This is a genomic window from Thalassovita sp., from assembly GCF_034670005.1.
Taxonomy (GTDB): Bacteria; Pseudomonadota; Alphaproteobacteria; order Rhodobacterales; family Rhodobacteraceae; genus Thalassobius.
On sequence record NZ_JAXMOH010000002.1, the window covers coordinates 457952 to 515297 of the forward strand.

Genomic DNA, 57346 nt, shown 5'->3' on the forward strand with positions numbered 1-57346 from the left:
TTCATGGGGCCGCATGTGGTCGACACCTTGGGACTGACGGTTTCAGCCGCCGGTCTGGTCACTTTCGCTTATGGCAGCGGGTTCGGTCTGGCGGTGTTTTTGGATCGGTTCGTCGACCGGTTACCGCCCGGGCGCGCCTCTGCATTGGCCTTTGCCGGTTTGTTGATCGGCTACGGGTTGATGGCCTTCTCAGCTCAGGTTTTCATGCTGTTGCTGGCCGCGGCTTTTGTCTGGGGAGTGTTTCAGCACTTTGCCCTGAATGCAGTGGTGGCACGACTGACGGCGCTTGACCCAGCTCAGCGCGGTGCAATCATGGGGCTGAATTCGGCCAGCACCTATCTGTGTGTATTGGGGGGCGCAATGCTGTTCAGATTGCCTTATGAGGCGGCGGGATGGCCAGCTTGCCTAATGGTATCTGCGCTTTGCGCAGCCTGCGCCTGTGTGGAGGCGCTGTGGCCTCGTCGTATCACTTGGTCAGCCGACGGCTGATCCGGGCGGCCTGACGGGCGCGTTTGGCGGTCTGGCGGATCTGCTTCGATTGGCCATCGTTTTTCGACAACGTATTCATCCCGGCATTCACGCCCTTGTTGACGAAGGTGCGGATCACCTGCCGGACGATCATGTTGATCAGTTGGGTCGCGTTCATTCTGCTCTCCTGCGCTTGTTACATCATAATATGGGCGAGAATTGTGCCAATTTGAGGGCGTGAGACAAAGAAGAAGGCTCCGGGGACACAGCCCCTACCGGAACTGTGGCCAAATCGAGCTGCTAGTCCTCGAACATTTCGCCTTGATCGTCGTCATCGAGGACCTCATCCTCTTCGCCTTCGACCAGTGTCGGCATGGCACCGGGCGGTGGCCGGTTGTCCAGCAATCCGGCGGAACGCAATTCCTTCAGTCCTGGCAGATCGCGGGCGTTTTCCAGCCCGAAATGGTCGAGGAATTCCTGTGTTACCACAAAAGTGACTGGCCGTCCCGGCGTCATCCGGCGCCGACCAAAGCGAATCCATTCCATTTCCAACAACTGGTCAACGGTACCACGGCTCACGCTGACGCCCCGGATTTCTTCGATTTCGGCGCGGGTGACGGGTTGATGATAGGCGATGATCGCCAGTGTTTCGATCGCGGCGCGGCTCAGTTTGCGCATCTCGACGGTTTCTTTCTGCATCAGAAACCCCAGATCGGGTGCCGTCCGAATGGCCCAGGCATCGCCGACCCGCACCACATGAACGCCACGCCCTTCATAGCGTTTGCGCAAATGAACCAATGCTTCGGCAGCATCGCACCCATGCGGCATGCGGGATTCCAGATCGCGCACCGACAGCGGTTCGGCCGACGCGAACAGCATCGCTTCGACCATGCGTTCCTGTTCACCGATTGGCGGTGCTTCAAACAGGCTTTCTTCCTGCGGTTCGGTCAGTGCGGCAGGGTCTTGCGCCATTTCCTCAGCCATCGCGGCCTTCCCTCCTGCGCAGTTCAATTGGTTCGAACAGGCCGCCCTGACGCAGTTCGACCTTGCCTTCCTTGGCCAGTTCCAGCGAGGCGGCAAAGGTGGCTGCGGTGGCCGACCGGCGCTTGACCGGATCGCTTTCCCAACCGGCGGGGAAGTAGCTGTTGATATCGGTCCAGCTTCCTGCGAATCCGATCAATCCACGCATCCGTTCCAGCGCCTGTTCCATCGTATAGACCGAATCCCGGTCCATCACGAAGGGCCGGAATTCATCCTTGGTCCGGAGCCGGGCATAGCCCTGCATCAGATCGAGTAGCGTCGCCGAATAGGTCACACGCTTGATCCGCTCGACCCCTTCGGGCAGGCCGCGGACAAAGAAATCGCGGCCCTTCTGGTCACGCGCCATCAGCTTGGCAGCGGCATCGCGCATCGCCTGCAACCGTTCCAGCTGAAACGCCAGATGCGCGGCCAGTTCTTCGCCAGAGGGGCCTTCTTCAGTGGGGTCGGGCGGCAGTAGCAGCCGCGATTTGAGGAAGGCCAGCCAAGCCGCCATCACCAGATAATCGGCGGCAAGTTCGATGCGCAATGCCTTGGCCTGTTCGACAAAGGCCAGGTATTGTTCGGCCAGTTGCAGGATCGAAATTTTACGCAGATCAACTTTTTGGGTACGCGACAACATCAATAACAGGTCGAGCGGGCCTTCAAAGCCATCAACATCAACGATCAGGGATTCCGCCACCAACCGTTCGGCAACGCTCTGCCCTTCTGCTTTGTCTTCTTCGAAATCGTCTTCAGCCATGCCCGCGCCCGTTCAACAGCGCGTCCAGCTTGGCCCTGAGGGCAGAAATGTCAACCTCGTGGGGTTCGTTGCGGGCACCGAGCGCCCGTTCCGCCCGTCCCTGCCCGGCCTCTGACAACCGCCCGGCAGCATCAGACACCATGCGTTTTTCATCCAGAGTACCGTTGCAATGCAGGATCACATCGCAACCCGCCGCGATGGCGGCGCGGCTAAGGTCAGACAGATCGCCCCGGAGCGCCTTCATCGAGATATCGTCGGTCATGATCAGCCCATCGAAGCCGATATCGTCCCGGATCAGCTGCATCATCACTGGCGACAGGGTCGCGGGGCGCGGATCAATCTGGTCATAAACCAAATGCGCCGTCATCCCCATCGGCAGATCATTCAGCGCCTTGAACGGCGCAAAATCGATCTGATCGAGACTGCCGCGCGGGGCGGATACCACGGGCAGGTCAAGATGGCTGTCCACCACTGCGCGGCCATGGCCGGGAATATGTTTCAGAACCGGAAGCACACCGCCATCAAGCAAACCATTCGCCACCGACCGGCCCAGATCAGCCACCGTTTCGGCATCGAAACCATAGCAGCGGTTTTGCAAAAATATGTGTGTGTCTGGGGTCGCCACGTCGACCAGAGGGGCGCAATTGCTGTCCACCCCCACCGCGCGCAATTCATGCGCGATGATGCGATAGCGCAGATACATCGCCTCTGCCGCCGCATCCCCGGCCGCCTGCGCATGATCAAGCGGCGGCAACCATTGGGTGCCGAGCGGCGGGCGCAACCGCTGCACCCGTCCACCTTCCTGGTCGATGGTGATCGGCGCGGCGCGTCCGACCGCATCGCGCAGATCGTTGCACAATGCGCGGATCTGATCAGCCGTGTCGATATTGCGGGCAAACAGAATGAACCCGAAAGGATCGGCATCGCGGAAGAACGTCTTTTCTTCCGGGCTTAGCCGCAGCCCGAGCGGATCGAGGATCGTCGCGCCGAACCGGTTCACTTGGTCGTCACCGGGATGCATTCGGCCTTTTCGGCTACCAGAGCCGAACAGAAACGGCGTGCTTCGCTGATATCGGCGAAACCGTGAGCGCGCAGACGATAGAACACCCGCCCGCCGCTTTCAGCCTTTTGGATCACCCGTTTCTTGTCTTCCAGAAAATCGGTAAAACGGGATGCCATGCGATCCCATTCCTTGCGCGCCACCTCAGCGCTTTCATAGGCACCGAGCTGGGCCAGTCTTGTTCCCGGCGGAAGCGTCGCGGGGTCGATATCGATGCTCAGGGCGTCTGCTGTCGCCGCCGGATCGGTCGAGGCAATCTGACGCCCACCCGCGGGCCGCTGTCGAGGTCGCAGCGAAATACCAAGGCCGAGCCTGGGAGAGTGATCCGCAGTTTCGGTCGCCGCATCTTCTGCTGATGCAGCGAGGTCGGGCTCGGCCTGCGCGGCGCTCTGCGGGTCTGACCCCGAACTGATCGGGGCGGAATCTCCGGTCAATTCCTCGACCAGCGCCTCGACCGACAGGTTTGGGTCTGCGGGTTTGGCGGCCTGTACGTGGGCCCTCGGGGTCAACTTGATAAGGTTCAGTTTGGCAGTCGGGCTGTCCTCTGCGGTCAGTCCGACCGGACGCGGGGCCAAAATCAGACGATCAGCAGGTTTTTCCGCCACGCCTTCGGCGGCCACTTTGTTCACAGCCAGACCCTGATTTTGCGCCGGAGCGCCACCGGGGTCTTCGGGCATCACCCGCATCGGGCCCGATGCAGCGCGGACCACCGGAACGCCGCTGACATCTCGTATGACCAGCTTGTACCCCCAGATCCCGACGCCAACCATAAGCCCCAGCGACACCGCCGCCCCGGCCCAGTTAACAATCGATCCGATGGATTTGCCCGTCGCGGGCGCGGAACTGCGCCCGTCTGCCTGATACTCCGCCATAATCGCCTCTCGTGCTGACAGGCGTTCCCTGTCATCTGCTGCTCGACACGTTCCGGCGGCGGTGCGTTAGCGCATCTCTTCCACCGGAGTTACGCCCAGAATACCAAGACCTGCGGAAATAACAACGGCCACAGCCCTTGCAAGGGCGATTTTTGCCTGACTGGCAATCGCATCATCCTCTTGCAGGAAGCGCAGCGATGTATCTTCGTTGCCCCGGTTCCACAGAGAATGGAACGCGCTGGCCAGATCATAGAGGTAAAACGCCACCCGGTGCGGTTCGTTATGACGGGCGGCGATTTCAACCAGTCGCGGCCATTCGGCCAGCGTTTTGGCAACGGCGAGCTCTGCCTCATGGCTCAGTTGCGACAGATCGGCCCCGGCAAGTGTGGCGTCATCAACGGCCAGACCGGCCTCTTCGGCCTTGCGCAGTACCGAATAGATCCGGGCATTGGCATATTGCACGTAGAAAACCGGATTGTCCTTGGACTGCTCCAACACCTTGTCAAAATCGAAATCCAGCGGCGCGTCGTTTTTCCGGGTCAGCATGTGGAACCGGGTGACGTCCATCCCCACCTGTTCAACCACGTCGCGCAGCGTCACGAAGGTACCGGCGCGTTTCGACATCTTGAACGGCTCGCCATTCTTATACAGTTTGACCAGCTGGATCAGCTTGATGTCCAGTGGCACCCGGCCTTCGGACAGGGCCGCGACGGCGGCTTTCATGCGCTTGACATAGCCACCATGATCGGCGCCGAAAACGTCGATCAGCATGTCGAAACCGCGTTCCACCTTGGTCCAGTGATAGGCGATATCGGGGGCGAAATAGGTCCATGCGCCATCCGATTTCATCACCGGGCGATCGACATCGTCGCCATATTCGGTAGATTTGAACAAGGTCTGTTCGCGTTCTTCCCAATCCTCTGGCAGCTTGCCCTTGGGCGGTTCCAAAACACCTTCGTAGATCAGGCCCAGCCCTTTCAAACGCTCCAGCGCGGCCTCGATCTGGCCAGTGCCATAGAGCGCTTTTTCCGAAGAATAGACATCCATCTTGACGCCGAGGCTGGCCAAATCCTGACGGATCATTTCCATCATGGCCTCGATCGAGAAATCACGAATATCTGTCAGCCACTCAGATTCAGGCTTGTCCAGCAGGGTCGGCCCATATTTTTCCTTCAGCGCTTTACCCACCGGAATCAGGTAGTCACCGGGATATAGACCGTCGGCGATTTCGGGTTCCAGCCCGTTGGCTTCGCGGTAGCGCTCATAGGCTGAGCGCGCCAGCACATCGACCTGCGCACCGCCGTCGTTGATGTAATATTCACGGGTGACATCGAAACCAGCGTAGTCCAGCAGGCTGGACAACGCGTCGCCGAACACCGCCCCGCGGGTGTGGCCGACATGCATCGGGCCGGTTGGATTGGCCGAAACGAATTCGACATTGACCTTTTTACCCTGCCCGAGGCCGGAGCGGCCATAGGCCTCGCCATCGTTCAGCGCGGTTTTCACAATGCTCTGCCACAGCGACGGCGCGAGCCGCAGATTCAGGAAACCGGGACCGGCGACTTCGGCGCTGATGATACGCTCATCCGTGGCCAGTTTGAGCGCCAGTTTATCGGCAATGTCGCGCGGTTTCATCCCGGCGGGTTTAGCCAGAACCATCGCGGCATTGGTCGCCATGTCGCCATGCGCAGCGTCGCGTGGCGGTTCGACCGCCACATTGGCGAAATCCAGCCCTTCGGGCAGATCGCCTTCGGCACTCATTTGCGCCAGCATGTCCACCACGAGTACGCGCAGGTCGGAAAACAGGTTCATCGGTCAAACTTCCTTCTAGCTTGGCCGGGGTTTAGCATGCGAAGGCGAAAGGTCAACCGGTGCCCGGCCCGCGCAACAGGGGCGACGGGACGCTATCCCGGCAGCGAATAGCATCAAGGTTAGCTGCGGTCAGGCCTCGCTTTGTGCTTTCTGCTTCGGTTTCGGCGGAGCGAAATAAATCAACCGAACACCGTCACCACCTTTCAGGCTGCTGTCTTCGCGTGGGAAGCGCAATTCACCCTTGGGGTAGATCGCCGTGACCAGCAGGGCATCGGGCCGTTCGACGCGCCATTGCTCGAAGTCGTATTCTTCGCTGAGCGTGGTGCTGCGGAATTCCCAGCCTGCGCGGGTCAGTGCTTGCAATTCATCGAAACTGCGGCCTTGGGCAAAGACCCGCCCGCCCAGCGTCGCAGGCAGCGCATGACGTGCCTGCCCCTCTTTGGCACGCGCCAGCTGGAAAACATTGTCGCGGCCGTATTCCGGCGCGAGGTCGGTCGTCACCAGTGTGTTGTAAGCGTCATTATCGGTCAGCGCGACCAGCCGCGCATATTGCGCCAATTCAAGATTATGTTCGGCCGCCTCGGACAGGACATCGCCGAAAAAGGTAGACAGGCCCAATTGCCGCGCCGTCCGCAGATGGCTGCGGTTGGGATCGGTCAGCAGGACCGGCACCCCCGACTTTTGCAGCGCTTCGGCCAGTGCCGTGCTCCAGCCCGAGCCACCAACCAGAAGCACACCGGGCGTATCCGACCCGGCCAGCCCCAGCAGTTGCGCCAACGGTTTCAGGGTAAAGCCATGCAACACCACAGTGACCGCGACCAGCGCAAAGGCCAGTGGTGCCACCAACGCGCCATCCTCGATCCCCACCGCGGCAAGCCGTTCACCGAACAGACCCGCCACCGCGACCAGAACCACCCCGCGCGGTCCAGTCAGAGCGATCAGCAGTTTTTCCCGCCACGGCAGACCGGTCCCGACCAGTGAAATAAGCACGGTCAATGGCCGTGCCACGCCGATCACCAGCCCGATGAACAGCGCCGCACGCCAGTTCAACCTTTCCAGCATCGCAAAATCCAGTGATGCGGCCAGCAAGATGAACACGCCCGAGACCAACAGCACGGTAGCATGTTCCTTGAACCGCCTGATTTCAGCATAAGAAGGCAGTTCGGCATTGGCGATCACCACCCCCATGATCGTGACGGCCAACAGCCCGCTTTCATGCAAGCCCGCATCGGACAAGGCGAACACGCCAACCAGAACGACGAAAAGCACCGGCACTTTCATATATTCCGGCACCAGCCCCCGCTTGAAGGCCGTCGCCAGCCCATACCCCGCAGCCGCGCCCAACACGGTTGCAAGGGCAATCCCCAGGATCAGTTCCTGCGCGGCATCGCCTGCGGTTGCTGCGGTATGCCTGACGATGACAACCTCGAAGGCAAAAACCGCCGCCAAAGCGCCAATCGGGTCGTTCAGGATTGCCTCCCATTGCAGCAGCGCCGCTGGCCGCCGGGCCAGCCGGGCCTGCCGCAGCAGTGGCGCGATCACGGTGGGACCGGTCACGATCATGATGCCGCCGAACACGGCAGAGGTCGCCCAGCCCAACCCAGCCCCGTAATGCAGCGTCAGGGCGGAACTGAGCCAGCCCAGCGGCGCACCGATGAACACCAACCGACGCACCCCCTTGGCGGCATCGCTTAGCTTGTGCCGGTTCAGTGTCAGACCGCCTTCGAACAGGATGATCGCCACAGCCAGGGATACGATGGGCGCAACCAGCGGTCCGATATCACGCGCGGGATCCAACAATCCGGTCACCGGCCCGGCGACGATGCCGGCCACCAGCATCAGAACGATGGCCGGCAATTGCAGCCGCCAGGCGATATATTGCGCCCCAACACCCAAAGCGCCCACCAAGGCAATCGCGGTGATCGGTGTCAGTCCGGCCTCGGCCCCAGGTATCGCCATCGTCTCTCCTTACCCGCCGCGCTGTACCGGCGTGGCCCGGCGCCCGGCCGGGATCGCCGGTTTGCCGGTCAATCGTTCATATTCCTGCAACGCATAGCGGTCCGTCATTCCGGCGATGTAATCGGATACGATACGCGCCAACTCGGTTTCGCCTTCAGCTTCTGCCACCGATTTGCGCCACTGTTTCGGCATCAGATCGGGCCGCGACATGAACATCGGGAACAGTTCCTGAATCAGGTCGGTGACGTAGCTGCGGATCTCGACCACTTCGGGGGCCCGATACATGCGGTGGAACAGGAATTCGCGGATCTGCTTCAACTTGGACCAAAGTTCTGGCGAGAACTGAACCATCATCCGACCGGCATGACGGATATCCTGCACCGAACCGGGATTCAGATCGGCCAGATTGTGACGCGACACCGCGATCACGTCCTCGACCAAAATGCCGAAAAACCGCCGCAGCGCCTCGTGCCGGCGACGGTAATAATTCAGGCCGGGATATTTGTCGTCGACTTCGGCAAAACAGCCGTCAAGAAGCGGCATCTCGGCCAGTTCGTCGGTCGAAAACAATTCGGCCCTGAGCCCGTCATGCAGATCGTGATTGTTATAGGCGATATCGTCGGAAAGCGCCGCCACCTGCGCTTCGGCGCTGGCATGGGTGTGCAGTTCCAGATCGATCTGGGCATTACAGTGCGCCAAAGCCCAAGGAATGTCGCCGGTCACCGGCCCGTTATGCTTGGCAATTCCTTCCAGCGTTTCCCAGGTCAGGTTCAGCCCGTCCCATTCGGCATAATGCCGTTCCAGCGCCGTGACGATTCGGATCGCCTGGGCGTTGTGGTCAAACCCGCCATAGGGGGACATCAGGTCTGACAACGCGTCTTCGCCGGTATGACCAAAGGGGGTGTGACCGAGGTCATGGGCCAGCGCGACCGCTTCGGTCAGCTCCTGGTTCAGACCCAAAGTCCCGGCAATGGTGCGGGCAACCTGCGCGACTTCGATAGAATGAGTCAGACGGGTACGAAAATAATCGCCCTCATGTTCGATGAAGACCTGGGTCTTGTGCTTGAGCCGCCGGAAGCTGCTGGAATGGATGATTCTGTCACGATCCCGTTGAAAACAAGAGCGGAAAACGCTTTCTTCTTCAGGGTAAAGCCGCCCACGGCTGGCCTGTGGGTCGGATGCATAGGGGGCTGTCATGCCGCAACTGGTCCTTGTCGCCTGTCCTCGGCCCACATATATTCCATAAAGGACTGAGACGAAACCATTAGGAGCCCCAACAATGCAGCTTCCCCCGAATGTCACCAACCGCGCCTTTGCCCGGCTGGCAGAAATCGGCGCCGCTGAACAGGGTCAGGCGTTGCGCGTCGCGGTCGAAGGCGGCGGTTGTTCCGGGTTTCAGTACGATATCAAGCTGGACGCACCCGGCGACGACGATCTGGTACTGGAAGGGGCCGGAGAAAAAGTTGTGGTCGATAGCGTCTCGCTGCCGTTCCTGACCGGCGCCACCATTGATTTCAGCGAAGAACTGATCGGCGCGCGTTTCGTGATCGACAATCCCAACGCCACCGCCTCCTGCGGCTGCGGCACGTCGTTTTCGATGTAAGTTCCGGACTGTCGCCTCACCCAGCCTTTCATATTTGCGAAAAAACTCACCGCACTGTCCTTGCCGCCGACACGCGGGCGGCGGGTTGCACCCCCTGCCCGCTTGCGGGCATAGATGGGCTATAGCAGGAGACCAGTCATGAAAATCGCCACGTTCAACATCAACGGGATCAAAGCGCGGATCAATGCGCTGAGCGACTGGCTGGACGAGGCACAGCCCGACGTGGCGCTGTTGCAGGAAATCAAATCGGTCGACGAGGCGTTTCCGCGTGAGATATTCGAGGACAAGGGTTACAACGTCGAAACGCACGGCCAGAAAAGCTTCAACGGCGTAGCCATCCTGTCGAAACGGCCGCTGGAAGACGTGACCCGCGGATTGCCGGGGGACGACAGCGACGAACAGGCGCGCTGGATCGAAGCGACGGTGGTGGGCGATAAGGAAGCGGTCCGCATCTGCGGGCTTTACCTGCCCAATGGCAACCCGGTGGAATTGCAGGCCGATGGCAGCCCGGTGCCGGGCGGTAAATATGATTACAAACTGCGCTGGATGGATCGGCTCTATGCCCGGGCACAGGCCCTGCTGGCCGAAGAAATGCCCAGCTTGATGGCGGGCGATTACAATATCATCCCGCAGGCCGAGGATGCACGGCGGCCCGAGGCCTGGATTGAGGATGCCTTGTTCAGACCCGAAAGCCGCGCCGCGTTTCGCCGGATACTGAATCTGGGCTTTACCGAAGCTTTCCGCGCCCGGGTGCGGGAGCCGGGGCAATATTCGTTCTGGGATTATCAGGCCGGATGCTGGAATCGCGATGACGGCATTCGTATCGATCATTTCCTATTGAGCCCGCAATGCGCCGATCTTTTGCTGGACTGCCGGATCGACAAGGAAATTCGCGGCCGCGAGAAACCATCTGATCATGTACCGGTCTGGGTCGAGCTGGACGCCTGAGCGGCGTCTTCCCCTGCGGGAAGCGGGATTGGGGGCGCGGCCCCCGTCCTTGAAAATCAATGATTTTCAAGGACTCCCCCGGAGTAGTTCAGCCAAGAAGAAATGAATTGGTGACAGGTCAGACCGCAGCAGTTTCGTCGTGGTCGTAAATCCAGTCGAACTGGTGCAGCATAGCCGAAGGCGCGAGCGCGCCGCCGAGCTTCAGCGCCGTATGGGCTGCAAATCGAACCGGCGCGGAACGCAGGTGGTATTTCCATGCATTGCCGGTGGCAGCGTTGATCACCCTTCTGGCGCGGGCGGCACGGCGGGTCTGGTAGGCGGCAAGCCCGGAGGCAGTGTTTTCAGAATTGGCCAATTCGTCAGCCAACGCCCAAGCGTCTTCCAGCGCCATGCAGGCGCCCTGGGCCAGGAAGGGAAGCGTCGGATGCGCGGCATCGCCCAGCAGCGCGCAATGGCCACCTTGCCAGTGGCGCGCCACCGGATGGCGGAACAGACCCCACAAATGCACGGTTTCGACCCGGGCGAGCATATCATGCACCTCGGACCCGAAATCCGCGAAGGTCGCGCGCAGCGCGTCGGGAGAATCTTCGTGGGTCCAGCCTTCGTCGGCCCATTGGTCGCGTTCCTGTACCGCGACGAGATTGAGCGCCGATCCGTCGCGCAGCGGATAGCTGACCACGTGACGGCCCGGGCCCATATGGATCCGGGCCTCGGCGGGACGGTTCGCATCATTCGGGACAATGGCACGCCAAGCGACCTGACCGGTAAAGCGCGGGCTGGCATCGCCGTTCAGCGCCGGACGCAAACGCGAATGCAACCCGTCGGCGCCGATCACCAGATCGGCCTCAATCACCGCGCCGTTCGCGGTATGAACACGAGGGCGGTCGCCCGGTTCAACCCGGTCCACTTTCTGCAGCAGCCGGATGCGAACCCCCGCCTCGCGCGCGCCCCGGGCCAGAATTTCAATCAGGTCAGCGCGATGGGTGAAATAGTAATCGCGGTTTTGCAATCGCCCGAGATCGAGGCGAAGCACCTCGGTATTGCGGTAATCGCGCAGACTGACCGCATTGGCGCGGACCGAATTCTGCACCAGATCCTGTCCAAGCCCGAGCGCGTCGAGCACGGCAAAGCCGTTCGGGCTGATCTGCAGCCCCGCCCCCACTTCGGTGATCGCTTCGGCCTGTTCCAGCAGGGTGACCGAGGCACCGCGCAGGGCCAATGCGCGCGCCACGGCAAGCCCGCCAATGCCGCCCCCGATCACCAGAACGTTCAGCCCGATCATGCTCATTCGCCGGTTCATCCCCTGCCGATACGAAAAACGCCGGGACCGGGGCCCCGACGTTTTATCCTGTTGCGCGACTCATCGTCCGATCAGTCGTCGCGGTGTACTTTTTCACGCCGTTCATGACGTTCCTGGGCTTCCAGGCTCATCGTGGCGATCGGACGCGCATCCAGCCGTTTCAGGCTGATCGGCTCGCCGGTGACTTCGCAATAGCCGTATTCACCTTCTTCGATGCGGCGCAGGGCCGCGTCAATCTTGGAAACCAGTTTGCGCTGCCGATCGCGGGTGCGCAATTCCAGCGCGCGATCGGTTTCTTCGCTGGCCCGGTCGGCCACATCAGGAATACTGCGTGTAGATTCCTGTAGTCCTTCGATCGTGTCGCGGCTGTCGTCAAGGATTTCTGCTTTCCAAGCCAAAAGCTTGCGCCGGAAATATTCCAGCTGCTTTTCGTTCATGAAAGGTTCATCTTCCGCCGGACGGTAATCATCGGAAATAAAGGTTTCTGCCTTCATCTCTTTTCCCTCATCAAGGCCATGATCTGTCAAGCCTGTATCCTTTGACATTATGGCGTCCTCCCGGCGCTCATCTATCGCAACGTATGGTGATTGTCACTACCTTTAACGCCACAGATTGCGAGCGGTTTAACTTCACGATACTGTGGCGCGAAAACGTGCAGGATGAGGAAAGAGCGGATGAAATTTCAAGGCACTGACGCCTATGTGGCGACCGATGATCTGACCGTTGCGGTCAATGCGGCGGTCACATTGGAACGGCCATTGCTGGTCAAGGGCGAACCGGGCACCGGCAAGACCGAGCTGGCCAAACAGGTGGCTGGCGCGCTGGGGCTGAAGATGATCGAATGGAACATCAAGTCGACCACCAAGGCCCAGCAGGGACTATATGAATATGACGCTGTCAGCCGGTTGCGCGACAGCCAGTTGGGCGATGAACGCGTCCATGATGTTAAGAATTACATCAAGCAGGGCAAGCTTTGGCAGGCTTTCGATTCGGATGAAAAAGTGGTTCTGCTGATTGATGAAATCGACAAGGCCGACATCGAATTTCCCAATGATTTGCTGCAGGAACTCGACAAGATGGAGTTCCATGTCTACGAGACCGGTGAAACGATCAAAGCGCGGCACCGGCCGATCATCATCATCACGTCCAATAACGAAAAAGAACTGCCGGACGCGTTTCTGCGCCGCTGTTTCTTCCACTATATCCGGTTTCCCGATACCGACACGATGAAGAAGATTGTCGAAGTGCATCACCCCGGGATCAAGGAACAATTGCTGACCACGGCGCTGACCCAGTTTTACGAAATCCGCGACATGAGCGGTCTGAAAAAGAAGCCGTCGACGTCAGAAGTTCTGGATTGGTTGAAACTGTTGCTGGCCGAGGACCTGACCCCCGAAGATCTGCGCCGTGACGGTGCCAATGCGTTGCCGAAACTGCATGGGGCGCTGCTGAAAAACGAACAGGATGTACACCTGTTCGAACGGCTGGCCTTCATGGCGCGCAGCCAGGGCTAACCAGGACTAATAAGCCGACGAAAACACCGGCGGCACGATGTCTCCTACCACAACGACATGACATTGTGCCGCCTTGGTTAACAAGCTGTTTCCAGCCGCGCGCGGTGACAGCCACATTACCGCCTCATTCCAACACTAGCGCTTAGACATTCCTGCATGCCCGTCGAAATACTGACGCAACTGTCGGGCATTTTGTCATTTGGAAAGCCGAAAGTATGGTATTCATAAGTTTCTTGTTAGGTTGGACCGGGGGCGCCAGACGATGATCAAAGCGCGTTTTTTATTGCCGCTGGGCTTTCTTCTGAGCGCCTGCATGTCGGTTGCGCCAAGCGAAATGCCGACCCGCGCCTCAACCACATCTGAACCGATGCTGCCGCCAATGAAAACCTTTGCGACCCCGCGCCCCGATGTGCCGCGCGCGTCGAATGCGGATATCGCACGGGACTTCCTCGACCTGGCGTTCAGGCTGGAATCGGGGCGGGAATTACCGGTCCTGACCCGATTCGAAGGGCCGATCACACTAAGGGTCACTGGTAAGGCCCCGATCAGTCTGAATATCGATCTGAACAAGCTTCTGGCGCGATTGCGTACCGAGGCCGGGATCGACATCCGCAGAACCCAGTCGCAAAACGCGTCGATCACTATCGAAGCGGTCAGCCATTCCCAGATTCGCAAGCAATTGCCGCAAGCGGCCTGTTTCGTGGTTCCTAACGTATCCAGCCTGTCGGAATTTGCCAATTCGCGGCGGTCTCAGCGCACCGATTGGAGCCGGTTATCCAAACGCGATCGGCTAGCGATTTTTGTGCCCGCCGATGCGCCACCGCAGGAGTTGCGCGATTGTCTTCACGAAGAGTTGGCGCAGGCGCTTGGGCCGCTAAACGACCTGTACCGGCTGCCTGACAGCGTTTTCAATGATGACAATGTGCATACGGTGCTGACCGGCTATGACATGCTTATCTTGCGGGCCTTTTATTCGCCGCAACTGCATTCGGGCCTGCGCCGGGACGACGTCGCGGCACGGCTGCCCGGCATACTGGCGCGCCTAAACCCGGCCGGGGCGCGCCTGTCGCCACGTTATTTGCCCGCCACCCCGCGCAGTTGGATCGACGCGATTCAGGCCGCCCTGGGGCCCGGTAGCAGTGCCACCGCCCGCCGGGCCGCGGCGCAACGCGCGCTCGATATCGCCCGTTCCGAAGGCTGGACCGATCACCGCCGCGCCTTTGCGCATTATGCTCTGGGCCGGCTGACGCAGAATTACGATGCCGATTTGGCGCTATCGCATTTCCGCGCGGCGCAAAAAATCTATGACCAGCAACCCGGCACCAAGCTGCACAGCGCCCAGATCGCGCAGCAATTGGCAGCCTATGCAATCAGCGAAGGCCGCGGTCAGGCCGCGCTGAGCATCATAGATCCGCATCTGAACGTCGCCGCCCAGCATGAAAACGCCGCGCTGCTGTCAACGCTGCTTTTGCTGCGCGCCGAAGCTCTTGACCTGCTGGGACGCAGCACAGAAGCACGCCTGGTCAGGCTGGACAGTCTGGGCTGGGCGCGTTACGGGTTCGGGGCTGATTGGGCGGTGCGGGCCAAGCTGCGGGAAATTACCGCTCTAAGTCCGCTGAAACAGAGAGACGGACAAATATGATCGTAATTGCGGCGGCAATTCTGGGCGCGATTTTCGGGGCCGTTTTGGCCAAACGACGCAACGGCAAGGGACTCGATTTGCTGCAATATGCGGCGGGTTATGCCATTTTGTTCATCATCGTCGGCCTGTTCATCACCATTTTCATTCATCGATCCGCGGTCTGACCCCATGTTTCTGCCATTCTTCGAAAATCTGAGGAAAGGCGGTGTTCCGGTTTCCTTGCGCGAGTATCTCAGCTTTCTGGAAGGAATGAAGGCAGGGCTGGTGACCTATGACGTGGACGGGTTTTATTATCTTGCCCGCGTGTCGATGGTGAAGGACGAACGCAACCTGGACAAATTCGACCGGGCCTTTTCCGCCACGTTCCAGGGGCTGGAAAATATCCAGCTTGGCGATGTGCTGGATGCTGTCGACATTCCTGCCGACTGGCTGGAAAAACTGGCTGAAAAGCACCTCAGTGCAGAAGAAAAAGCCGAAATCGAAGCTTTGGGTGGCTTCGACAAACTGATGGAAACGCTGAAGAAACGGCTCGAGGAACAAAAAGGCCGTCATCAGGGCGGCAACAAGTGGGTGGGCACTGCCGGCACCTCGCCCTTTGGCGCTTATGGCTACAATCCCGAAGGCGTGCGGATCGGCCAGAAAGAAAGCCGCCACCAGCGCGCGACCAAGGTCTGGGACAAGCGCGAATTCAAGAATCTCGACGGCGACGTTGAACTGGGCACCCGCAACATCAAGGTAGCGCTGAAACGGCTGCGCCGCTGGGCCCGTGATGGGGCGCATGACGAACTCGACCTCGACAACACGATCCGGGCGACGGCCGAGCATGGCTATCTTGACGTGAAAACCCGGCCCGAGCGGCGCAATGCGGTCAAGGTATTGCTGTTTCTCGATGTCGGTGGATCGATGGACCCGCATATCAAGGTGCTGGAAGAGCTGTTTTCGGCAGCCAAGTCCGAATTCAAACATATGGAGCATTTCTACTTCCACAATTGCCTGTACGAAGGCGTGTGGAAGGACAACCGCCGCCGCTGGGACGCGCAGACCCCAACCTGGGACGTGCTGCACACTTACGGGTCCGATTACAAATGCATCTTCGTCGGCGATGCCTCGATGTCACCCTATGAAATCGCCTATCCCGGCGGGGCGAACGAACATTGGAATGCCGAAACCGGCGAGGTCTGGCTGCAGCGTGCGCGCGATCAATGGCCGTCGCATATCTGGATCAATCCGGTGCCTGAAAAATACTGGAATTACACCCAGTCGATCGCGATGATTTCCGACATTTTCAAAGGCAGCATGGTGCCGATGACCTTGGAAGGGATCGAACGCGGCATGAAGGAACTGACGCGCTGAGCAGCGATTTGAGACACAGTAAACGCTGCGATATCCGTCCCCGAACTGGATACTTTCGGGCGCTTGCCCTTTTACCCAACCGGCCCCATATCTGAACCATGCTGCGTTTCACCCCAATCCTTCTGGCCATTCTCTATGGCATTGCGATGTACCGCTTTTCCGCCTGGCGAACGGCGAGGGAACTGGATGCGCAATCGACCGAACTGGCCGATCCCGTGTTAAAGCAGGTTACTGATCGGTTGGCCGCCGCGCTGGAGCTGCCGCGCATACGGGTTTATATTTATGAAATCGCGCCGGTGAACGGGCTGGCCGCCCCGGACGGTCGGATTTTCATTACCCGCGGGTTCTATGACAAATTCAAACAGGGTGCGGTGACAGCCGAAGAAATGGCCAGCGTCATTGCCCATGAGTTAGGCCATGTCGCATTGGGCCATTCGCGGCGGCGGATGATCGATTTTTCCGGCCAGAATGCTTTGCGCACCGCGATGGCGATGGTGTTATCGCGGCTGCTGCCGGGAATCGGCGGATATCTGGCCACCGCCCTGACCCGGTTGTTGGCGGCAAGGCTGTCACGGTCGGATGAATACGAAGCGGATGAATATGCCGCCGCCCTGCTGACCAAGGCCGGGATCGGTACCGGGGCGCAGAAGGATCTGTTTCGCAAGCTCGAAGCGCTGACCAAGTCCAATTCAGGGGCGGCACCAGCATGGCTGTTGAGCCATCCGAAGACGCCGGAACGGATCAAGGCGATCGAAAAGCTGGAAGCGCGCTGGCAAGCCTAGCCCCGCCTGCCCTGCTCTGGGAGCTGTGAGCTGGGAGTTTGTCGGGTCAAAGCCTTGCCCAGTCGTGGCAGTTTGGCCTTTTTCATCAGCGCCCGGGTCTCCCATGGGTCGCCCGACAGCCGCTCGGCCTCGGCCCGAACCTGTTCGACCACCGACGCCACCAGATCGGGATGCGCCAGCCAGATACCGTGCAGAAACCCATCCGGATCCTGTCGCGTCAGGCCCTCTTCGGCCAGGATATGGCGCGGAAAATCTTTTGCGTTCAGGGTCAGGATCAGATCGGCATTCCCCGCAATGGCCGCTGCCAGAACATGGGCATCGGCGGCATCAGGCAACCATAGGCGGTCTTCCAGCGAAGGTTTCCAACTGACTTCGGCCTTGGGCCAGGCCATTTGCAACATCGCGATTTCGCCGCGCGCCTGCGTCTCGCCCTGCGGTCCCAGCTTGCGCGAGGCGCGAGCCCATTCTTCCAGAATACGGGCCGACCAAAGCGGCGTGAACACCCCTGCCCGGGCCACCCCCAGCAGCACTTCGCGCATCACCGTCGGGTAGATCACGCAAGTGTCCAGCAGGACCTTCAAAGCCGGAAGAACAGCGATTTCAGGTAGCCGCTTTCGGCCAGTTGCGGCATCAGTGGATGATCGGGTCCGGCAAAGCCGGTACGGAGCAGTTGCGCCTGCCGTCCGGCGCGGCCAATACCACGGGTGCAGGCGCCACGGAATTTGGCCAGATCAGCAGCGTGAGAACACGAACACAGCACCAGATAGCCATCTTCGGCCACCAGAGGGGCTGCGAGCCGGGCAATGCGTTCATATGCACGCAAACCTGCCTCCAATGCCTGTTTCGATGGTGCGAAAGCAGGCGGATCGCAGATCACCACGTCAAATTGCGCCCCCTCTTCGCCCAACGCGGTCAGCACATCGAACGCATCTCCCTTACGGGTGGTAAACTTGTTATCCACGCCCATCGCCTGCGCCCCCGACGCAGCCAAGGTCAGCGCCGGTTCTGACCCGTCCACGGCAACGGCGCTGGCAGCCCCACCGGCCAAAGCGGCCAGGGAAAATCCCCCGACATGGCTGAACACATCCAAAACCCGTGCGCCCTGTGACAAACGCGCGGTGAAAGCATGATTGGGACGCTGATCGAAGAACAGACCGGTTTTCTGACCGCCGGTCAGATCGGCCATATAGGTGGCCCCGTTCATCGGCACCGGGATTGGTGCCTCGGGAGTCGTGCCCCGCACGGTAAGAGTTTCATTATCCAGGCCTTCCAGTTGCCGGGCGCGGCCAGTGGCATTCTTGATCACAGTGGTTACGCCTGTAACCTCTGTCAGCGCATCGGTGAGCGCCTCAAATGCTACGTCGGCCCATGCGGCATTGGGTTGCACCACCGCATATTCGCCAAACCTGTCGATCACGACGCCGGGCAAGCCGTCAGCTTCGGCATGGATCAGCCGGTAGAACGGCGCGTCGAACAAACGCTCGCGCAGCGACAATGCCTTGGCCAGACGCGTGGCGAACCAGTCCTGATCAATCATAGCGGCGGGATCGCGGTCAAGCATCCGGCAGATGATCCGCGAATTGGCATTGAACGCCACCAGCCCCAGAGACTGGCGTTCTGCGTCTTCCAACACCGCGATTGTCCCGGGATCGAGTTTCCGGGTACGGCGGTCGGTGACCAGTTCATTTTCATAAACCCAAGGGAAGCCGTGCCGGATGGCGCGGGCATTGGCCTTGGGTCTGAGGCGAATAACGGGATAAGAGGGCACTGTCATAGCGCCCTCTTAGCCTTGTTCGTTCCGTTGGGAAAGACCTAGCCTTGCGGCTGGGTTTCCAGACCGGCCACCAATTCGGTCACACCTTTTGGTGCAGACCCCGGCGCGGACAGTTCCTGTGCGATCACATTGGCGATATGCTGAGTGATCCGCACCTTCTGAGTCAGGCCCTGCTGTTCCGCCGCCATCGCCTTGGACCCGCCGTAACCGCGCAGATCGGCCTTGACCTCGTGAGTGGGCACGATCACTTCGCCGGTGATCGGGTTGCGCACCGTCATGTTGAAATCGATCGAATGCACGCCGCCGATGGTATAGCGGGTCTTTTCGGTCAGTGCGTGGAAACGGATCAGGTCGATATCGACCACCACCGGCAATGCGCCATCTTCGTTCTTGGTCTGCACACGGGTCAGGCTGTCTTGAAAGATACGGGCGATCTGGGCGTGACGGTCGCCCATCGGATCACCGCGCCAAACGATATCCCCCATCGGATAGTACATATTTGCTTCGGACACGCGCAGCGAACGCGATACTTTGATATTGTAGTCGGCCACCGCCACGACAGGTGCGGCTGGCGCCATTTGCGGCATTTCCAGCGGAATATTCCGCGTTGCGGTGTCGATTGACGCGCAGGCCGACAGTCCAAGGCCGATCGCCAACAGTAGTCCGGTACGAATGATCTTCATCTTTCCATCTCCTTAGGCCAGCCCCCAGGCCAATTCGGTATGGTCTTCACTTTCCCGTCGAATTCGGGCGAATTTTAGACAAATTTGGCGCAGAACCGGGATCATTCCGCGGCATTTCCCTGTTGACCCCGAATGCAACAACTTGTCCGTGCAACCGTTCGTGTGTTTTGCTAGGACAGATACAACACCGATTTTCAACAACCGGACCACCGGCCCTGCCAGAGGCTCCCGGCAACATCGCTCTCTTGCAGTGTTAACGCTAACAAACTATAGAGTCCTCAAGTCGCGGAGATACCTCTATGTCGCAGCTCAACGATGTCATTTCACGGGTCACCGACCGGATTCGCGAAAGAAGCCTTGAGAGCCGGTCCATCTATCTGGATCGGATGCGACAGGCTGCCGAGGACGGGCCGCGCCGGGCACATTTGACCTGTGGCAACCAGGCCCATGCCTATGCCGCGATGGGCGCCGACCAACCGGCGCTGATCGCGGCGCGGGCCCCCAATCTGGGCATTGTGACCGCCTATAACGATATGTTGTCGGCGCATCAGCCGTTCGAAGGCTTTCCCACCCTGATCCGCGACACGGCACGCAACGCCGGAGCGACAGCGCAGGTTGCGGGCGGCGTACCGGCGATGTGCGATGGGGTGACGCAGGGCCAGGTCGGCATGGAACTGTCCTTGTTTTCGCGCGACGTGATCGCTTTGGCCGCCGGGGTGGCACTGTCACATAACACATTCGATGCCGCGATTTACCTCGGTGTCTGCGACAAGATCGTGCCGGGGCTGGTGATCGCGGCGGCAACGTTCGGGTATCTGCCGGGTATCTTCCTGCCCGCCGGTCCGATGACCAGCGGTCTGCCGAATGACGAAAAAGCCAAGGTTCGCCAGCAATTCGCATCCGGCGAAGTGACCCGCGACAGGTTGATGGAAGCTGAAATGGCCTCTTATCACGGACCGGGAACCTGCACTTTCTACGGCACCGCCAATTCCAACCAGATGCTGATGGAATTCATGGGGCTGCATTTACCTGGGTCCAGCTTTGTCAATCCCAACACGCCGCTGCGCGATGCACTGACGGTGGCGGGGACGCAACGGGCGCTGGAAATCACCGGGTTGGGCAACGATTTCCGTCCGGTGTCGCAGGTTCTGGACGAACGCGCCTTCGTCAATGGCATTGTCGGGCTGATGGCGACCGGTGGATCGACAAATCTGGTGCTGCACCTGCCCGCCATGGCGCGGGCGGCGGGTATTCGGCTGGACCTTGAGGATTTCAACGATATCAGCGCAGTGACCCCGTTGCTGGCCAAGGTTTATCCGAACGGATTGGCCGACGTGAACCATTTCCATGCCGCAGGCGGTTTGGGTTTCATGATCGGACAATTACTGCAGGCCGGTTTGCTGCACGAAGATGTCTGCACCGTCGCTGGCGACGGGCTGGCACGCTATACTCAGGACCCCAAGCTGAAAGAGGGCCGTGTTGTCTATGAACCCGGGCCGCGCGACAGCCTGAACGAAAAAATCCTGCGCCCTTACGATCAGGCGTTTCAGTCCAGCGGCGGCTTGCAGCAGCTTAAGGGCAATCTGGGCCACGGCATCATGAAGGTGTCTGCCGTTGATCCCGAACACCGGATGATCGAGGCGCCAGCGCGGGTATTCCACACCCAGGACGCGGTAAAGGACGCGTTCAAGGCGGGCGAATTCACCTCGGACACTGTGGTAGTGGTGTGTTTTCAGGGTCCCAAGGCCAACGGCATGCCGGAACTTCACGGGCTGACCCCGACGCTCGCGGTACTGCAGGATCGCGGGATCAAGGTAGCGCTGGTCACTGACGGGCGAATGTCAGGGGCGTCGGGCAAGGTGCCTGCCGCTATCCATGTCAGCCCCGAAGCTATGGCAGGGGGCCCGCTGGCGCGTGTCCGGGACGGCGATCTGATCCGGGTCGATGCGGTCACCGGCGTTCTGGAAAACCTCAGTGAAGACTTCGCAGACCGGTCGCCGTCTCAGCCCGACCTCAGCGGCAACAGCCACGGGATCGGTCGTGAATTGTTCGAAACCTTCCGCCAAAACGTGGGCCTCGCCACCGATGGCGCCGCCGTGATTGTTTAGGATGACGCCCATGACCCCGCAAGAAGCCAGCAGCATCACCGAATCCCTGTGTCACCGCGCTCCGGTCATTCCGGTGCTGGTGGTTGACGATCTGGACACGGCACAACCGCTTGCCGCAGCTCTCGTTGCCGGCGGTCTGACGGTTCTGGAGGTCACTTTGCGCACACCGGTCGCGCTGTCAGTGATTAGAGAAATGGCGCAAGTTCCCGGCGGAATCGTCGGGGCCGGAACCGTGCTCACACCGGAAGACGCGGAAAACGCCAAGGCGGCAGGCGCGCAATTCGCGGTCTCACCCGGCGCGACCGATAAGCTGCTGACAGCCTGCGAAGACATCGGCCTGCCGATCCTGCCCGGGGCTGCCACCGCCACCGAGGCGATGGCGCTGCTGGAACGCGGCTACAGCAGCCAGAAATTTTTCCCCGCCGAAGCCTCGGGCGGAGCGGCGATGCTGAAATCGCTTGCCTCGCCGTTACCGCAAATCCTGTTCTGCCCGACCGGCGGGATCAGCCATGATAATGCACATGAATATCTGGTACTACCGAATGTGGCCTGCGTCGGCGGTAGCTGGGTCGCGCCCAGGGAACTGGTTCAGACCGGCCATTGGGGCGGGATCACCGATTTGGCGGCAGCGGCCAGCCGATTGCGGTAAACCGGCTTAACCTCCACGCCGCGCGCGCCAGCCTCCGCGGCGTTTCGGGCCGGTCATCTGCCCCTGCCCTTCGCGCAGCACCATCATCATCGGATGATCGACCGGTTGCTGCGCATAGCGCGCGATCAATTGCTGCAACGCATCCTGATTATCGACTCCATCGTTCAGGCTCAGCGCCCAATCGAGGAAAATAGACCGGCATTCGGGTTCCGCGATCCCGTCGATCCGGAAACTTTCCCGGATCAGTCCTTTTGGGTCGAACGGGTCCAGTGTCATATCGATACCGACAGATCGCGCGCCAGTGCCGCATTGATGATCGCGCCAGCGGCTGCGGATTTCGCCTTCAGTTCGGCGAGCAGGGTTTCAACGTCCGGCGCATCGGTTTCGCGCAACAGCATTGCGCTGCCGCCCTGGCCTATCGTGTCAGGGTTCAGTGGTTTGTCACTCAGCAATTTCGATACCATCTGCAATTTCCAACACAGTTGATAAGACGCGATCAGCGCACCGCGTTCCTGTTGCAGAAGCCAACCGCCGCGCACCGCATCATCCAACGCTTCGGGCACCGACTGGGCGCATGTGCCAAAGATCACCGCGCTGGCCTGCGCCATCAGTTCGATATCCTGTAAACGACCGGGGCCAAGCTTGGCGTCCCACGGGCCGGAGGACGTTTTCGCAGCCGCGATCTTGCCACGCATATCTATCATATCCGCGATCACCTTAGCAGCCTCATGCGGCGAAGTTAGAACGTCGCGCCGCACCTGTTCCACATCATTTGCGACCTCCCGGTCACCGGCAACGGCACGGGCACGGGTCAGCGCCAGATGTTCCCAGGTCCAGGCCTCTGTCAGCTGATAATCGCGGAAACTGGCCAGGCTTGTGGCCACCGGCCCCTGAGTGCCCGAAGGCCTGAGCCGCATGTCGATTTCATAGAGCCGCCCTTCGGGCAGCAGGGCCGTGACAGCGGTGACCATCGCTTGGGTCAGCCTTGCGTAATAGGCGCGCGTGGCCAATGGGCGGCGACCGTCGGAACTGTCCACCCCATCGGCATCGTAGATCACGATGAGATCGAGATCCGAAGTGGCGTTCAGCCGCCGCGCACCAAGCGACCCCATGCCCAGAACCATCGCGCCACGCCCCGGGCAATCACCGTGTTTCAGGGCAAATTGCGCCACCACTTCGGGCCAAAGCGCGGCCAGAACCGCCTCGGCCAGATCAGCATATTGACCCGCCGCGCCATCGGCGTCGACCAAGCCGCGCAGGTGATGCACACCGATCCGAAAATGCCATTCCTTGGCCCATCGCCGGGTCAGGTCGAGTTTGCGTTCATAATCCGGCTCGATGCTCAACTGTTCGGCCAAGTCATCGCGCAACCGGGACAGACCGGGCCAATCGGCAAAGAAATCGCCACCGATCACCGCGTCGAAAACAGACGAATTGCGCGACAGGAAGACCGCCAGTCGGGGGGCGGTCCCGGCGATATCGACCAGCAGGTCGATCAGTTGCGGGTTGGCTTCGAACAGCGACAACAGCTGCACCCCCGCAGGCAATCCGGCCAGAAATCCGTCGAGCGCATGCAGCGCTTCGTCGGGTTTGGCGGCGCGGGCCAGTTGCTGAAACAGGCGCGGCTTGATCCGGTCGAATATTTCCACCGCCCGCGACGACCGCAATGCCGGATAGCTGCGCCAGCGCTGCACGACTTCGCGGTTTACCGGGTCCAGATCAGGGGGTCCGGCAGGCGATGCGGCGTCGGGGGCAAAAAAGCCTTCGGTCAGATCATGCACCTGTTCCAGCCGTTGCCGCAGATCGGTTTTCAATTCGTCCAGATCGCGGCCCAGAAAACAGGCGATGCGCTGCATCCCCTCATGGCTGTTCGGCAAAGCATGGGTCTGGGCATCGTTGACCATTTGGATGCGGTGTTCGACCTGACGGTGGAACCGGTAGTGATCAGTCAGTTTTTCTGCCGCGTCCTGGCCAATCCAGCCCTTTTCGGACAGTATCCGCAGCCCTTCTACCGTGCCGCGCACCCGCAGATCAGGGTCGCGCCCGCCCGCGATCAATTGTCGGGTCTGGGTAAAAAATTCAATCTCGCGGATGCCGCCCCGGCCCAGCTTCATGTTGTGGCCATAAATATCCAGCTTGCCGCCCAGACCTTTGTGTTCGCGGATACGCAGGCGCATGTCATGGGCGTCCTGAATCGCTGCGAAGTCCAGATGTTTGCGCCAGACGAAGGGGCGCAGGGTTTTCAAGAATGCCTTCCCTGCCTCAATGTCGCCCGCAGCCGGGCGCGCCTTGATATAAGCAGCGCGTTCCCAGGTTCGCCCGACGCTTTCGTAATAGGTTTCCGCCGCTGTCATCGCCATGCAGACCGGAGTGACCGACGGATCGGGGCGCAACCGCAAATCGGTACGGAAAACATAGCCTTCGGCGGTCAGATCCGACAGCATGGTGGCCATTTTTCGCGTCGCCCGCACCAAAGACGCCCGCGCTTCGTGATAATCCGCGCGGTCATAGCGGCTTTCGTCAAACAGGCAGATCAGGTCGATATCCGACGAATAGTTCAGTTCGTACGCGCCCATCTTTCCCATCGCAAACACCGCCATGTGACCGGCGGTTTCGATATCGTCTTCGGTTGCGCCAGGCAGTTTCCCACGTTTGATTTCCGCCGCCACCGTTGCTTGCAATGCCAATTGGCAAGCCGTATCAGCCAGACGGGTCAGGGTTCCGGTGACTTGTTCCAGCGTCCAGACCCCGGCGCAATCTGCCAGTCCTGTCAGCAGTGCAATGCGTCTTTTGGCCTGACGCAACGCGTTGGCCAACTGGTCCGGTGGGCAGCCCCGCAATTGGGTAAACAAGTGATCGACCGCGTCTTCGGGAGCGTCGAGCGCAGGTAGGATCCAATCGCGTTCCTTTTCCATCAGCGATTTAAGATAAGGGCTGCATCCAGCCACCCCGCGCATCAACGCCGACAGCTCCGGCGTCAGGTCGGGAAACAGGTCAAGCGCTTCGTTGCCACGGTCGGGGTCGAAGGCGATGGGCTGGTGGATCATCCGGGATGCAAAATTCATGGTCGCAAGTTGTATCGTCGCGTCCGTGCAGGTCAATGACAGGGATCAATCTGACGGACGAATTGTAGCCGGTCCCCACCGGGCTGGCCGCCCGTATCCATCTGCGGTATCGGTAAGATAATCCGTCTACCGAAAGGCCCTTCAATGAGCAAAAGCCTCAAACGTGTGAAAAAAGCGCTGCAAGACGCCGGTATCGAGACCGAGATCAAAGAACTGGGATTGGCGCGCACCGCGCAACAAGCCGCGGATGTGGCCGGGTGCGAACTCGACCAGATTGCCAAGTCGATGATCTTCAAAGGCGAAAAGAGTGGCGAAGCAATCCTGTTCCTGACCGCAGGCGGCAATCAGGTCGATACCGCCAAAGCCAGCGCGGTGGCAGGTGAAGCTTTGGGCAAAGCGGATGCGGCGCTGATCCGGGCCCAGACCGGGTTTGCCATCGGTGGTGTCGCACCGGTCGGGCATCTCAATCCGATCCGCGCCTTTCTTGATCCGCGGCTACTGGAGTTTGACACGATCTGGGCAGCCGCAGGCACGCCACACCATATTTTTGAACTTCACCCACGCGAACTTCCCCGCCTAACAGGATCACAAGTCGCTGACTTTACTTGTTAAATTGAAGTAATGTAAAAATCTTTCACATTTTGTCTTGCAAAACAATCCGACAGTGCCAATCTATTCAATGTGAAAGACATTCACATAGACATAATGATGGAGAGATTAATGACACCCGCCGCCGCCTATTCTTCCGCGTCTCATGACCGCATGGGTTGGCTGTCCAGATCCGAGGCCTGGCTTGATAGCAAAGGCAAAGGGGCTTGGATTGCAGCCATGGTCTTGGGCTTTGTATTTTTCTGGCCTGTTGGCCTCGCCCTTCTCTTTTACATGATCTGGAGCAAACAGATGTTCGGCAAGAACTGCAAACACCGCGCCCACCGTACGCAGCACGGGTTTCATGCGATGAAATCCAGCGGCAACACCGCCTTTGACGCCTACAAGGCCGACACCCTGCGTCGGCTCGAACATGAACAGGACGATTTCGAAGCCTTCCTGCAGCGCCTGCGCGATGCCAAGGACAAGGCCGAATTCGACGAGTTCATGGATGAACGCGCCAAGACCGCCGCAACCGAGCGCGCAGACGAAGACGCGTAGTCCAAGTCCCCCAAAGATCGGTCCGGGCAGTGTCCGGGCCGGTTTTTTTCAAGAAAGGATACCAAGATGAGCCAGGTTGACTGGCACCTGCCAGATCCGCACACCCAGCCGGAATTTTACGATGACGTGGCGTTGAAACGGTTGATCGCCTTCGTGGTCGATACGGTTCTGATCGCCCTGATCTGCGTAGCGATCCTGCCCTTCACCGCTTTTACCGGGATCTTTTTCTTTCCATTTCTGATGTTTGTGGTCGGTTTTGCCTATCGTGTAATCACCCTTGCAAATGGGTCTGCAACATTGGGCATGCGCCTGACTGCGATCGAATTTCGCAACCAGCATGGTCAGCGTTTCGATCTGACCTTGGCCTTCCTGCATACGCTGGGATTGAGCGTTTCTTTTGCGATCCCGATCCTGCAAGTGGTTTCGGCAGTCCTGATGGCCACAACCGAACGCGGCCAGGGTCTGAGCGATAATGTGCTGGGAACGGTCGCGCTGAACCGGGCAGCACGACGCTAATACACTGAAAATGTGTATCTAATTTCGTTTTCTCCGGTTTAGCATTGTCAAAACATCGACTCTTGGCGCAGCGGCAATTGGCTGATATCTTTGACGCGATTTCAGTTATTGGGCACCATGCGACATACTTTACCCCTTGCTCCTCAGTTTTATGTGACTGCGCCACAGCCTTGCCCCTATCTGGCCGACCGGATGGAGCGCAAGCTGTTTACAGCGCTGCAGGGGGATGCCGCCAACCTGCTGAACGACAGCCTGTCGCAACAGGGTTTCCGGCGTTCACAGAACGTGCTTTACCGCCCGTCCTGCACCGATTGCGCCGCCTGCCTGTCGGCGCGGATCCGGGTCGACGGCTTTCAGCCGAACAAAAGCCAGCGCCGTACTTGGAAGCGTAATGCCAATCTCGTGCGCCGGGCGACATCACCCTGGGCCACCGAAGAACAATACGATCTGTTCCGACGCTATCTGGACAGCCGCCATGCCGATGGCGGCATGGCCGATATGGATGTATTCGAATTCGCTGCCATGGTCGAAGAAACACCGATCAGAACCCGGGTGGTGGAGTATGTCGACAGCGATACCAACAAACTGGCGGCCGTTTGCCTGACCGACCTGTTGTCCGACGGAACCAGCATGGTCTATTCCTTCTACGACCCCAAACGCCAGCGCGACAGTCTGGGCACCTATGTGATCCTCGATCATATCGAAATCGCCCGCGAATCCGGGCTGCCCTATGTCTATCTGGGCTACTGGGTTCAGGGCAGCGGCAAGATGGGCTACAAATCCCGCTTTTCCGGGTTGGAAGTGTTCAAGTCCGGTCGCTGGGAACCATTCCAGGGTGAAGAGGCTTATTCGCCCGAACTGCACCCCCTGTCGACTGATCCGATTGCTGAACAGGTCGCAAATATCTCGCTTCCCGATCTCAGCCATCCAGTGAAGCGCTAAGCGACATAAATCGATTCCCGGAGATGGATTTTCGCGGTTTTGATCTAGCTTGTTGCGGTACCAACCGGACGAATTCCTGGGATGAATGAAGGCAATGACCACTGCCGGAGATATTGAAACGCTCATCGCGCGCGTCGCGCTGCAGGACCGCCGGGCGTTTTCCGAACTTTACGATGCCACAAGTGCGAAACTTTTCGGTGTCTGCCTGCGTGTCTTAAAAGACAGGGCCGAAGCCGAGGATCTGTTGCAGGAAGTATTCGTGCGCATCTGGCACAAGGCAGATCGCTATAGGGTCACCGGACACAGCCCGATCACTTGGCTGGTCACAGTGACGCGAAACATGGCGATTGACCGGTTGCGGGCGCGCGGGACACAGACGGAAGATATCAATGCTATCCCCGCCCCCCGCGATCAGAGGCCAACTCCCGAAGCACAGGCCATCGCGCTGTCAGAAAGCAGACGCATCGTGGCCTGTTTAGACGAGTTGGAACAGGACCGGGCACAAGCGGTACGTGGGGCCTATCTGGACGGGCTGAGCTATGACGATCTCGCCAAGCGGTTCGATGTGCCGCTTAATACAATGAAAACCTGGCTGCGGCGTAGCCTTATAAAGCTGAAAGACTGTCTGAGCCAATGACCGATACGGGCAACGAAATGGACGATGACGCGCTGGCAGGCGAATATGCTCTGCGATTGCTGAGCCGAGAAGATACGCGCCGTTTCGAAACCCGCATGGCGCAGGACCCGGCGCTGGCCGCGCTTGTCCGCGACTGGCAAGCGCGACTGGCACCAATGGCTGATGAATTGACCCCGGAAGTGCCGCCGAGACATGTGAAACGTGCGCTGGAGGCGCGGTTGTTTCCGGACAGCGCGCGCAGGATGAAGGTTACCCGGCGTCTGTGGATGGGGATTACAGGCGGTGCGGTGTTTGCCGCATTGGCCGCTTTCTTGCTTCTGTTACCACAAATCCAGAGCCCCGGTTTCGTTCCGCAATATAGCGCAGAATTGATGTCCGAGGCCGAAGGACTGCGCCTGACGGCAGGTTTTGATCCTGATAGTGGCACGCTGATCCTGACCCGTATGATGGGGGAGGCACGTCCCGGACGGGTACAAGAATTGTGGCTGATCGCAGAAGGAGAACCCGCCCCGGTCTCGCTGGGTGTTCTGGCAGACACGACGGAAATCCGGCTCGACGTCCCGGCTGATCTGATCGCACGGTTGCCCGGAGCGACGCTGGCGATTTCCGATGAACCCCCCGGCGGATCGCCCACCGGTCAACCCACTGGCGACGTTTTGGCAGCAGCACCTGTCGTCAAGACCTGATGCTCTTTTCGAGCTGATCTTATCTACCGAAAAAATTTCAGACTTTTTTTCCACATCGCTGAAACTTTTGAATATCCGGTTTCGTGGCTTTGAGTATCGCCGGGCAGGATCGCCCGCTTAACTCAAAGGAGACTAACATGAACCCGATGAAAACCGTGGCCGCAGCGGCCCTTGCTTCGACCTTTGCAACGGTGGTCTTTGCCGCCAATCCAATGGTCGGCGGTGCACCGATGTTGGAAACCAAGAACATCGTCGAAAACGCCGTGAATTCGGCAGATCACACCACCCTCGTCGCCGCCGTGAAGGCCGCAGGCCTGGTCGACACCTTGCAATCTGACGGGCCATTCACCGTCTTTGCCCCGGTCAATATGGCCTTTGCCGCGCTGCCAGACGGTACGGTGGAAACGTTGTTGAAACCTGAAAACAAGGGCATGTTGACCAAAGTTCTGACCGCTCATGTGGTCGCGGGTGATTGGTCTGCGGCTGATATTGCAGCTAAGGCGCGGGCTGCCAGTGACGGGTTCTATCACTTCAAGGCCGTATCAGGCGATGCGTTGTCGGCACAGGTGAAGGGCGACAATCTGTATATCTACGACGAAAACGGTAATGCAGGCAAAGTCACCATCGCCGATGTCGATCAATCAAACGGCGTCATTCACGTGGTCGATGCGGTTCTGGTCCCGAAATAAGTTAAGCCACGCCCAACAAAAAGCCGCCCCAAAAGGGGCGGCTTTTCTAATTTATTCAGCTGTCTCAGATCAATTCGGGATCAGCGCCGGTACAATCGTCACGATCGACGGGAAGAACCACAAGATCCCCAAGCCAAGTACCTGGATCAACACGAAAGGAATGATCCCGCGATAGATATGGGCCGTGGTCACGCTCGATGGTGCCACCCCGCGCAGATAGAACAACGCGAACCCGAACGGTGGTGTCAGGAACGATGTTTGCAGGTTCACCGCGATCATGATCGTCACCCATTTGGGATCGAACGTGCCGCCATAGATGACCGGCCCCACGATCGGGATCACGATGTAGATGATTTCCAGGAAATCAAGTACGAAGCCAAGGAAGAAGAGCACCAACATCACGATCAGGAAGACCGTGAATTCGTTGTCGAAGCTTTTCAGGAACTGCTGAATATAGTGTTCACCCCCGAAGGAAATCACCACAAGATTCAGCAACTGCGACCCGATCAGAATGGTGAACACCATCGAGGTCACCTTGGCCGTTTCCCGCACCACCGGCGTCAGCACGCCGGAACGGAACAGCGTCCAGCAGCTGTAGATCAGCCCGAACGCAGCATAGAGATATGCCGCATAAGCGATGAAAAACGCGATCCAGCTTTCGAGGCTGACATCGGGCTGATTGATCCGCAGGTCGAAATTGATCCCGACGAGGATCATGATGATCACTGCGAAAGTGGACCAGATCACGACCTTGCCGGATTTGTCTTCGTCCCGCAGCCTGCGATAGGCGGCCAGCATGAGCGCACCGCCTGCCCCAAGCGCCGCAGCCGGCGTCGGATTGGTAATACCGCCCAGAATGGACCCCAGCACAGCAACGATCAGGACCAGTGGCGGGAAAACCACCCGGATCAGTTCGTTCCTGGCCAGGCGTATGACCGCCTCTTTGCAGCCGTAGAGCGTGATCACCATCGGAATCAACAGCCACAGAACCGTCACCCCGGAACTGCTGCTAGGGGCGATAAAGACGATATCTGCAATCGCTGCCAGAACGACACCAATCGCGCCGATGATCAGCGGGCGCGGATCGCCCGAGGGGCTGGTGCCCCGTGCCCATGCCAAGGTGATTGACAGCATAATCAGCAGAACAGTCACGCCAACACCGATCGGAGCCGCGGCTTCTGCCTTGGCCGCGACGCGTTCGGCGATTTCCTCTGTGCTCAGCTTGCGGCTTTCTTCGACCCCGCCTGCGGCATCGATATCGACCTGCTGCGCAATTGCTGCATCCCATGCTTCTTGCCCATGCAGTTCGATCATCGCCGCCTTGCATTCGTCACCGACATTGGTGCGCAATGATGCACCGGTGCCGACATCGGTGAAGGTGTCCACATGCAGGCTTTGGCTGCCGATAATCCCGACCGACCCGAGCATGAATGCCCCACCGATCAGCGCAATCGGAACCCCGAGGAACCATGTCAAACCTTCGCGGCGCGAAATCGGTTCACCGCTTGAAGTGCCCATTTCGACCGCCGGAGCTTTCGACGGGTTCATCAGCGCATAGCCGAAGGCATAAAGCGCATAAAGCAATGCCAGCAGGATGCCCGGCAACAACGCCGCCTGGAACAAGGTGCCCACCGAAACAACGGCAGGTTCGCCCAGATAAGTCAAAGCATCGGTACACCCAGCCGTCTGCGCCCGGGCCTCCTGTGCCGCCGAATAGAGGTCGCCCGCCAGTGTCCCCAGCAGAACGATCACAATCGAGGGCGGAATGATCTGCCCCAAAGTGCCGCTTGCCGCGATCACGCCGGTGGCGATTTCGGGCGAATAATTGTGTCGCAGCATGGTTGGCAGTGACAACAGGCCCATCGTCACCACAGTCGCGCCAACGATCCCGGTCGACGCGGCCAGGAACGCTCCCACGACCACCACCGACACGGCCAAACCACCCGGCAGCGGACCAAAGACCCGCGCCATCGTGGTCAACAGGTCGTTGGCGATCTTCGAGCGTTCCAGCGTGATGCCCATCAGAACGAACATCAGCACCGCCAGCAGAGTTTCGATCGACTGACCTGCCAGAACCCGTTCGTTCATCCGGTTCACGATGAACGACACATTACGGTCCATCGCGGTTTCCCAACCCCGTTCAAAGACCGGCTGAGCGAGCCTCGGCAGGTCCGGATAGCGGAAGATCGAGATTGTTTCGGGTTTCACCCCGGTATCGACCAGATTTTGATACATGACCGACCCGGTGTCGATGGCCTGGTGTATCAGCAGTCCAGCACTATCCAGTGCGGCGATGATCCCAAAAGAAATCACCCCTGCCCCGGCGATGGCGAACGCCACCGGAAAGCCCGAAAGAATGCCTCCGAAGAGACACATAAAGACGATAATTAGGCCGATTTCGACCCCATCAAGTCCGAATAGCATGTCCCACTGCCCCTTTAATGCGTGCCTTCATAGGCTTCTTCACCTGCGCCAAGCGTGTCCTTGTCGAGGTATTTATTGGCGCTGGCTTCGCCTTCTTTCCATTCCAGGTAAGAGCGGAAGAAGAATGCAATAGCCTGCAGGAAAACCATGCCGCAGAAACTCACGAGCAGGATCTTGAACAAGAAGTAACCGGTGAAACCGTTGGGCGAAAAGCCGATGGTTTCGACATTCCAGCGCATGGCTCGGGATTTCATCAACAAGCGTTCCAGCGTGTCACTGGCCGAAGGCTTCGGCACGATCAAGTGGCGCCACAGGAAAAACCATCCATACATCCAGACCAGCACCGCCGCAGGCATCATGAAGAACAGCGATCCAATCATGTCGATCACTTTTTTAGTGCGGAATTTCACACCGGCATAGATCAGGTCCACGCGAACGTGGCCGCCCTGCACAAAGGTGTAAGTGGCACAAAGCGACACCACCAACGCGTTGTAAAATTTCAGTTCTTCGGCATACCAGCTAATGTCGAATTGCAGCGGGATGCCGAAACCGACAACGATGTCGGGTCGGGTGAAAATCCGTTGCATGAAGACGATGATGATCTGTTGCAACACCATCAGCAGCCCGGCCCAGGCAAAGAACCGGCCGACGGTGTTGGCAAAGCCTTCCAGCACCCGCACAACGCCCCACATGAAGCGGTTTTGCCACATGCCGATGGCCGTGATGACCAGAAACGCCGTAAAGACGACATAGAAAAATTCGACCGATCCGCCGTAATAGACAAAGCGCATTACCGCTTCTTTATTGGACCAGTCCAGCCAGAGCTGTGGGTGCGACACCGCGTAACCAAAATTGTAAAACGCCAGAGCGATATTCTGGAAAAACCAGACCACGCCAGCCCCCAATGCACCTAGGGCCTGTCCGAGTGTGACAGCGCTTTCTTCCTGCATGATTTCCCCCGTATTTCCCCTTGCAGGGATCTAGTTTGACGTAAAGACGCCAGAGAGGGCCCCTGTAGTAATACAGGGACCCCCAGTGTTGGGTAGCCTATGATTAGCCTTTGCCCAGAACGCGGTTACGCTGCTGAACGTAGTAACCGTCCGACTGGTTGATCCATTCCGACGAGGAATACATCGAGTCTTCGAAGCTCTTGCGGATACGGGCATAGAGTTCGTCGTCCATGTTCTCGTCCATGACCTCTTTCGAGGCGGCACCGAACGCATCCCAAACGTCATCAGGGAATTGCAGAACCTTGACGCCCTGCGACTTCAGTCGTTCCAGCGCGGCGCCGTTATTGGCCAGCGTTTCCGACAGCTGCAGCTGAGTGGTCGCCATCGAGGCATAGCGCAGGATCGCCTTGTGCTGGTCGCTCAGTTCATTCCAGACGTCCAGGTTGACGTTGGCAGCCAGCGCCGAACCCGGCTCGTGGAAACCTGCTGCGTAGTAGATTTTCGCAACTTCCTGGAAGCCGGCGCGTTCGTCGGCCATCGGGCCAACCCATTCCAGACCGTCCAGCGCGCCAGATGACAGTGCCTGATACAGTTCGCCGCCCGGGATGTTCTGAACCGATGCGCCCAGTTTACCCAGCACTTTGCCGCCCATGCCCGGCATCCGGAATTTCAGGCCGTTGAAGTCAGCAGCCGAGGTGATTTCATTACGGAACCAACCGCCCGATTGCGACCCAGAGTTACCGGCCAGCAGGCCTTTCATGTTGAAAATCTGACCCAGCTCATCATGCAGCTGTTCGCCACCGTCATGGTAGTACCAGTTGACGATTTCCTGTGCGGTGCCACCGAAGGGCACTGCTGTAAAATAGCCGTAACCCGGATGCTGACCGATGAAGTAGTAATCGGCCGAGTGGTACATGTCGGCCTGGCCCGACGACACGGCGTCAAACACTTCCAGTGCGCCCACCAGTTCGCCCGGTGCCTTTTTATCGATGGTCAACGTCCCATCGGACATCTCAGCGACCATTTTTTCCAGATAGCTGGCAGCATCATCCAGAACGGCGAAGCCGCGCGGCCACGAGGTGACCATGGTCAAAGTGCGTTTGCCCTGTGCGTAGGCCGGTGCAGCCAGCGAAGTCGCAGCAGCAGCCGAGCCGCCCAGAGCCGAAGTTTTCAGAAAAGAACGACGATCCATAAATTGATCCTCCCAGATTTATTTGCACGAAAGGCCCGATTGCGCCTCTCGCACGGACCGTTACGAGTGCGGCAACACTAGTGACAGGATTGCGACGGGGGAATACCTATTAGTACGTAGAAACATACCTTTGGACCAAAAAACTGACCAATACATGCTGCTCGTAAAGGCGTTTTGAAAACTTTGCCGCGGGATTCGGCTTTGATTCTGAGGGAATCACGCGTATCGAATCACGCATGTTCCGGCTTTTCGCTTTTTTGCGCCCCTCTTATGGTCAGAAGCTGTTCTTGCTGGCCACGCTGCCGCTCATTCTGGCAGTGACCGCGATCGCGTTGCTGGTGGCGAACCAGTCGCGGCAGTTGGCCGAACGCGAAATCCGTCAGCTCGAAACCCAGCTGATCGAGGCGAAAAAAGAAGAGCTGCGCAATTACGTGACGCAGGCGCGCAACGGGTTCTACTTCATCTATGGCCGCGCCGCGCCGAATGACGAAGCCGCCAAGCAGCAGGTGATGCAGATCCTGTCGGCGATGATCTATGGCGAGGAAGGATTCTTTTTCGTCTATGACTATGATGGCACCAACCTGGTCAGTCCGCGCCAGACTGATCTGATCAACGGCAACTGGATGAACCTTACCGACAGCGAAGGCACTCCGGTTGTGGCCGAATTCATCGCCACCGCGCGGCAGGGTGCGGGGTATGTCGAACATCTCTGGCCGAAACCCTCGTCCGGCGAAGAAGCCCGTATGATTACCTATGTCACGTCTTTCCCGTCATGGCGGTGGGCGGTGGGAACCGGCGTCTATATCGATGATATCCTGCAACATGTCGCCGCAACACGGGCCGAGGTCGAAGACAGAGTGCAGCGCACATTTATATATATTGGTGCGATCACCCTGGCGGCACTGCTGCTGGTGTTCTTTTCCGGTATGGTCATCAATATCCGTGAACGCCGTCTGGCCGATGCCAAGCTGAAGAAACTGACCCAACGGGTCTTTGACGCGCAGGAAGAAGAACGCGGCCGGGTCGCGCGCGAATTGCATGATGGTATCAGTCAGATTCTGGTCGGCACCCGCTATGGGTTGGAAATCGCCCGCCGCCGGTTCGACAATGGCGATGCAAGGGCTGGCGAAACGCTGGACAAAAACATCGACCATCTGTCCGGCGCAATACAAGAGGTGCGCCGGATCAGCCGCGACCTGCGCCCCGGGGTTCTGGACGATCTGGGTCTTGGCCCCGCGATCAAGGCGCTGACCGAAGATTTCAGTACCCGCACCAATATCAGGGTCGATTTCAACACGGTGGTGTTCCGCAACCGGCTGGACGAAGATAGCAAGATCGCGCTTTACCGCATCGCGCAAGAGGCGTTGACCAATATCGAACGCCATGCCAATGCCAGCGAAGTCACCGTCGATCTGCGCGGTCACCGCAACGGCGCGACGCTACGGATCAGCGACAATGGCTGTGGTCTTCCTGGTCCCGGTGCCCGTTCGGAATCAGGCGAACCTTCGGGGGGACTGGGATTGCGCAATATGCAGGAACGGATAGAACAGCTGGACGGAACCCTGAAAATCCAGTCAGGCCGCGAGGGCACCCTTATCGAAGCGGTAGTTCCTCTCAGCCACCTTCTGCCCCCAGACCAGATGGGCATTGAACGTAGGAAAGCAGCGAAATGACAAACCCTGTCAGAGTCGCCATTGTCGATGACCATCCAATGATCGCCGAAGGCATACAGTCGATTCTGGAAGCCTATGAGAATATCGAAGTCGTCAGCGCCTTTTTGAAAGGCCGGGACATCATTGATGCGGTGGAAACACTGCGCCCCGATGTGGTGCTGATGGATCTCAACATGCCCGATATCGGCGGGCTGACCGCGACCGAGATCATCCTCGAACGCTGCCCCGAAACCCGGGTGCTGATCTTGTCGATGCATGATAGCCGCGAATATATCACCTCAGCGCTGAGCCACGGCGCGATGGGCTATGTTCTCAAGGACGTTCCGACCGAGGAAATCAAGGCCGCGATCGATTCAGTGATGCGCGGCGAACGTTATCTGTGTACCGGCGCGCAGGGGTCGCTGACCCCGCCGGACGGCAAGACCCGCGAACAGCTGACCGAACGGGAACAGACGATCCTGCTGCAGCTGGCGCAGGGCGAGTCGAACAAGGAAGTGGCCGCGACGCTGGATATTTCGGTGCGCACGGTGGAAACCCACCGCAAGAATATCAAGCGCAAGCTGGGCATATCCTCGACTGCCGGGCTGACCCGTTACGCGCTGGAACACGGGGTGCTGCAGGGGACTGGCGTCAAGCTGTAATCGGGCCAGCAACCGCAGATCGCCTTTTCCATGAGATATCGGCCTGTCGATTCTGAATGCCATCCGGCGGGAGGCCGCCCGGCAGTGACGCGGGCCGGGGCGCAGCGCCATGTGGCAAGCGGCAATTTTCGGCCCGCGACCGTCAGACCGGCCATGCCGCGAAATATTTGCAAAGAAAAATCCCGCGCAGCGACATTTTCCGATTATTTGCAGGTTGACGCCCCCCGTCGGCGACAATAATAATCCCGCCAGCACAGTAGGAGCCTTAGGCGATGAAAACGCTAGTCGTAATCGTAGAGAAATGGCGCATGGGCCGGTAACGGACACCATATTGGTACCCCATGCGCCCCCGACAAAAATCGGGGGCTTTTTTATTGGCTGAATTGTTGACGTCGTAAACGGAGCGAAAAGATGAAACGTCAGATGACCGGAGCGAAAATGGTAGTCCAGGCCCTTAAGGATCAGGGCGTGGATGTCGTATTCGGATATCCCGGCGGTGCTGTGCTACCGATTTACGACGAAATTTTCCTGCAAAACGATATCCGCCACGTGTTGGTGCGGCACGAACAGGGTGCGGTTCACGCCGCCGAAGGCTATGCCCGCTCGACCGGCAAGCCCGGCGTGGTTCTGGTGACCTCTGGGCCCGGCGCCACCAATGCGGTGACCGGCCTGACCGATGCTTTGCTCGACTCGATCCCGATCGTGGTGCTGACCGGCCAGGTGCCGACCTTCATGATCGGCTCGGACGCGTTTCAGGAAGCCGACACCGTTGGCATCACCCGGTCCTGCACCAAGCATAACTGGTTGGTGAAAGACACCGAGAAGCTGTCCGGCACCATTCACGAAGCGTTCCATGTCGCCAAATCCGGTCGGCCCGGCCCGGTGTTGGTCGATATTCCCAAGGATGTGCAATTTGCCTCTGGCACCTATGTCGATCCCAAGAAAATCGAGGTCAGCCATTATCAGCCACAGATAAAGGGCGATATGGACGCGATCGTGGAATTGGTCGAAGCAATCGAAAGCGCCAAGAAACCGATTTTCTATACCGGCGGAGGCGTGATCAATTCCGGCCCCGCTGCAAGTCAGTTGCTGCGCGAACTGGTCGATTCCACCGGTTTCCCGATCACCTCGACCCTGATGGGGCTTGGTGCCTATCCGGCAAGCGGCGATGGCTGGCTGGGAATGCTGGGGATGCATGGGCTTTATGAAGCCAACATGGCGATGCATGATTGCGACCTGATGGTCAATATCGGCGCCCGTTTCGACGACCGGATCACCGGCCGCCTCGACGCGTTCAGCCCGAAATCGAAAAAGGCGCATATCGACATCGATCCCAGCTCGATCAACAAGGTGATCCGGATCGACATCCCGATCGTCGGTGACGTTGGCCATGTGCTGGAAGATATCTTGAAAGTCTGGAAATCGCGCGGTCGCAAGACCAATAAGGAAGCGCTGAGCGGCTGGTGGAAACAAATCGATAGCTGGAAAGAGATCGATTGCCTGAAGTTCAAACAGGAAGGCAAGATCATCAAGCCGCAATATGCGCTGCATCGGCTGGAAGAGCTGACCAAGGGCCATGACCGCTATGTCTGCACCGAGGTTGGCCAGCATCAGATGTGGGCGGCGCAGTATCTCGGCTTTGAGGACCCGAACCGCTGGATGACCTCTGGAGGCCTGGGCACCATGGGCTATGGGATGCCGGCCTCGATCGGGATCCAGATGGCCCATCCCGACAGCCTGGTGATCAACGTCGCTGGTGAAGCGTCATGGCTGATGAACATGCAGGAGATGGGCACCGCGGTGCAGTTCCGGCTGCCGGTGAAGCAATTCATCCTGAATAATGAACGGTTGGGCATGGTGCGGCAATGGCAGGAGCTGCTGCATGGCGAACGCTATTCGCAAAGCTGGTCCGAAGCGTTGCCCGATTTCGTGAAGCTGGCCGAGGCCTTTGGTGCCAAGGGCATCCGGTGCGATGATCCCGCCGATCTGGACGATGCGATCATGGAAATGATCAATTATGATGGTCCGGTGATCTTTGACTGTCTGGTCGAGAAGCATGAGAATTGTTTCCCCATGATCCCGTCGGGCGAACCGCATAACAAGATGCTGCTGGGCGATGCCAATACCCAGGACGCGATCGGTAATTCCGGCGCAGTTCTGGTCTAAAACCGAGCCCCGGGGGCTGACGGCCCCCGGACCCCCGTGGATATTTTTGAACAGAAGAAGACATCATGGCTGCTCTACACATCAAAAAAGGCTCGACGAAGCATTCCGCCTATAATCTGCGCCCCAATTTTTCTGACACGAAGGAACGCCACACGCTGGCGGTTCTGGTCGATAACGAACCCGGCGTTCTGGCCCGGGTGATCGGGCTGTTTTCAGGACGCGGTTACAATATCGAAAGCCTGACCGTGGCCGAGGTGGATCATTTGGGCCATCATTCCCGCATTACCATCGTCACCGAAGGTACGCCGCAGGTGATCGAACAGATCAAGGCGCAATTGGGCCGGATCGTGCCGGTACACGGCGTGCATGACCTGACCGTCGAAGGGGCAACGGTGGAACGCGAACTGGCCCTCGTCAAGGTTGCCAGCGCAGGCGAAAAACGGGTCGAGGCGCTGCGGCTGGCCGACATTTTCCGCGCTAACGCGGTCGACAGCACGCTGGAAAGCTTCGTTTTCCAGATCACCGGAACGCCGGAAAAGATCGACGCCTTCGTCGACCTGATGCGGCCGCTGGGATTGGTCGAAGTGGCCCGGACCGGGGTTGCGGCGCTGTCGCGCGGTGCCTGACCGGATCAGAACGAGCAGACAAGCCCGCGCAAGCGGACTTGTCCGGGGCGTACCGGTGCGCCCTTTGGTATCAGGCCCGTTCTAGCCGTCTTTCATTGGAAAGGCGCCTGCCTTTTTCATCTCCGCCACTTCCTTTGCGTCCAGCAACCCTTCAGCCGAGATGTCGAATTCGGCGAAGCTCTGCTCGGTCAAATCGGGGTAAACAGCGGCAAGTTCCGCATAGCTGTAAAACCCGTCGCCATTGACGTCGATGCTGCTGTCGATTTCCTCAGCTAGAGCGGGGGCAGCCAATGTCAGGGCAATGACAGCGGTGGTGATACGGGGTGCAATTCGCATTTTGTGATCCTCTTATCAGGTCTCGAGGGACGGCTTTGTGCCTGTCCTAACCTCACTCGATCACCTTGATGCCAAGCCGCATACCCGCACCGTCGGGCGCGCCGATTTCCGGCAGACCCTTGCGAATACGTCCGAGTCTTCTGGGCAGGATTTGGCACAGAAATCCACCTTGGCGGAACGTGACCGAGAGCAATCCCGCGATTTGGCGGCCCCCCGCCGTTTTAGCAATCAGCCCCGCATAGGCGAAGCTTTGCGCATAAGGCGAATCACAAATAGTGAAAACAACCGCGCCAAAATGCTGGCGCGGTTCGCCTTATGGCCTGTACCACATTGGAAAGATTCTATTTCTGGAGAGATTCCAGATAATAGGCCAAGGACAGGATTTTGCCCCGGGTGTAGACAGGACCACCATAGGGCCCCATGTCAGCGTCATCCGAGAAAAGCGCCCCAAAGACCGGCATCGGCCCGCCATGCGCGCGCACCCCGGTCCGACCATCGATGACATGAATCACCTGCAGCATCGGAAAAACGCCGTCATTGTTGGCAGACAGCTGGGTCAGGTCGGGCACTTCGGCTGTGAACATATCGGCGATCGCCCCCTTCCCCATACCATATTCACCATGGCAGGCGGCGCAATACTGTACATAAGTCGCCTTACCCGGATCCACCATGTCTTCGGCCAAAGCTGCCCCGCCAGAGATCGCTGCAACCGCAGCAAGCACATAAAACGTCTTTCTATGCATTGGTCTTCTCCTTCTGAAAAAAATATCAGATGCGGTACACACCGAAAACACGGACAAATAATCCGCACCATTAATGTAGGCTGCGTTAGAAATGATTTGGAAACGTTGACCTACGTCAATGCGCCGTTCACCCCGACTTAGCCTGGTTGTGAAATCAGCCGGTAGAGATGCCAAGTGGCATGGCCGAGAAGCGGCAGGGCTACAAACAGCCCCAGGAAGGCCGGTATTAGAGAGAGGAAGGTGACAATGGCGATAAAGATTGCCCAAGCCAGCATTGGCAGCAGGTTTTCCTGTACTGTCTGAAAGCTCGCGATCATGGCAGTGACATAATCGACTTCGCGGTCCAGTAACATCGGCAGCGAAATAACCGTGATCATGTAGAGAAGCAGCGCAAAACCGGCCCCCACGGCCGAGCCCAGCCCCAGCATCGTCAACCCGTTGACGGTCAGGAAGACGTCGAAGGACGTCGAAACATTGGTCAACGTCATCGTGCCCATGAACAACGCAAAGATCATGTGGGCGATGAAAAACCAGAACAGGAACATAAATATTATGATCGCGCTGATCGAGGGCAATTGGCGTTTTGATTGCCGTGCCACGACGCCGAAAATCTGATACAGATCCATTGCGCGTCCCTGATCAAGCCGACGGCTGACCTCATAAAGCCCGACCGCCGCGAAAGGGCCGATCAGCGGAAATCCCACCGCCGCGAAGATCAGCCAATAGGATTGCCCGGTCGCAAAAGTGACCCAGGCCATCACCAGCCCCAGAGCCACATAGAAGGCCGCAAAGACAGCTCCGAAAAACGGTGCGCGCTTCATATCCGCCCAGCCCCGCCGAAGCGCTTCAGCCAGAGTATCGAACGTAACGGGCCGCAATTCTGGCACACCCGGCAAAGGAGCCTCTGGCATCTGTTTCCTCCCACAAAAACATTCACGTTTTTGAGTATGGGAAAGGGTTTTCAGCGCGAAATCAAGAGCTACTCTAGAATTGGAGGATGTTTGGCCGGAAATTCGGTACCTTCGTGCCAGGCTTGCCCCAGCTGCAACACCCGCAAATCGCCGCGCGCCGGGCCGATCAGTTGTAACCCCATAGGTAGGCCGTTTTCGCCAAAGCCGACCGGGGCGCTGAGGCAGGGCAGACCGATCAGGCTGACCGGTACCACGACTTCCATCCAACGATGATAGGTATCCATCGATCTGCCGGCGATGGATTTGGGATAGCGTTTCTCGACCGGAAACGGCCAGACCTGCGCCGAGGGCATCACAAGAAGATCATAGTCTTCGAACAGTTCGGCTGCTTTGCGGAACCATTGCGATCGCACCACACTGGCCCGATTCACCTCCATCGCGCTGAGTTTCAGCCCGCGTTCGATTTCCCAGATCGCTTCGGGTTTCAATTCGTCCCGATGGGTTTCCAAAAGCGGCCCCAGTTTGGCCGCGATCGACCAGGAGCGCAGCGTAATCCAGGCGTCCCAGATTTGGTCTGCCGGGAATGGCGGCGCGATCTCTTCGACGATACTACCCATCCGTTCGAAGGATTTGAGCGCCTTTGTGCAGGTCTGCATCACGCCGTCTTCCATCGCATAGGCGCCGCCCCAGTCGCCAAGCCAGCCGATCCGGGCAAAAGCCAGGTCGCCCATCAGCCGATCGAGAAAAATTTCGGGCAGGAAGCCATGCGGCTGGGAACTGTCCCAGCCCGATTGAACCTCAAGAAGCGCCGCGATATCCGAGGGCGAACGCCCCATCGGACCGTTGGTGGAAAGCTGATGCAGGAACATTTCGTTTTCAGGGTCGGCAGGCACCCGCCCCCAACTGGGCCGGAAGCCGTAGACATTGCACCAGGCCGCCGGGTTTCGAAGGCTGCCCATCATGTCCGATCCGTCCGTGACCGACAGCATCCGCGATGCCAAAGCCGCCGCCGCGCCGCCGGACGACCCACCAGCCGATTTCGAAAGATCGTAAGGGTTATGGGTATGACCATGCACCGGATTGAAGGTATGGCTGCCCAGACCGAATTCAGGTGTATTGGTTTTACCGATAAACAACCCGCCAGCCCGGCGCATCCGGGAAACGAAAACGGAATCCTGTTTAGCCACCTGCCCCGCCATGATCGGCGACCCCATGGACGTTTCGATGCCCGCAACATTGGCCAGGTCCTTGACCGCCAGCGGCATCCCGTGCAACCAACCGCGCCTTGGCGTGTTGTCGGCTTTGCGCGCCTCGGCAATCAGCGTTTCACGGTCACGCAGCGAAACGATTGCGTTCACCTTGCCATTCACCGCGTCGATGCGTTTTAGCGTGGCCTTCATCAGCTCTTCGGCGCTCAGTTCCCGCGCTTCCAACAGGGCTGAAATCTCCAGCGCATCGCGATCCAGCAAATTCATTCCTTGTTACTCCCACGGCATTTCGACGGGCGAACCCGCGAGGTTAACATCGGTCAAAGACCGGACCGGGCGCAAGCCTTTAAAGCAAAGCATTCGGAGGGGGACCCAGCCTAACGACTGTGAATTCAGTCCTCGCCCTGCGCCTCGGCGCGGCTTTTGCCCGATACGTCCATCGCCAGAGTGGCCGCCATAAGACCATCAAGATCCCCATCCAGCACTCCCGCGGTATCAGAAGTTTCATAGGAAGTGCGGAGGTCTTTCACCATCTGATATGGCTGCAACACATAGGACCGGATCTGATTGCCCCAACCGGCATCGCCCTTGGCTTCGTGCGCGGCATTGATATCAGCATTACGGCGATCAAGTTCCATCTGATAGAGCCGCGATTTCAGCGCCTTCATGGCGATATCACGGTTCTGGTGCTGCGACTTTTCCGAACTGGTGACCACGATATTGGTCGGGATATGGGTGATCCGCACCGCCGAGTCGGTGGTATTCACGTGCTGACCGCCCGCGCCCGAAGACCGATAGGTATCAATGCGGATATCAGATGGATTTACTTCAATCTCGATATTGTCATCGACCACCGGATAGACCCAGACCGAACTGAACGACGTATGGCGCCGCGCCGCGCTGTCATAGGGCGAAATCCGCACCAGCCGGTGTACGCCCGATTCCGATTTCAGCCAGCCATAGGCGTTATGGCCGGAAATCTTATAGGTGGCCGATTTGATCCCGGCCTCTTCACCCGGGCTCATCGACTGCAGTTCAACCTTGTAACCCTTCTTTTCGGCCCAGCGGACATACATCCGGGCCAGCATCGACGCCCAGTCACAGCTTTCGGTGCCGCCCGCGCCGGAATTGATTTCAAGGAAGGTGTCGTTGGCATCCGCTTCGCCGTTCAGCAGTGCTTCAAGTTCTTTCTTAGCAGCTTTCTTGGCCAGATCCTTCAGCGCGGCTTCGGCGTCCTGAACCACCTCGGCATCGTCTTCCATTTCACCCAGTTCAATCAGGTCGATGTTATCGGTCATTTCCTGTTTGATATCGTCATGGGTCTTGATCGAATCCAAAAGCGCCTGGCGTTCGCGCATCAGTTTCTGCGCGTTTTCCGGATCGTCCCACAGTGTCGGATCTTCAACCCGCGCATTGAATTCCTCTAGCCGGAACTGTGCCGTTTCCCAATCCATCCGCTGGCGCAGCAGCTCCAGTGATTTTTCGATTTCAGAGACGGTATTCTGAACCTCGGCGCGCATTGGGCTTCCTTTGAAAAACTCTCAGTGCCGCGTGATAAACCAGCCCGCAGGCAGGGGCAAGCATTGCACGGTATCTAGCGGAAAAGGCCGGGCGGGCAGTTAGCCCGCCAGCCCGGTGAAACAATGACTAGTAAAGGCCACCCGAAGACACCGACCCAAAGGTCGCCTTCGGACCAACAACCGCCTTCTTACCGGTGGATGTGGTGACTTCGCGCCCGGCATCGTCGACCTCTTCGAACAGCGGCAGGTTCGCTCCGACCGCGAAACCACCGTCAAAGGTGATGCCGAAAATCGGTTCTTCGCCATCGCGGAAATATTCCGCCACCACGTTGGCACCGCTGACGTCGTCGGGCAGGCGTTCGCCAGTATAGCGGTCGATCTTGATGAAATGACCGCCTTCGGGCACCCTGAACGGGCCACCGCCATATTTTTTCGTGGCCGTATTCATGAATTCGGAAAAGACCGGACCGCACATGCTGCCGCCATAGGACCCGCGTCCCAGCGGGCGTGGCTGATCGTAGCCCATGTAACACCCCGCCACGATGTTCGAACTGAAACCGATGAACCAGACGTCGCGCGCCTGATTGGTCGTGCCGGTTTTACCCGCAATCGGCACATTCACATTGACGGTGCTGGACGCGGTGCCGCGATCCACCACCCCCTTCATCATCGAGGTCAGCTGATAGGCTGTGATCGCATCCATCACCCGATCACGATTCGACACGATGGCCGGGCTGCGGTCGGTAGGGACGTTCGGGTTGGTGCAGTCGACGCAATCACGCTTGTCATGGCGATAAATCGTCTTGCCATAGCGGTCCTGAATCCGGTCAACCAGCGTCGGTTCCACCCGTTCGCCGCCATTGGCAAACATCGCATAGGCGGCAACCATACGGTAGAGCGTGGTTTCATCGGCCCCCAGCGAGTTGGCAAGGAACTGCCCCATATTGTCATAGACCCCGAACCGTTCGGCGTAATCGGCGACCACGTCCATGCCGATTTCCTGCGCCAGACGGATGGTCATCAGGTTCCGCGACATTTCGATCCCGGTCCGCAGCGGCGTCGGGCCATAGAACTTGTTTGACGAATTACGCGGCCGCCACAGTCCTTGTGGCGTATCCACTTCGATCGGCGCATCGATCACGATCGTCGCCGGGGAATAGCCGCTGTCCAGTGCCGCAGCATAGACGAACGGCTTGAAACTCGATCCCGGCTGACGCATCGCTTGGGTGGCGCGGTTAAACACCGAATCCTGATAGCTGAAACCGCCCTGCATGGCGATCACGCGGCCGGTATTGACGTCCATTGCCATGAACCCGCCCTGAATTTCAGGCACCTGGCGCAGGGTCCAGCGGATGAAACTGCCATCATCATCCTTGGTCAGGGCACGCACCAGCACCACATCCCCAACAGACAGCAAGTCGCCTGCTACCTGGGCCTTTTTGCCCAACTTTCCGTCTGCCAGCTTTTTACGGGCCCATTGCACATCCTTTGCCGGAATCCAGTGGCCGTCTGCGTCGTCCTCAACCCCTTCGATGCCAATCCGCGCGTCTTTGGTACCGATTTCCAGCACCACGGCGGGATGCCAAGGGCCATCCAGTTCGATATCGCGCGGAACGGCAACTTCCGACAGCGCCTCGCGCCAGTTGGCCAGCTGATCGGCCGGGATCGTCAATCCGGTTCCGTACCAGACCGCGCGGGAACGATCGTATTTTTCCAATCCCCGGCGCAGTGCCCTGGCGGCTTCGATCTGCATTTCTGGATCGACCGTTGCACGCACAGTCATGCCACCAGAGAAAAACTGTTCCTCGCCGAAATCACCGCTGAGCTGGCGGCGAATTTCGTCGGTGAAATAGTCGCGCGGCGGGAGCGCTGATTTGAAACTGTCAAAATCACCGTTCTGCACCGAACGCAGCGGTTCCTGCCGCGCCTGCTGGTAATCCGCATCTGTGATATAGCCGTTCTGCTGCATCTGCTTCAGAACGTAATTGCGCCGTCCGATAGCGTCTTCCATGTCGCGCACCGGATGCAGTTCGGCTGGCTTTTTCGGCAGCGCCGCGAGATAGGCAACCTCGGCCACGGACAATTCCGACAGGGTCTTGTTAAAATAGGTCTGCGCCGCCGCGGTCACGCCATAGGAATTCGCCCCCAGATAAATCTCGTTGAGGTATAGTTCGAGGATCTTGTCCTTGCTCAGGGTTTCCTCGACCCGGGTGGCGAGGATGATTTCCTTGATCTTGCGTTCGATCTTGCGTTCGCCGCCAAGCAGGAAGTTCTTCATAACCTGCTGGGTGATGGTCGAAGCGCCACGCACGTTTCGGCCGCGCGATTTCACCGCGTCGAGCGCGGCCTTGATGATGCCGCCCGCATCATAGCCCTTGTGGGTGTAGAAATTCTTGTCCTCGGCCGAAATGAAAGCGTGCTTCACCAGATCTGGGATTTCATTGGCTGGGGTGAACAACCGGCGCTCTTCGGCGAATTCATCAATCATCTGACCTTCGCCCGAATAAATCCGGCTGATCGTCGGCGGGGTATATTGCGCCAGACTTTCATGGCTCGGCAGGTCGCGGCCATAGATATAGAAAATCGACCCAATGCTCAGGGCGACCACGGCGATCCCCAGCGTCACCAGGGTGAAAATCGCTCCAAAGAAGGATAAAATGAACCTCAGCACGCAACGCCCCTTGTGATTGGTTGCCACTCTATACTGTCAGCGCCACGCCCCGTCAAAACAACTCCGCTTGATCCTTGGGCCGAAATCCGCTGTCCGTGTGGGTGAATTTATTGCCGCACCAGCTTGGCCAGCGCCGCGTCCTCGGTCGCCCAGGCGCGCAGCGCGTCGCGGATGCCCGATGCCATGTTGATGCGCCATTGCTTGTTCGACAGGTTTTCCAGATCCTTCGGGTTCGACAGGAACCCCACCTCCAGCAGGATCGAAGGAATATCAGCCGCTTTGAGCACCGAAAACCCGGCCCGGCGCAGCGGACGGTGGTTCATCCGCACCCCGGCCCCGGTGATGCCCTTGATCATCGCCTGCGCCAACCGTTCGGTTCGCGGCTGGGTTTCCTGCCGCGCCAGATCCATCAGGATATCGGCCACCACGTCATCCTGCCCGGTCAGATCGACACCGGACAGGAGGTCGTCGCGGTCATGCCGTTCGGCCAGTTTGGCCGAGGCCGCGTCCGAGGCCTGATCGGACAAAAGATGCAGGGTCGCGCCTTTGGCCTGACCTTCGGCCAGAATATCCGCGTGCAGTGACAAAAACACATGAGCTCCGGCTTCATGTGCCAACGCGACGCGGCGTTCCAGCGACACGAACCGGTCGTCGTCACGGGTCAGGATCACCGAAAATCCGCCGGACCGGACCAGCGTTTCCTTCAATTCCCGGGCAAAGGTCAGCATCAGGTCCTTTTCGCGATAGCGGTCACGCTCCGCCCCGGGATCAATCCCACCATGCCCCGGATCCAGCACCACGACCAAAGGTCCCTGCCCCGGCAATCCCTTGGTGACCGCCCGCGCCACCGGGGCGGGCAGATCCCATCGCGGGTCATAAGGCGCACCGGAGCGGGCGGCGAAATCCGCCGCATCGGTGGGGGCAAGCGAAACGTCGAGTCGCGCTTCACCGCTTTGCGGCGCAATTTTCATCCCCGCGCTCTCGATCGCATATGGTCCGGTCAGATCGACCACCATCCGCGACCAACCTGGCCGGAAACTTCCGAACCGCAGATCGCTGGCATTGTCGGCATTCAGCAACACCGGCTTGGTCACACCGCGCCAGTCCACTTCTCGAAAATCCAGCACCAGCCGCGCCGGCTCGGTAAGGGTATAGGCGCGAAACGGCACCCCCTGGCTCAGCGCAAGCTCTATCTCGATCCCGCCGCCCCAACGATCGGTGATTTGGGACTGACCAATCTCTACCCGCGCCAGACCGGACAAGTCCTGCGCAAGTCCCGGAAGGGCCCAAAAGGCCAGCACTACGGCCAGCCAAAGTTTTCTGATAATACCGCTCATTTGCCCGTTTCCGGTTGCTCTTTCGGGCACACTACCCCGTTTCGGGCGGATTTGCACGACCCTCACGCCCCATTTCATCGTTCTGAAAACACTCGGAAACCGGACTTTCGATTATCTCTGCCGCTGCGCCATGAAGTGTTCCAGCCGTTTCAGACCTTCAACGATATCCGCCGTGGCCCGGGCATAGGAAAAACGCAAGGTGCCCGCCCCCCGCAAAGGATCGAAATCCAGCCCCGGCGTCACCGCCACCCCGGCCTTTTCCAGAATTTCTGCGGCAAAGGCGCGGCTGTCAGAGGTCAGATCGCTGACGTCGGCATAGACATAAAACGCCCCGTCCGGCGGTGCGATCTTGTGAAATCCCGCTTTCGGCAACCCATCCAGCATCAGCCGGCGATTTTCACGGTAAACGGCCATATTGGCCTCAAGCTCGTCGCCACAATCCATCGCGGCCAGCGCAGCGATCTGGCTGGCGTGACTGGGGCAGATGAACATGTTCTGCGCCAGCCGTTCGATCACCCGCACATGCGGTTCCGGCACCACCATCCAGCCGACGCGCCAGCCGGTCATGCTGAAATACTTGGAAAAGGAATTGATCACATAGCAATCGTCGGTCACCTCCAGCGCGCTGACCGCCTTGGCCTCGTATTCGATACCGTGATAGATTTCATCGCTGATAAAGGCGATATCGTTGTCGCGGCAGGCCGAAACCAGGGCCTCCATCGCCGGTTTGTTCAGCATGGTACCGGACGGATTGGCGGGCGAGGCCACCATCAGCCCCCGCAAATCCATAGCCGCAAAATCTGCGGGCACCGGCTGCAACCGGTTTTGCGGCGATGCGGGCAATCCCACCGGCACCAGATCCAGCGCGGTCAATATCTGCCGATAAGACGGATATCCCGGTTCACCGATTCCGATCCGGTCGCCGGTATCGAACAAAGCGGTAAAGGCCAGCAAAAACGCCCCCGACGATCCCGGCGTCACGATCACCCGGTTCCAATCCAGATCAAGGTCGTACCAGTCGCCATACAGCCGGGCGATACGTTTGCGCAATTCAGGTAGACCAAGCGCCACGGTATAGCCCATCGCGTCGCCCGTCATCTGCCGGGTCAACGCCTGCCGCGCGCCCTCCGGCGCGCCGGTTCCGGGCTGCCCCACTTCCATATGGATGATGTCGCGGCCTGCTTCTTCGGCGGCACGTGCGGCCTCCATCACATCCATCACAATAAAGGGATCGACTTGTGATCGTCTTGAGTTTCGCATCGGTTGTTCCCTATGCTGCGCTGAGAGTGAAGAGCTAATTCATCCCGAAACAGGCGCGCCGTCAATGCATCCTCTTTTACGCATCCTCGCCGTTTGGGCGGTTTTGCTGACGCATGCCCTTCCGGCGCAGGCGGTGACGCTGCTGCGCGATGCGGATATCGAATATGCGCTTGGTGAAATCGCCCGTCCGATATTGAATGCCGCGGGATTGCCTGCGGGGTCGGTCAATGTAGTGGTGATCAAGGATAGCAGCCTGAACGCCTTTGTCATTGATCACCGTCACATCTTCATCCATTCGGGGTTGCTGCTGAAGCTGAAGTCAGCAGACGAGTTACAGGCCGTGCTGGCACATGAAGCGGCGCATATCGCCAATGGCCATATCTCAAGGCGTTTTGCAAATATGCGGATGGCCAATACGATCACCGGGCTGGGCATGGCCCTGGCGGCGACCGCGGCGGCGTCTGGGGCTGATGCGCGCGCAGCAGGTGCGCTAAGCCTCGGGCTGGGCAGTTCGGCAAACCGCATGTTCATGTCCCACACCCGTGCCGAAGAAAGCGCCGCCGACAGTTCAGCGTTGCGCTATATGGTGTCTGCGGGGGCCGATCCCAAAGCAATGCTGGGTGTGCTCGATATCTTTCGCGGTCAGGAAATGCTGAATGTCAGTCGTCAGGACCCGTATGCCCGCACTCATCCTTTGTCACGGGACCGGCTGCGAGCGGTGAAAGCCCTTGCGCAGACGGCCAAGACGAAACCCGGCGGCACCGCCAACAGTACCTATTGGTTCGCCCGGGCGCAGGGCAAGCTGTCGGCCTTTTTGCGTGCGCCCAGCTGGACCTTGCGCCGGGCCGGGTCCAGCGCCAGCGCCGATATCGCGCTGATGCGGCAGGCAGTCGCTTATCATCGCCAACCCGATAGCGCCAAGGCGCAGGCCGCGATCCGTAAATTGATCGCGCTGCGTCCCAATGATCCATTCGTGCATGATTTACACGGCCAGATCCTGCTGGAAAGCCGCAACGCCAGGGCGGCCGTCGCCGCTTATGGCCGTGCCGCAGCGCTGGCGCCAACCAATGCCCTGATCCTCGGTGGTCAGGGCCGCGCCTTGTTGGCAGTGGGCAATCCGGCACAGGCACGCAACGTGCTGGAAAAAGCCCGTGCCCGGGATTTTTCCGACGCACGGGTGCTTCGCGATCTGGCCACCGCCTATGCCCAGACCGGCAATACCGGCATGGCGTCGGTGCTGACTGCGGAACGCTATGCGCTTGCCGGTCGTTTTAAAGATGCACGAATTCACGCTGAACGCGCAGCGGGCCTTTTACCGCGCGGTTCCGCCCCTTGGCTTCGGTCGCAGGATGTGCTCTCTGCTGCCGAGGCCCAAGCCAGCAAAAGGAAGAAATAATGAAGAAGTTCCTCGCCACAGTCGCGTTTTCCACCCTGGCCCTGCCGGCCCAGGCCTTCGATATTACCACCATGGACGATCAGGAACGTTCGACTTTCCGCGCCGAAGTACGTGCCTATCTACTGGAAAATCCAGAAGTTATTCTGGAAGCTTACCAGATTTTCGAACAGCGTCAGGCGGCCGCCGAAGCGCAGAAGGATGAAACCATGATCGCGGCGCATGGCGACGCGATCTATAACGACGACCGGGCCTGGGTTGGCGGCAACCCCGAAGGCGACATAACGCTGGTCGAATTCATGGACTATCGTTGCGGCTATTGCCGCAAGGCGCATAGCGAAGTGTCTGAACTGGTCGCAACCGACGGTAATATTCGCTATATCGTGAAAGAATTCCCGATCCTGGGCGATGAATCGGTGCTGGCATCGCGCTTTGCCATTGCGACCAAACTGGTTGCGGGCGACGAGGCCTATAAGAAAGCTTATGACGCGCTGATCACATTCCGCGGCAATATCGGTCAGAAATCGCTGGCGCGTCTGGCTGAAACACTGGATCTGGACGGCGACGCGATCATCGCGCAGATGAACAGCCCCGAAGTCAACCAGTTGATCGGCGACAATCACCAGTTGGCGCAAAGCATGGGGATCAGTGGCACCCCAACCTTTATCTTGGGCGACCAGATGCTGCGTGGATACGTGCCGTTGGCCAATATGATGGAACTGGTCGCGTCGGTCCGGGAAGAAAAGTGACACGGGCAATTGCGGCGGGGCTGCTGGCGGTCCTTTTATCGGGGACCGCGCAGGCCGACACTGTGTCATCGACCGATCCCGCCTTTGCCGCAGAGCTGCGCGCAGCTCTGCTGGCCGATCCCGAACCGATCTGGCGCGCCTTCAATCCCCCTGCCCCCAGCGACCGGGAAAATATTGACCGCGACCTGGCGCGATTGGCGGCCGCAGCAGGCCAGCTTTTCGATCCGGACGCCACCATGATCGGATCGCCCGGATCCAAACACCCGCTGGCGCTGTTCGTGCGGCCCGGCTGTCCCGATTGCGAGAAAGCCAAAAACGACCTGAAAGATCTGGCAGCAGTGATCGACCTGCGCGTCACTTTCATCGACATCACCCGGCAAGCCGGGCTTGCCGACCGGATCGGGGTGGATATGGCGCCGAGCTATGTATTGCCCGACATGATCGTACGTGGCCATGTGCCTGCGGTCGTGATCAGGAAATATCTGTCGAAATAGGGCTATATCCCAGACAAGAGATAGCCTGCGAAATGGCGTAGCACCGTCAGAACTGCGCAGGTTATTCCGCGGCGTCGGGCGTCTGATCCGCCTCGATCACTTCGGCGCGCTTTTCGACCTCTTCGACGATATGGTCGATCATTCGGTCGTTGGACATCTTGTGACTGGCCTTGCCCGCGAGATACACCATGCCGGACCCAGCCCCGCCGCCGGTGAACCCGACATCCGTCATCAACGCTTCGCCGGGCCCGTTCACGACGCAGCCAATGATCGACAGGCTCATCGGTGTCTTGATATGTTCCAGCCGCTTTTCCAGCGCTTCAACGGTCTTGATCACGTCGAAGCCCTGCCGCGCACAGCTGGGGCAGGAAATGATATTGACGCCGCGATGGCGCAGGCCCAGCGTTTTCAGGATTTCATACCCGACTTTGACCTCTTCCACCGGATCGGCCGACAGGCTGACCCGGATCGTGTCGCCAATCCCCATCCACAGCAAGTTGCCCAGCCCGATAGCCGATTTGATCGTGCCCGACATCAACCCACCGGCTTCGGTGATACCCAGATGGATCGGCGCGTCGGTCTGATCTGCGAGTTGCTGATAGGCGGCCGCGGCCATGAACACGTCAGACGCCTTCACGCTGATCTTGAATTCGTGAAAATCGTGATCCTGCAGGATGCGGATGTGATCCATGCCACTTTCGACCATCGCGTCGGGACAGGGTTCGCCGTATTTTTCCAGAAGGTGCTTTTCCAGGCTCCCGGCATTGACGCCGATGCGGATCGAACAGTTGTGATCGCGCGCCGCGTTGATCACTTCCTTGACCCGCTTTTCATCGCCGATATTTCCGGGATTGATGCGCAGGCAGGCCGCGCCCGCCTCGGCGCTTTCTATTCCGCGTTTGTAATGGAAATGGATGTCGGCGACGATTGGCACCGGGCTTTCGCGCACGATTTCTTTCAACGCCTTGGAACTCGCTTCGTCCGGGACCGAAACCCGTACGATATCCGCACCCGCCTCGGCGGCACGCTGAACCTGTTCCACCGTCGCCCTGACATCCGAGGTAATGGTATTAGTCATCGTCTGCACCGAAATCGGCGCATCACCACCGACCGGCACGTTGCCGACATGTATCTTACGGCTTTCACGACGGTAGATATTGCGCCACGGGCGGATGTGGTTCAGCGACATGGAAGGAACCCTCTGCATTTGCAGGCAAGGACATAGGCCATCCCCTGCCCCCCTGCAACCGGATCAACCGTTTCAGTCGAGGTTTTGGCAGAACGGTACAATCGATTCGCCACGCAGATCGGCGACGATTTTCGCAATATCGCGGTCGGCATCGAAATCAGCGACCTGATAGGTGGCATTCAGATGATCGACTGACAACGCCAGCTTCGACGTGACGGACCCGCGCGATCCAGCCGGTCCCCGCGTGGTGCCATCCACCGCGAAATAGATCGAACCGCTGTCACCGACCCGGATCGTATGCGGCTGTTCGGTCTGCGCCACGGTGTAAGTATCGCAGGGCTCCATGATGCCTTCGAAAACGGAGGTTCCGTCAGCAGTCTGCACCCGGACCCAAGACGGCCGAGCGGCCACGATCGTCACCCCATCGCCCAGACGTTCGACAACTTGTGGAAGGTCCGATGCAGGCTGCGCCGCCGGTTCGGGATCGGCAAAAGCCGTATCGAACTGATCCGGCGTTTCAGGCACGAAACTGCCAACGCTGCTGGGATCGAGGGTGGAAATCGGTGCATCGCGCGCCACCAGAACCGGCACATCCAGCGCCTGCGGCCGGTACAACCGGTCCAGAGCTTCCGACGGAGGCGTGAACGCACCGCTTTGCACCACGCCTTCACCGGTCGTCGTCGATCGGGACGTCGACAGCGGATCGAGATCGGCCAGAACGTCGGGGGTGTTTTCAACCGGAGCGAATTGCACCCGTTGAATTTCGTTCAACACGGTCCATCCGCCAAACCCGATACCGCCAATCAACGCCAGCAGGACCAGTGACGATCCAATTGCGCCGGGTTCGATATTGGCAAAGAAACCTTCCTTGACCGGAGCAAAGGGGGTGGTCGGCGCACTGAAGGGATCGCGGTCGCCCCGAGCGACCAATGGCACGTCTTTCGATGCTTTCCGGCTGGAGGCTTCGGCGGACATGCCATGTGCGGTTGAAAAACCGCTTTCTTCACAAAAGCGGCTGAATGCTTCTTCCGGATCCATCCCGAGATAGCGGGCGTAAGAACGGACATACCCGGCGATAAAGCCGGGCGTGTCAAAAACCGATGGGTCGGCATTTTCGATCGCAGCAATATAGGCGGCTTTGATCCGAAGTTCCCGTTGCACATCGAGCAGCGATTTTCCTAACGTGGCCCGTTCGCCGCGCATGACATCGCCCAGACGCATTTCGAAATCGTCGAACCCTCTTGGCCCGGTATTCGCGTCGTCTGACACCTTTGGTGTTTTTCGCCTGATCATCCCCACTGCCCTACCTGCCGATTCGCTTACCGAACCAATCGATTCGAGACGCGACCTTTGTTTATATCAGCGTAGCACATGGCAAGTTTTTTTACACCACATGTGGTTTTAGGCACTCATTTCGGCACGATTCAGCGCACATTGCGACCAAAGATCGTCAAGGGCACGGACCAGCTTGTCCATTTCGTCCGGGCCATGGACCGGCGATGGGGTAAACCGAAGCCGCTCGGTCCCGCGCGGAACGGTGGGATAATTGATCGGCTGAACATAGATGCCGAATTGTTCCAACAACATATCGGACAGTTGTTTGGTGTGGACCGGATCGCCGACAATCACCGGAACGATATGTGATCCATGGTCAATGATCGGAAGCCCCATGCCCTTCAGCCGGGTCTTGAGAATCCGGGCTTGGGTTTGGTGACGGTCTCGACGTTCCTGATCGGTTTTCAGATGCGCAACCGAGGCCGCCGCACCAGCGGCAATGGCCGGTGCCAAAGACGTGGTGAAGATGAAACCCGGCGCATAGGACCGCACCGCGTCACACATTTTGGCCGACGCGGCAATATAACCGCCCATCACGCCATAAGCCTTGGCCAGTGTTCCATTGATGATGTCGATACGATGGGCCAGCCGGTCGCGTTCGGTAACACCGCCGCCGCGGGGGCCATACATGCCGACGGCATGGACTTCGTCGATATAGGTCAGCGCGTTGAATTCGTCGGCCAGATCGCAGATTGCTTCGATCGGGCCGAAATCGCCGTCCATCGAGTAGACCGATTCGAAGGCGATCAGCTTAGGCGCTTCGGGATCGTCGGCGGCCAACAATTCGCGCAGGTGCTCGACGTCATTGTGGCGGAACACGCGCTTGGCACCGCCGTTCCGGCGCACGCCCTCGATCATCGAGGCGTGGTTCAACTCGTCCGAATAGATGATCAGGCCGGGGAACAGTTTCGGCAGGGTCGATAGCGTCGCGTCATTGGCGATATAGGCGGAGGTAAACAGCAGCGCAGCTTCTTTGCCGTGCAGATCGGCCAGTTCCGCCTCCAGCCGTTTGTGATAAACTGTGGTGCCCGAAATATTCCGGGTGCCGCCCGATCCCGCGCCGGTCGCATCAAGCGCTTCGTGCATCGCCTCCAGAACGACCGGATGCTGGCCCATGCCCAGATAATCATTGCCGCACCACACAGTGATCGATTTTTGCGTGCCGTCAGGACGGGTCCAGAGCGCGTGCGGAAAATTTCCGTTTTCCCGTTCGATATCGATGAAGGTCCGATACCGTCCCTCTTCGTGCAGACTGTTGAGGGCTTCGTCGAGCTTGGCCGAGTAATCCACGTCTTTGATCCTTCTCCTTGGCTCGGCGTAGTATGCGCGTTTCCACCGGGCTTGTCCTGTTCGAACATATTCAAGAAATTGTTATAGTCTGAGTGCGGTTCCGGCGAAAGGTAACAATTTGACGCTTCTGCATTCCTTGACTTGCATCAAGCCCGGCTATGATGACAATCGGGTGGCGCGGCCACGTCCGCCGCAAAATCAAACCTGCAGGAGCCCCCATGTCGCTTGAAACCGTTCTGTCCCGTATCGATCAGGATTTACCCGCCGCCACGGAGCGGTTGTTAGAGCTGCTGCGAATCCCGTCGATTTCGACCGATCCCGCCTATAAGGGGGATTGCCAGACGGCTGCAGACTGGTTGGTATCAGACCTCCAAAGCATTGGCATTCAAGCAGAAAAACGGAAAACACCCGGCCACCCTATGGTCGTGGGCCATATCGAGGGTGATGGGCCGCATATCCTGTTTTATGGCCATTACGACGTGCAGCCGGTGGATCCTCTGGACCTGTGGGACCGCGATCCCTTCGACCCGGCAATCGAAGAAGCCGAAGGCCATAAAGTGATCCGCGGCCGCGGCGCGTCGGATGATAAAGGTCAGTTGATGACCTTTGTCGAAGCCTGCCGGGCGTGGCAGTCGGTCAATGGAACGCTGCCGTGCAAAATCACTTTCTTTTTCGAAGGCGAGGAAGAATCGGGATCGCCATCGCTGATCCCGTTCATGCGCGAAAACGCCGACGAGCTGAAATCCGACATCGCGCTGATCTGCGACACCGGGCTGTACGGCGACAGCACACCGACCATCGTGACCATGCTGCGCGGGCTTTTGGGTGAAGATTTCACCATCACCGGACCGGACCGCGATCTGCATTCGGGCATGTATGGCGGCATCGCCATGAACCCGATCCGGGTGCTGACCCGCATTCTGGCCGACCTGCATGACGACACCGGCCGCATCACCCTGCCGGGTTTCTATGACGGGGTCGAGGAACTGCCCGAAGAAGTGCTGGCGCAATGGCAGGGGTTGAATTTCGATCATCAGTCTTTCCTCAGCGAAGTCGGACTGAAGGAGCCGGCTGGCGAACAGGACCGGATGCCGATCGAGATGATCTGGTCGCGGCCGACCTGCGACGTGAACGGGATCTGGGGCGGATATACCGGGGCGGGGTTCAAGACCGTGTTGCCGAGTCAAGCCAGCGCCAAAGTCAGTTTCCGGCTGGTCGGCAAACAGGACCCGGACGCGATCCGCAAG

54 protein-coding genes (2 of these 54 cut by a window edge) are annotated in these 57346 nt (G+C 59.0%); 25 read left to right on the forward strand and 29 right to left on the reverse strand.

Annotated elements, in window-relative coordinates; translation table 11 throughout:
• Positions 1-489, forward strand: the final stretch of a protein-coding gene (locus VOI23_RS06105) for an MFS transporter (protein ID WP_323783063.1). 660 nt of this gene lie to the left of the window's left edge; the window shows 489 of its 1149 coding nt (coding positions 661-1149); its start codon lies beyond the left edge, outside the window; the stop codon is at positions 487-489.
• Here VOI23_RS06105 and VOI23_RS06110 read toward each other — a convergent pair.
• From VOI23_RS06110 to VOI23_RS06145, 8 genes are all read right to left on the reverse strand, one after another.
• The gene (locus VOI23_RS06110; protein WP_323783066.1) at positions 467-646 is read right to left on the reverse strand and encodes a hypothetical protein; all 180 of its coding nucleotides are present in this window, start codon (positions 644-646) and stop codon (positions 467-469) included. The two genes, VOI23_RS06105 and VOI23_RS06110, sit on opposite strands and share 23 nt — an antisense overlap.
• Before the next feature lie 122 nt (positions 647-768).
• Positions 769-1452 carry an SMC-Scp complex subunit ScpB gene (gene scpB / locus VOI23_RS06115; RefSeq protein WP_416376511.1) on the reverse strand — a complete coding sequence of 228 codons (684 nt, stop codon included), beginning with the start codon at positions 1450-1452 and terminating at the stop codon, positions 769-771.
• On the reverse strand, positions 1445-2248 hold the full coding sequence (locus tag VOI23_RS06120; RefSeq protein WP_323783069.1) for a ScpA family protein: 804 nt from the start codon (positions 2246-2248) through the stop codon (positions 1445-1447). The genes scpB and VOI23_RS06120 overlap by 8 nt, the downstream gene beginning before the upstream one ends.
• Complete coding sequence (gene nagZ, locus VOI23_RS06125; protein ID WP_323783071.1) at positions 2241-3269, reverse strand: beta-N-acetylhexosaminidase; 1029 nt, start codon at positions 3267-3269, stop codon at positions 2241-2243. Before nagZ ends, VOI23_RS06120 begins: the two co-directional genes overlap by 8 nt.
• A complete protein-coding gene (locus VOI23_RS06130) occupies positions 3245-4180 on the reverse strand; it encodes an SPOR domain-containing protein (protein WP_323783074.1) in 936 nt (311 codons plus the stop codon). The genes nagZ and VOI23_RS06130 overlap by 25 nt, the downstream gene beginning before the upstream one ends.
• Before the next feature lie 66 nt (positions 4181-4246).
• A complete protein-coding gene (gene argS / locus VOI23_RS06135; protein ID WP_323783077.1) occupies positions 4247-5992 on the reverse strand; it encodes an arginine--tRNA ligase in 1746 nt (581 codons plus the stop codon).
• A gap of 129 nt (positions 5993-6121) precedes the next feature.
• Positions 6122-7951, reverse strand: a complete 1830-nt coding sequence (locus VOI23_RS06140; RefSeq protein ID WP_323783080.1) for a cation:proton antiporter — start codon at positions 7949-7951, stop codon at positions 6122-6124.
• A gap of 9 nt (positions 7952-7960) precedes the next feature.
• Complete coding sequence (locus tag VOI23_RS06145; RefSeq protein WP_323783083.1) at positions 7961-9148, reverse strand: deoxyguanosinetriphosphate triphosphohydrolase; 1188 nt, start codon at positions 9146-9148, stop codon at positions 7961-7963.
• 82 nt (positions 9149-9230) lie between these two features.
• Between VOI23_RS06145 and VOI23_RS06150 the strand changes: the two genes are divergently transcribed.
• Both VOI23_RS06150 and xth read left to right on the forward strand, forming a co-directional pair.
• Positions 9231-9554, forward strand: a complete 324-nt coding sequence (locus VOI23_RS06150) for an iron-sulfur cluster assembly accessory protein (RefSeq protein ID WP_323783086.1) — start codon at positions 9231-9233, stop codon at positions 9552-9554.
• 138 nt (positions 9555-9692) lie between these two features.
• On the forward strand, positions 9693-10502 hold the full coding sequence (gene xth, locus VOI23_RS06155) for an exodeoxyribonuclease III (RefSeq protein ID WP_323783088.1): 810 nt from the start codon (positions 9693-9695) through the stop codon (positions 10500-10502).
• A 118-nt stretch (positions 10503-10620) separates the two neighbouring features.
• Here the strand turns inward: xth and VOI23_RS06160 are convergent, their stop codons facing one another.
• Positions 10621-11790: an FAD-dependent monooxygenase gene (locus tag VOI23_RS06160; protein WP_323783091.1), complete on the reverse strand. Its 1170-nt coding sequence runs from the start codon at positions 11788-11790 to the stop codon at positions 10621-10623.
• Between the two features lie 83 nt (positions 11791-11873).
• Positions 11874-12296, reverse strand: a complete 423-nt coding sequence (gene dksA / locus VOI23_RS06165; protein ID WP_323783712.1) for an RNA polymerase-binding protein DksA — start codon at positions 12294-12296, stop codon at positions 11874-11876.
• A 180-nt stretch (positions 12297-12476) separates the two neighbouring features.
• Between dksA and VOI23_RS06170 the strand changes: the two genes are divergently transcribed.
• The 5 genes from VOI23_RS06170 to VOI23_RS06190 all read left to right on the forward strand — a co-directional run bounded on the left by VOI23_RS06170 (position 12477) and on the right by VOI23_RS06190 (position 17093).
• Positions 12477-13316: a MoxR family ATPase gene (locus VOI23_RS06170; protein ID WP_323783093.1), complete on the forward strand. Its 840-nt coding sequence runs from the start codon at positions 12477-12479 to the stop codon at positions 13314-13316.
• Between the two features lie 262 nt (positions 13317-13578).
• Positions 13579-14958 (forward strand): DUF2927 domain-containing protein, encoded by a 1380-nt coding sequence (locus VOI23_RS06175; RefSeq protein WP_323783096.1) that lies wholly within the window; start codon positions 13579-13581, stop codon positions 14956-14958.
• The gene (locus VOI23_RS06180) at positions 14955-15122 is read left to right on the forward strand and encodes a hypothetical protein (RefSeq protein WP_323783099.1); all 168 of its coding nucleotides are present in this window, start codon (positions 14955-14957) and stop codon (positions 15120-15122) included. Before VOI23_RS06175 ends, VOI23_RS06180 begins: the two co-directional genes overlap by 4 nt.
• A gap of 4 nt (positions 15123-15126) precedes the next feature.
• On the forward strand, positions 15127-16311 hold the full coding sequence (locus VOI23_RS06185) for a VWA domain-containing protein (protein ID WP_323783101.1): 1185 nt from the start codon (positions 15127-15129) through the stop codon (positions 16309-16311).
• 98 nt (positions 16312-16409) lie between these two features.
• A complete protein-coding gene (locus tag VOI23_RS06190) occupies positions 16410-17093 on the forward strand; it encodes a M48 family metallopeptidase (protein WP_323783104.1) in 684 nt (227 codons plus the stop codon).
• Here the strand turns inward: VOI23_RS06190 and VOI23_RS06195 are convergent.
• The 3 genes from VOI23_RS06195 to VOI23_RS06205 are packed head-to-tail and all read right to left on the reverse strand — an operon-like array spanning position 17090 to position 19550.
• Positions 17090-17674, reverse strand: a complete 585-nt coding sequence (locus tag VOI23_RS06195) for an RSP_2648 family PIN domain-containing protein (RefSeq protein ID WP_323783108.1) — start codon at positions 17672-17674, stop codon at positions 17090-17092. The genes VOI23_RS06190 and VOI23_RS06195 overlap by 4 nt on opposite strands.
• Positions 17671-18867 (reverse strand): RSP_2647 family RNA methyltransferase, encoded by a 1197-nt coding sequence (locus VOI23_RS06200; RefSeq protein WP_323783110.1) that lies wholly within the window; start codon positions 18865-18867, stop codon positions 17671-17673. The genes VOI23_RS06195 and VOI23_RS06200 overlap by 4 nt, the downstream gene beginning before the upstream one ends.
• A 38-nt stretch (positions 18868-18905) precedes the next feature.
• Positions 18906-19550 carry a DUF6778 family protein gene (locus tag VOI23_RS06205; protein WP_323783113.1) on the reverse strand — a complete coding sequence of 215 codons (645 nt, stop codon included), beginning with the start codon at positions 19548-19550 and terminating at the stop codon, positions 18906-18908.
• 299 nt (positions 19551-19849) lie between these two features.
• Here VOI23_RS06205 and edd point away from each other — a divergent pair, with 299 nt between their 5' ends.
• Together edd and eda are read left to right on the forward strand one after the other, a co-directional pair.
• Positions 19850-21658 carry a phosphogluconate dehydratase gene (gene edd, locus VOI23_RS06210; RefSeq protein ID WP_323783116.1) on the forward strand — a complete coding sequence of 603 codons (1809 nt, stop codon included), beginning with the start codon at positions 19850-19852 and terminating at the stop codon, positions 21656-21658.
• 10 nt (positions 21659-21668) lie between these two features.
• Positions 21669-22307 (forward strand): bifunctional 4-hydroxy-2-oxoglutarate aldolase/2-dehydro-3-deoxy-phosphogluconate aldolase, encoded by a 639-nt coding sequence (gene eda / locus VOI23_RS06215; protein ID WP_323783119.1) that lies wholly within the window; start codon positions 21669-21671, stop codon positions 22305-22307.
• A 6-nt stretch (positions 22308-22313) separates the two neighbouring features.
• Here eda and VOI23_RS06220 read toward each other — a convergent pair whose 3' ends face one another.
• Positions 22314-22583, reverse strand: coding sequence for a hypothetical protein (locus VOI23_RS06220; protein WP_323783123.1), 270 nt, complete (start codon positions 22581-22583; stop codon positions 22314-22316).
• Positions 22580-25372, reverse strand: coding sequence for a glutamine-synthetase adenylyltransferase (locus VOI23_RS06225; RefSeq protein ID WP_323783126.1), 2793 nt, complete (start codon positions 25370-25372; stop codon positions 22580-22582). The genes VOI23_RS06220 and VOI23_RS06225 overlap by 4 nt, the downstream gene beginning before the upstream one ends.
• Before the next feature lie 144 nt (positions 25373-25516).
• Here VOI23_RS06225 and VOI23_RS06230 point away from each other — a divergent pair, with 144 nt between their 5' ends.
• The 7 genes from VOI23_RS06230 (at position 25517) to VOI23_RS06260 (ending at position 29991) form a co-directional block, all read left to right on the forward strand.
• Positions 25517-25984, forward strand: a complete 468-nt coding sequence (locus VOI23_RS06230) for a YbaK/EbsC family protein (protein ID WP_323783128.1) — start codon at positions 25517-25519, stop codon at positions 25982-25984.
• A 108-nt stretch (positions 25985-26092) separates the two neighbouring features.
• Positions 26093-26521, forward strand: a complete 429-nt coding sequence (locus VOI23_RS06235) for a DUF2852 domain-containing protein (protein WP_323783131.1) — start codon at positions 26093-26095, stop codon at positions 26519-26521.
• Between the two features lie 66 nt (positions 26522-26587).
• On the forward strand, positions 26588-27037 hold the full coding sequence (locus tag VOI23_RS06240; protein ID WP_323783134.1) for an RDD family protein: 450 nt from the start codon (positions 26588-26590) through the stop codon (positions 27035-27037).
• A 117-nt stretch (positions 27038-27154) separates the two neighbouring features.
• Complete coding sequence (locus VOI23_RS06245) at positions 27155-27979, forward strand: arginyltransferase (protein WP_323783137.1); 825 nt, start codon at positions 27155-27157, stop codon at positions 27977-27979.
• Positions 27980-28073: 94 nt separating this feature from the next.
• Positions 28074-28616 (forward strand): sigma-70 family RNA polymerase sigma factor, encoded by a 543-nt coding sequence (locus VOI23_RS06250; protein WP_323783140.1) that lies wholly within the window; start codon positions 28074-28076, stop codon positions 28614-28616.
• Positions 28613-29302 carry an anti-sigma factor domain-containing protein gene (locus tag VOI23_RS06255; protein ID WP_323783143.1) on the forward strand — a complete coding sequence of 230 codons (690 nt, stop codon included), beginning with the start codon at positions 28613-28615 and terminating at the stop codon, positions 29300-29302. Before VOI23_RS06250 ends, VOI23_RS06255 begins: the two co-directional genes overlap by 4 nt.
• A 137-nt stretch (positions 29303-29439) precedes the next feature.
• Entirely contained in the window at positions 29440-29991 is a 552-nt protein-coding gene (locus tag VOI23_RS06260) for a fasciclin domain-containing protein (protein ID WP_416376512.1), read from the forward strand.
• A gap of 69 nt (positions 29992-30060) precedes the next feature.
• Here VOI23_RS06260 and VOI23_RS06265 read toward each other — a convergent pair whose 3' ends face one another.
• From VOI23_RS06265 to VOI23_RS06275, 3 genes are all read right to left on the reverse strand, one after another.
• Positions 30061-32415 (reverse strand): TRAP transporter large permease subunit, encoded by a 2355-nt coding sequence (locus tag VOI23_RS06265; RefSeq protein WP_323783146.1) that lies wholly within the window; start codon positions 32413-32415, stop codon positions 30061-30063.
• A 14-nt stretch (positions 32416-32429) separates the two neighbouring features.
• Positions 32430-33365, reverse strand: a complete 936-nt coding sequence (locus VOI23_RS06270) for a TRAP transporter small permease subunit (RefSeq protein WP_323783150.1) — start codon at positions 33363-33365, stop codon at positions 32430-32432.
• A 103-nt stretch (positions 33366-33468) separates the two neighbouring features.
• Complete coding sequence (locus VOI23_RS06275) at positions 33469-34557, reverse strand: TRAP transporter substrate-binding protein (protein ID WP_323783153.1); 1089 nt, start codon at positions 34555-34557, stop codon at positions 33469-33471.
• 236 nt (positions 34558-34793) lie between these two features.
• On the opposite strand from VOI23_RS06275, the gene VOI23_RS06280 reads away from it, so the two are divergent.
• From VOI23_RS06280 to ilvN, 4 genes are all read left to right on the forward strand, one after another.
• Positions 34794-36230: a cache domain-containing protein gene (locus VOI23_RS06280; RefSeq protein WP_323783156.1), complete on the forward strand. Its 1437-nt coding sequence runs from the start codon at positions 34794-34796 to the stop codon at positions 36228-36230.
• The gene (locus VOI23_RS06285) at positions 36227-36871 is read left to right on the forward strand and encodes a response regulator transcription factor (RefSeq protein ID WP_323783160.1); all 645 of its coding nucleotides are present in this window, start codon (positions 36227-36229) and stop codon (positions 36869-36871) included. The genes VOI23_RS06280 and VOI23_RS06285 overlap by 4 nt, the downstream gene beginning before the upstream one ends.
• Positions 36872-37282: 411 nt before the next feature.
• A complete protein-coding gene (locus VOI23_RS06290) occupies positions 37283-39037 on the forward strand; it encodes an acetolactate synthase 3 large subunit (RefSeq protein ID WP_323783163.1) in 1755 nt (584 codons plus the stop codon).
• Positions 39038-39102: 65 nt separating this feature from the next.
• Entirely contained in the window at positions 39103-39663 is a 561-nt protein-coding gene (ilvN, locus tag VOI23_RS06295) for an acetolactate synthase small subunit (RefSeq protein WP_323783167.1), read from the forward strand.
• 81 nt (positions 39664-39744) lie between these two features.
• Here the strand turns inward: ilvN and VOI23_RS06300 are convergent, their stop codons facing one another.
• From VOI23_RS06300 to VOI23_RS06335, 8 genes are all read right to left on the reverse strand, one after another.
• Positions 39745-39999 (reverse strand): hypothetical protein, encoded by a 255-nt coding sequence (locus tag VOI23_RS06300; RefSeq protein ID WP_323783170.1) that lies wholly within the window; start codon positions 39997-39999, stop codon positions 39745-39747.
• Between the two features lie 341 nt (positions 40000-40340).
• Positions 40341-40742, reverse strand: coding sequence for a cytochrome c (locus VOI23_RS06305; RefSeq protein ID WP_323783172.1), 402 nt, complete (start codon positions 40740-40742; stop codon positions 40341-40343).
• A gap of 137 nt (positions 40743-40879) precedes the next feature.
• Complete coding sequence (locus tag VOI23_RS06310; protein WP_323783175.1) at positions 40880-41653, reverse strand: DUF2189 domain-containing protein; 774 nt, start codon at positions 41651-41653, stop codon at positions 40880-40882.
• Between the two features lie 68 nt (positions 41654-41721).
• A complete protein-coding gene (locus VOI23_RS06315) occupies positions 41722-43128 on the reverse strand; it encodes an amidase (protein WP_323783178.1) in 1407 nt (468 codons plus the stop codon).
• Positions 43129-43253: 125 nt separating this feature from the next.
• Positions 43254-44381, reverse strand: a complete 1128-nt coding sequence (gene prfB, locus VOI23_RS06320; protein WP_323783181.1) for a peptide chain release factor 2 — start codon at positions 44379-44381, stop codon at positions 43254-43256.
• Positions 44382-44508: 127 nt separating this feature from the next.
• Entirely contained in the window at positions 44509-47052 is a 2544-nt protein-coding gene (locus tag VOI23_RS06325; protein WP_323783184.1) for a penicillin-binding protein 1A, read from the reverse strand.
• Between the two features lie 107 nt (positions 47053-47159).
• Positions 47160-48389 (reverse strand): N-acetylmuramoyl-L-alanine amidase, encoded by a 1230-nt coding sequence (locus VOI23_RS06330; protein WP_323783187.1) that lies wholly within the window; start codon positions 48387-48389, stop codon positions 47160-47162.
• 111 nt (positions 48390-48500) lie between these two features.
• Positions 48501-49649 carry a pyridoxal phosphate-dependent aminotransferase gene (locus VOI23_RS06335; protein ID WP_323783190.1) on the reverse strand — a complete coding sequence of 383 codons (1149 nt, stop codon included), beginning with the start codon at positions 49647-49649 and terminating at the stop codon, positions 48501-48503.
• A gap of 64 nt (positions 49650-49713) precedes the next feature.
• Here VOI23_RS06335 and VOI23_RS06340 point away from each other — a divergent pair, with 64 nt between their 5' ends.
• Genes VOI23_RS06340 through VOI23_RS06350 form a run of 3 tightly spaced genes read left to right on the forward strand, consistent with a single transcriptional unit; the run spans position 49714 to position 52285 of the window.
• On the forward strand, positions 49714-51045 hold the full coding sequence (locus VOI23_RS06340) for a M48 family metalloprotease (RefSeq protein ID WP_323783193.1): 1332 nt from the start codon (positions 49714-49716) through the stop codon (positions 51043-51045).
• The gene (locus VOI23_RS06345; RefSeq protein ID WP_323783196.1) at positions 51045-51791 is read left to right on the forward strand and encodes a DsbA family protein; all 747 of its coding nucleotides are present in this window, start codon (positions 51045-51047) and stop codon (positions 51789-51791) included. Before VOI23_RS06340 ends, VOI23_RS06345 begins: the two co-directional genes overlap by 1 nt.
• On the forward strand, positions 51788-52285 hold the full coding sequence (locus tag VOI23_RS06350) for a thioredoxin family protein (protein ID WP_323783198.1): 498 nt from the start codon (positions 51788-51790) through the stop codon (positions 52283-52285). Before VOI23_RS06345 ends, VOI23_RS06350 begins: the two co-directional genes overlap by 4 nt.
• A gap of 61 nt (positions 52286-52346) precedes the next feature.
• On the opposite strand, the gene ispG is transcribed toward VOI23_RS06350, so the two are convergent.
• From ispG to hemA, 3 genes are all read right to left on the reverse strand, one after another.
• The gene (ispG, locus tag VOI23_RS06355) at positions 52347-53474 is read right to left on the reverse strand and encodes a flavodoxin-dependent (E)-4-hydroxy-3-methylbut-2-enyl-diphosphate synthase (RefSeq protein ID WP_323783200.1); all 1128 of its coding nucleotides are present in this window, start codon (positions 53472-53474) and stop codon (positions 52347-52349) included.
• Positions 53475-53546: 72 nt separating this feature from the next.
• Positions 53547-54767 carry a helix-turn-helix domain-containing protein gene (locus tag VOI23_RS06360; RefSeq protein ID WP_323783203.1) on the reverse strand — a complete coding sequence of 407 codons (1221 nt, stop codon included), beginning with the start codon at positions 54765-54767 and terminating at the stop codon, positions 53547-53549.
• A gap of 108 nt (positions 54768-54875) precedes the next feature.
• Positions 54876-56099: a 5-aminolevulinate synthase gene (hemA, locus tag VOI23_RS06365; RefSeq protein ID WP_323783206.1), complete on the reverse strand. Its 1224-nt coding sequence runs from the start codon at positions 56097-56099 to the stop codon at positions 54876-54878.
• 218 nt (positions 56100-56317) lie between these two features.
• On the opposite strand from hemA, the gene VOI23_RS06370 reads away from it, so the two are divergent.
• On the forward strand, positions 56318-57346 hold the 5' portion of the coding sequence (locus VOI23_RS06370) for a M20/M25/M40 family metallo-hydrolase (protein ID WP_323783209.1). The gene runs 351 nt beyond the window's last position; only the first 1029 of its 1380 coding nucleotides appear in the window; it begins with the start codon at positions 56318-56320; the stop codon falls past the right edge of the window.

What these genes read in the sequence shown, in the direction of transcription:
- VOI23_RS06110 (WP_323783066.1), bottom strand. Translation starts at nt 646, where the DNA reads ATGAACGCGACCCAACTGATCAACATGATCGTCCGGCAGGTGATCCGC.
- scpB (WP_416376511.1), bottom strand. Translation starts at nt 1,452, where the DNA reads ATGGCTGAGGAAATGGCGCAAGACCCTGCCGCACTGACCGAACCGCAG.
- VOI23_RS06120 (WP_323783069.1), bottom strand. Translation starts at nt 2,248, where the DNA reads ATGGCTGAAGACGATTTCGAAGAAGACAAAGCAGAAGGGCAGAGCGTT.
- nagZ (WP_323783071.1), bottom strand. Translation starts at nt 3,269, where the DNA reads ATGCATCCCGGTGACGACCAAGTGAACCGGTTCGGCGCGACGATCCTC.
- VOI23_RS06130 (WP_323783074.1), bottom strand. Translation starts at nt 4,180, where the DNA reads ATGGCGGAGTATCAGGCAGACGGGCGCAGTTCCGCGCCCGCGACGGGC.
- argS (WP_323783077.1), bottom strand. Translation starts at nt 5,992, where the DNA reads ATGAACCTGTTTTCCGACCTGCGCGTACTCGTGGTGGACATGCTGGCG.
- VOI23_RS06140 (WP_323783080.1), bottom strand. Translation starts at nt 7,951, where the DNA reads ATGGCGATACCTGGGGCCGAGGCCGGACTGACACCGATCACCGCGATT.
- VOI23_RS06145 (WP_323783083.1), bottom strand. Translation starts at nt 9,148, where the DNA reads ATGACAGCCCCCTATGCATCCGACCCACAGGCCAGCCGTGGGCGGCTT.
- VOI23_RS06150 (WP_323783086.1), top strand. Translation starts at nt 9,231, where the DNA reads ATGCAGCTTCCCCCGAATGTCACCAACCGCGCCTTTGCCCGGCTGGCA.
- xth (WP_323783088.1), top strand. Translation starts at nt 9,693, where the DNA reads ATGAAAATCGCCACGTTCAACATCAACGGGATCAAAGCGCGGATCAAT.
- VOI23_RS06160 (WP_323783091.1), bottom strand. Translation starts at nt 11,790, where the DNA reads ATGAGCATGATCGGGCTGAACGTTCTGGTGATCGGGGGCGGCATTGGC.
- dksA (WP_323783712.1), bottom strand. Translation starts at nt 12,296, where the DNA reads ATGAAGGCAGAAACCTTTATTTCCGATGATTACCGTCCGGCGGAAGAT.
- VOI23_RS06170 (WP_323783093.1), top strand. Translation starts at nt 12,477, where the DNA reads ATGAAATTTCAAGGCACTGACGCCTATGTGGCGACCGATGATCTGACC.
- VOI23_RS06175 (WP_323783096.1), top strand. Translation starts at nt 13,579, where the DNA reads ATGATCAAAGCGCGTTTTTTATTGCCGCTGGGCTTTCTTCTGAGCGCC.
- VOI23_RS06180 (WP_323783099.1), top strand. Translation starts at nt 14,955, where the DNA reads ATGATCGTAATTGCGGCGGCAATTCTGGGCGCGATTTTCGGGGCCGTT.
- VOI23_RS06185 (WP_323783101.1), top strand. Translation starts at nt 15,127, where the DNA reads ATGTTTCTGCCATTCTTCGAAAATCTGAGGAAAGGCGGTGTTCCGGTT.
- VOI23_RS06190 (WP_323783104.1), top strand. Translation starts at nt 16,410, where the DNA reads ATGCTGCGTTTCACCCCAATCCTTCTGGCCATTCTCTATGGCATTGCG.
- VOI23_RS06200 (WP_323783110.1), bottom strand. Translation starts at nt 18,867, where the DNA reads ATGACAGTGCCCTCTTATCCCGTTATTCGCCTCAGACCCAAGGCCAAT.
- VOI23_RS06205 (WP_323783113.1), bottom strand. Translation starts at nt 19,550, where the DNA reads ATGAAGATCATTCGTACCGGACTACTGTTGGCGATCGGCCTTGGACTG.
- edd (WP_323783116.1), top strand. Translation starts at nt 19,850, where the DNA reads ATGTCGCAGCTCAACGATGTCATTTCACGGGTCACCGACCGGATTCGC.
- eda (WP_323783119.1), top strand. Translation starts at nt 21,669, where the DNA reads ATGACCCCGCAAGAAGCCAGCAGCATCACCGAATCCCTGTGTCACCGC.
- VOI23_RS06220 (WP_323783123.1), bottom strand. Translation starts at nt 22,583, where the DNA reads ATGACACTGGACCCGTTCGACCCAAAAGGACTGATCCGGGAAAGTTTC.
- VOI23_RS06225 (WP_323783126.1), bottom strand. Translation starts at nt 25,372, where the DNA reads ATGAATTTTGCATCCCGGATGATCCACCAGCCCATCGCCTTCGACCCC.
- VOI23_RS06230 (WP_323783128.1), top strand. Translation starts at nt 25,517, where the DNA reads ATGAGCAAAAGCCTCAAACGTGTGAAAAAAGCGCTGCAAGACGCCGGT.
- VOI23_RS06235 (WP_323783131.1), top strand. Translation starts at nt 26,093, where the DNA reads ATGACACCCGCCGCCGCCTATTCTTCCGCGTCTCATGACCGCATGGGT.
- VOI23_RS06240 (WP_323783134.1), top strand. Translation starts at nt 26,588, where the DNA reads ATGAGCCAGGTTGACTGGCACCTGCCAGATCCGCACACCCAGCCGGAA.
- VOI23_RS06245 (WP_323783137.1), top strand. Translation starts at nt 27,155, where the DNA reads ATGCGACATACTTTACCCCTTGCTCCTCAGTTTTATGTGACTGCGCCA.
- VOI23_RS06250 (WP_323783140.1), top strand. Translation starts at nt 28,074, where the DNA reads ATGACCACTGCCGGAGATATTGAAACGCTCATCGCGCGCGTCGCGCTG.
- VOI23_RS06255 (WP_323783143.1), top strand. Translation starts at nt 28,613, where the DNA reads ATGACCGATACGGGCAACGAAATGGACGATGACGCGCTGGCAGGCGAA.
- VOI23_RS06260 (WP_416376512.1), top strand. Translation starts at nt 29,440, where the DNA reads ATGAACCCGATGAAAACCGTGGCCGCAGCGGCCCTTGCTTCGACCTTT.
- VOI23_RS06265 (WP_323783146.1), bottom strand. Translation starts at nt 32,415, where the DNA reads ATGCTATTCGGACTTGATGGGGTCGAAATCGGCCTAATTATCGTCTTT.
- VOI23_RS06270 (WP_323783150.1), bottom strand. Translation starts at nt 33,365, where the DNA reads ATGCAGGAAGAAAGCGCTGTCACACTCGGACAGGCCCTAGGTGCATTG.
- VOI23_RS06275 (WP_323783153.1), bottom strand. Translation starts at nt 34,557, where the DNA reads ATGGATCGTCGTTCTTTTCTGAAAACTTCGGCTCTGGGCGGCTCGGCT.
- VOI23_RS06280 (WP_323783156.1), top strand. Translation starts at nt 34,794, where the DNA reads ATGTTCCGGCTTTTCGCTTTTTTGCGCCCCTCTTATGGTCAGAAGCTG.
- VOI23_RS06285 (WP_323783160.1), top strand. Translation starts at nt 36,227, where the DNA reads ATGACAAACCCTGTCAGAGTCGCCATTGTCGATGACCATCCAATGATC.
- VOI23_RS06290 (WP_323783163.1), top strand. Translation starts at nt 37,283, where the DNA reads ATGAAACGTCAGATGACCGGAGCGAAAATGGTAGTCCAGGCCCTTAAG.
- ilvN (WP_323783167.1), top strand. Translation starts at nt 39,103, where the DNA reads ATGGCTGCTCTACACATCAAAAAAGGCTCGACGAAGCATTCCGCCTAT.
- VOI23_RS06300 (WP_323783170.1), bottom strand. Translation starts at nt 39,999, where the DNA reads ATGCGAATTGCACCCCGTATCACCACCGCTGTCATTGCCCTGACATTG.
- VOI23_RS06305 (WP_323783172.1), bottom strand. Translation starts at nt 40,742, where the DNA reads ATGCATAGAAAGACGTTTTATGTGCTTGCTGCGGTTGCAGCGATCTCT.
- VOI23_RS06310 (WP_323783175.1), bottom strand. Translation starts at nt 41,653, where the DNA reads ATGCCAGAGGCTCCTTTGCCGGGTGTGCCAGAATTGCGGCCCGTTACG.
- VOI23_RS06315 (WP_323783178.1), bottom strand. Translation starts at nt 43,128, where the DNA reads ATGAATTTGCTGGATCGCGATGCGCTGGAGATTTCAGCCCTGTTGGAA.
- prfB (WP_323783181.1), bottom strand. Translation starts at nt 44,381, where the DNA reads ATGCGCGCCGAGGTTCAGAATACCGTCTCTGAAATCGAAAAATCACTG.
- VOI23_RS06330 (WP_323783187.1), bottom strand. Translation starts at nt 48,389, where the DNA reads ATGAGCGGTATTATCAGAAAACTTTGGCTGGCCGTAGTGCTGGCCTTT.
- VOI23_RS06335 (WP_323783190.1), bottom strand. Translation starts at nt 49,649, where the DNA reads ATGCGAAACTCAAGACGATCACAAGTCGATCCCTTTATTGTGATGGAT.
- VOI23_RS06340 (WP_323783193.1), top strand. Translation starts at nt 49,714, where the DNA reads ATGCATCCTCTTTTACGCATCCTCGCCGTTTGGGCGGTTTTGCTGACG.
- VOI23_RS06345 (WP_323783196.1), top strand. Translation starts at nt 51,045, where the DNA reads ATGAAGAAGTTCCTCGCCACAGTCGCGTTTTCCACCCTGGCCCTGCCG.
- ispG (WP_323783200.1), bottom strand. Translation starts at nt 53,474, where the DNA reads ATGTCGCTGAACCACATCCGCCCGTGGCGCAATATCTACCGTCGTGAA.
- VOI23_RS06360 (WP_323783203.1), bottom strand. Translation starts at nt 54,767, where the DNA reads ATGATCAGGCGAAAAACACCAAAGGTGTCAGACGACGCGAATACCGGG.